50 protein-coding genes, 6 pseudogenes and 1 riboswitch (1 of these 57 running past the window's edge) are annotated in these 56,612 nt (G+C 76.9%); of the genes and pseudogenes, 33 read left to right on the top strand and 23 right to left on the bottom strand.

The genetic code is table 11. The features are described 5' to 3' along the window. The first annotated feature begins 131 nt into the window (after positions 1–131). The 6 genes and pseudogenes from GC089_RS17645 to GC089_RS17620 all read left to right on the top strand — a co-directional run bounded on the left by GC089_RS17645 (position 132) and on the right by GC089_RS17620 (position 6,964). Positions 132–2,144 carry a penicillin-binding transpeptidase domain-containing protein gene (locus GC089_RS17645; RefSeq protein WP_230684934.1) on the top strand — a complete coding sequence of 671 codons (2,013 nt, stop codon included), beginning with the start codon at positions 132–134 and terminating at the stop codon, positions 2,142–2,144. Between the two features lie 75 nt (positions 2,145–2,219). After that, positions 2,220–3,200, top strand: a complete 981-nt coding sequence (locus GC089_RS17640; protein ID WP_155378724.1) for an aldo/keto reductase — start codon at positions 2,220–2,222, stop codon at positions 3,198–3,200. Positions 3,201–3,294: 94 nt separating this feature from the next. Beyond that, the gene (locus GC089_RS17635; protein WP_155378723.1) at positions 3,295–5,628 is read left to right on the top strand and encodes a SpoIIE family protein phosphatase; all 2,334 of its coding nucleotides are present in this window, start codon (positions 3,295–3,297) and stop codon (positions 5,626–5,628) included. Beyond that, a complete protein-coding gene (locus GC089_RS17630) occupies positions 5,625–6,236 on the top strand; it encodes a 1-acyl-sn-glycerol-3-phosphate acyltransferase (RefSeq protein ID WP_230684933.1) in 612 nt (203 codons plus the stop codon). Before GC089_RS17635 ends, GC089_RS17630 begins: the two co-directional genes overlap by 4 nt. 132 nt (positions 6,237–6,368) lie before the next feature. Next, positions 6,369–6,541: pseudogene (locus GC089_RS17625) on the top strand (CsbD family protein). A gap of 180 nt (positions 6,542–6,721) precedes the next feature. Next, a riboswitch (cyclic di-GMP riboswitch) is annotated at positions 6,722–6,796 on the top strand. A 15-nt stretch (positions 6,797–6,811) separates the two neighbouring features. Next, positions 6,812–6,964 (top strand): hypothetical protein, encoded by a 153-nt coding sequence (locus GC089_RS17620; RefSeq protein WP_155378722.1) that lies wholly within the window; start codon positions 6,812–6,814, stop codon positions 6,962–6,964. 181 nt (positions 6,965–7,145) lie between these two features. Here the strand turns inward: GC089_RS17620 and GC089_RS17615 are convergent, their stop codons facing one another. Beyond that, complete coding sequence (locus GC089_RS17615; RefSeq protein WP_155378721.1) at positions 7,146–9,770, bottom strand: lysylphosphatidylglycerol synthase transmembrane domain-containing protein; 2,625 nt, start codon at positions 9,768–9,770, stop codon at positions 7,146–7,148. A 149-nt stretch (positions 9,771–9,919) separates the two neighbouring features. Between GC089_RS17615 and GC089_RS17610 the strand changes: the two genes are divergently transcribed. Next, complete coding sequence (locus GC089_RS17610) at positions 9,920–10,153, top strand: hypothetical protein (RefSeq protein WP_155378720.1); 234 nt, start codon at positions 9,920–9,922, stop codon at positions 10,151–10,153. A 204-nt stretch (positions 10,154–10,357) separates the two neighbouring features. Then, positions 10,358–10,939, top strand: a complete 582-nt coding sequence (locus GC089_RS17605; RefSeq protein WP_155378719.1) for an HdeD family acid-resistance protein — start codon at positions 10,358–10,360, stop codon at positions 10,937–10,939. 3 nt (positions 10,940–10,942) lie between these two features. On the opposite strand, the gene GC089_RS17600 is transcribed toward GC089_RS17605, so the two are convergent. After that, entirely contained in the window at positions 10,943–11,671 is a 729-nt protein-coding gene (locus tag GC089_RS17600; RefSeq protein WP_230685285.1) for a CPBP family intramembrane glutamic endopeptidase, read from the bottom strand. Between the two features lie 504 nt (positions 11,672–12,175). On the opposite strand from GC089_RS17600, the gene GC089_RS17595 reads away from it, so the two are divergent. From GC089_RS17595 to GC089_RS17580, 4 genes are read left to right on the top strand one after another with little or no spacing between them, the layout of a single operon-like run. Further along, a complete protein-coding gene (locus GC089_RS17595) occupies positions 12,176–12,805 on the top strand; it encodes a hypothetical protein (RefSeq protein ID WP_155378718.1) in 630 nt (209 codons plus the stop codon). Then, on the top strand, positions 12,802–13,107 hold the full coding sequence (locus GC089_RS17590) for a transcriptional regulator (protein ID WP_155378717.1): 306 nt from the start codon (positions 12,802–12,804) through the stop codon (positions 13,105–13,107). Before GC089_RS17595 ends, GC089_RS17590 begins: the two co-directional genes overlap by 4 nt. Next, positions 13,104–14,072 (top strand): ABC transporter ATP-binding protein, encoded by a 969-nt coding sequence (locus GC089_RS17585; protein WP_155378716.1) that lies wholly within the window; start codon positions 13,104–13,106, stop codon positions 14,070–14,072. Before GC089_RS17590 ends, GC089_RS17585 begins: the two co-directional genes overlap by 4 nt. Beyond that, positions 14,069–14,872, top strand: a complete 804-nt coding sequence (locus GC089_RS17580; RefSeq protein ID WP_155378715.1) for an ABC transporter permease — start codon at positions 14,069–14,071, stop codon at positions 14,870–14,872. The genes GC089_RS17585 and GC089_RS17580 overlap by 4 nt, the downstream gene beginning before the upstream one ends. A gap of 87 nt (positions 14,873–14,959) precedes the next feature. Here GC089_RS17580 and GC089_RS17575 read toward each other — a convergent pair whose 3' ends face one another. From GC089_RS17575 to GC089_RS17555, 5 genes are all read right to left on the bottom strand, one after another. Next, entirely contained in the window at positions 14,960–15,190 is a 231-nt protein-coding gene (locus GC089_RS17575) for a hypothetical protein (RefSeq protein WP_155378714.1), read from the bottom strand. A 30-nt stretch (positions 15,191–15,220) separates the two neighbouring features. After that, positions 15,221–16,150: an SPFH domain-containing protein gene (locus GC089_RS17570; RefSeq protein WP_230684932.1), complete on the bottom strand. Its 930-nt coding sequence runs from the start codon at positions 16,148–16,150 to the stop codon at positions 15,221–15,223. 341 nt (positions 16,151–16,491) lie between these two features. Beyond that, positions 16,492–19,023: a cation-translocating P-type ATPase gene (locus GC089_RS17565; protein ID WP_155379319.1), complete on the bottom strand. Its 2,532-nt coding sequence runs from the start codon at positions 19,021–19,023 to the stop codon at positions 16,492–16,494. An 89-nt stretch (positions 19,024–19,112) separates the two neighbouring features. Next, on the bottom strand, positions 19,113–19,346 hold the full coding sequence (locus tag GC089_RS17560) for a heavy-metal-associated domain-containing protein (protein WP_155378713.1): 234 nt from the start codon (positions 19,344–19,346) through the stop codon (positions 19,113–19,115). 53 nt (positions 19,347–19,399) lie between these two features. Beyond that, positions 19,400–19,744: a metal-sensitive transcriptional regulator gene (locus tag GC089_RS17555; protein ID WP_230685284.1), complete on the bottom strand. Its 345-nt coding sequence runs from the start codon at positions 19,742–19,744 to the stop codon at positions 19,400–19,402. Positions 19,745–19,851: 107 nt separating this feature from the next. Between GC089_RS17555 and GC089_RS17550 the strand changes: the two genes are divergently transcribed. Together GC089_RS17550 and GC089_RS17545 are read left to right on the top strand one after the other, a co-directional pair. Beyond that, a complete protein-coding gene (locus GC089_RS17550; RefSeq protein ID WP_155378712.1) occupies positions 19,852–20,310 on the top strand; it encodes an Rrf2 family transcriptional regulator in 459 nt (152 codons plus the stop codon). Positions 20,311–20,538: 228 nt separating this feature from the next. After that, positions 20,539–21,405, top strand: a complete 867-nt coding sequence (locus GC089_RS17545) for a sulfite exporter TauE/SafE family protein (protein ID WP_230685283.1) — start codon at positions 20,539–20,541, stop codon at positions 21,403–21,405. Positions 21,406–21,495: 90 nt separating this feature from the next. Here GC089_RS17545 and hemL read toward each other — a convergent pair whose 3' ends face one another. The 7 genes and pseudogenes from hemL to hemE form a co-directional block, all read right to left on the bottom strand. Then, positions 21,496–22,914, bottom strand: coding sequence for a glutamate-1-semialdehyde 2,1-aminomutase (gene hemL / locus GC089_RS17540; RefSeq protein ID WP_155378711.1), 1,419 nt, complete (start codon positions 22,912–22,914; stop codon positions 21,496–21,498). Continuing rightward, complete coding sequence (gene hemB, locus GC089_RS17535; RefSeq protein ID WP_370514035.1) at positions 22,914–23,972, bottom strand: porphobilinogen synthase; 1,059 nt, start codon at positions 23,970–23,972, stop codon at positions 22,914–22,916. Before hemB ends, hemL begins: the two co-directional genes overlap by 1 nt. Before the next feature lie 61 nt (positions 23,973–24,033). After that, positions 24,034–24,741 (bottom strand): annotated as a pseudogene (locus GC089_RS20290) (uroporphyrinogen-III synthase); the annotation flags it as partial. A gap of 128 nt (positions 24,742–24,869) precedes the next feature. Beyond that, a complete protein-coding gene (gene hemC / locus GC089_RS17525; protein ID WP_155378710.1) occupies positions 24,870–25,889 on the bottom strand; it encodes a hydroxymethylbilane synthase in 1,020 nt (339 codons plus the stop codon). Positions 25,890–26,140: 251 nt separating this feature from the next. After that, entirely contained in the window at positions 26,141–26,992 is an 852-nt protein-coding gene (locus GC089_RS20285; protein WP_370514034.1) for an NAD(P)/FAD-dependent oxidoreductase, read from the bottom strand. Then, positions 26,935–27,669, bottom strand: coding sequence for an FAD-dependent oxidoreductase (locus tag GC089_RS20280; RefSeq protein ID WP_370514033.1), 735 nt, complete (start codon positions 27,667–27,669; stop codon positions 26,935–26,937). Before GC089_RS20280 ends, GC089_RS20285 begins: the two co-directional genes overlap by 58 nt. Beyond that, positions 27,666–28,730 carry a uroporphyrinogen decarboxylase gene (hemE, locus tag GC089_RS17515; RefSeq protein WP_155378709.1) on the bottom strand — a complete coding sequence of 355 codons (1,065 nt, stop codon included), beginning with the start codon at positions 28,728–28,730 and terminating at the stop codon, positions 27,666–27,668. Before hemE ends, GC089_RS20280 begins: the two co-directional genes overlap by 4 nt. Positions 28,731–28,776: 46 nt before the next feature. Between hemE and GC089_RS17510 the strand changes: the two genes are divergently transcribed. After that, the gene (locus tag GC089_RS17510) at positions 28,777–30,060 is read left to right on the top strand and encodes a glutamyl-tRNA reductase (protein WP_155378708.1); all 1,284 of its coding nucleotides are present in this window, start codon (positions 28,777–28,779) and stop codon (positions 30,058–30,060) included. 335 nt (positions 30,061–30,395) lie between these two features. Here GC089_RS17510 and GC089_RS17505 read toward each other — a convergent pair whose 3' ends face one another. Both GC089_RS17505 and purB read right to left on the bottom strand, forming a co-directional pair. Continuing rightward, positions 30,396–31,250 (bottom strand): hypothetical protein, encoded by an 855-nt coding sequence (locus tag GC089_RS17505; RefSeq protein ID WP_230685282.1) that lies wholly within the window; start codon positions 31,248–31,250, stop codon positions 30,396–30,398. A gap of 200 nt (positions 31,251–31,450) precedes the next feature. After that, positions 31,451–32,902, bottom strand: a complete 1,452-nt coding sequence (gene purB, locus GC089_RS17500) for an adenylosuccinate lyase (RefSeq protein ID WP_155378707.1) — start codon at positions 32,900–32,902, stop codon at positions 31,451–31,453. Between the two features lie 122 nt (positions 32,903–33,024). On the opposite strand from purB, the gene GC089_RS17495 reads away from it, so the two are divergent. Beyond that, entirely contained in the window at positions 33,025–33,546 is a 522-nt protein-coding gene (locus GC089_RS17495) for a hypothetical protein (RefSeq protein ID WP_155378706.1), read from the top strand. A 72-nt stretch (positions 33,547–33,618) separates the two neighbouring features. Here GC089_RS17495 and GC089_RS17490 read toward each other — a convergent pair whose 3' ends face one another. The 3 genes and pseudogenes from GC089_RS17490 to GC089_RS17480 all read right to left on the bottom strand — a co-directional run. Beyond that, on the bottom strand, positions 33,619–34,290 hold the full coding sequence (locus GC089_RS17490; RefSeq protein ID WP_230684931.1) for a M15 family metallopeptidase: 672 nt from the start codon (positions 34,288–34,290) through the stop codon (positions 33,619–33,621). A 153-nt stretch (positions 34,291–34,443) separates the two neighbouring features. Continuing rightward, positions 34,444–35,307, bottom strand: coding sequence for a cytochrome c oxidase assembly protein (locus tag GC089_RS17485; protein WP_155378705.1), 864 nt, complete (start codon positions 35,305–35,307; stop codon positions 34,444–34,446). A gap of 625 nt (positions 35,308–35,932) precedes the next feature. Then, positions 35,933–36,232, bottom strand: a pseudogene (locus GC089_RS17480) (DUF2243 domain-containing protein); the annotation flags it as partial. Between the two features lie 321 nt (positions 36,233–36,553). On the opposite strand from GC089_RS17480, the gene GC089_RS17475 reads away from it, so the two are divergent. From GC089_RS17475 to GC089_RS17445, 8 genes are all read left to right on the top strand, one after another. Further along, entirely contained in the window at positions 36,554–37,228 is a 675-nt protein-coding gene (locus GC089_RS17475; RefSeq protein WP_155378704.1) for a DUF4129 domain-containing protein, read from the top strand. 72 nt (positions 37,229–37,300) lie between these two features. Beyond that, complete coding sequence (locus GC089_RS17470) at positions 37,301–37,906, top strand: hypothetical protein (RefSeq protein WP_155378703.1); 606 nt, start codon at positions 37,301–37,303, stop codon at positions 37,904–37,906. After that, entirely contained in the window at positions 37,903–38,895 is a 993-nt protein-coding gene (locus GC089_RS17465; protein ID WP_155378702.1) for a MoxR family ATPase, read from the top strand. The genes GC089_RS17470 and GC089_RS17465 overlap by 4 nt, the downstream gene beginning before the upstream one ends. Beyond that, the gene (locus GC089_RS17460; protein WP_230684930.1) at positions 38,892–39,857 is read left to right on the top strand and encodes a DUF58 domain-containing protein; all 966 of its coding nucleotides are present in this window, start codon (positions 38,892–38,894) and stop codon (positions 39,855–39,857) included. Before GC089_RS17465 ends, GC089_RS17460 begins: the two co-directional genes overlap by 4 nt. Before the next feature lie 44 nt (positions 39,858–39,901). Continuing rightward, positions 39,902–40,213 carry a hypothetical protein gene (locus GC089_RS19505; RefSeq protein ID WP_230684929.1) on the top strand — a complete coding sequence of 104 codons (312 nt, stop codon included), beginning with the start codon at positions 39,902–39,904 and terminating at the stop codon, positions 40,211–40,213. After that, positions 40,210–40,851: a hypothetical protein gene (locus tag GC089_RS17455; protein WP_155378701.1), complete on the top strand. Its 642-nt coding sequence runs from the start codon at positions 40,210–40,212 to the stop codon at positions 40,849–40,851. The genes GC089_RS19505 and GC089_RS17455 overlap by 4 nt, the downstream gene beginning before the upstream one ends. Positions 40,852–41,009: 158 nt before the next feature. Then, the gene (locus GC089_RS17450; RefSeq protein WP_155378700.1) at positions 41,010–41,252 is read left to right on the top strand and encodes a hypothetical protein; all 243 of its coding nucleotides are present in this window, start codon (positions 41,010–41,012) and stop codon (positions 41,250–41,252) included. Next, a complete protein-coding gene (locus tag GC089_RS17445; protein ID WP_155378699.1) occupies positions 41,249–42,742 on the top strand; it encodes a hypothetical protein in 1,494 nt (497 codons plus the stop codon). Before GC089_RS17450 ends, GC089_RS17445 begins: the two co-directional genes overlap by 4 nt. On the opposite strand, the gene GC089_RS17440 is transcribed toward GC089_RS17445, so the two are convergent. Then, complete coding sequence (locus tag GC089_RS17440; RefSeq protein ID WP_155378698.1) at positions 42,726–43,100, bottom strand: phage holin family protein; 375 nt, start codon at positions 43,098–43,100, stop codon at positions 42,726–42,728. The two genes, GC089_RS17445 and GC089_RS17440, sit on opposite strands and share 17 nt — an antisense overlap. A gap of 41 nt (positions 43,101–43,141) precedes the next feature. Here GC089_RS17440 and hisC point away from each other — a divergent pair, with 41 nt between their 5' ends. The 4 genes and pseudogenes from hisC (at position 43,142) to GC089_RS17420 (ending at position 48,178) form a co-directional block, all read left to right on the top strand. Next, the gene (gene hisC, locus GC089_RS17435) at positions 43,142–44,209 is read left to right on the top strand and encodes a histidinol-phosphate transaminase (protein WP_155378697.1); all 1,068 of its coding nucleotides are present in this window, start codon (positions 43,142–43,144) and stop codon (positions 44,207–44,209) included. Between the two features lie 142 nt (positions 44,210–44,351). Then, complete coding sequence (gene pdhA / locus GC089_RS17430) at positions 44,352–45,497, top strand: pyruvate dehydrogenase (acetyl-transferring) E1 component subunit alpha (protein ID WP_155378696.1); 1,146 nt, start codon at positions 44,352–44,354, stop codon at positions 45,495–45,497. Continuing rightward, a pseudogene (locus GC089_RS17425) lies at positions 45,494–46,566 on the top strand (alpha-ketoacid dehydrogenase subunit beta). Before pdhA ends, GC089_RS17425 begins: the two are co-directional and overlap by 4 nt. A gap of 56 nt (positions 46,567–46,622) precedes the next feature. Further along, a pseudogene (locus tag GC089_RS17420) lies at positions 46,623–48,178 on the top strand (dihydrolipoamide acetyltransferase family protein). Between the two features lie 171 nt (positions 48,179–48,349). On the opposite strand, the gene GC089_RS17415 reads toward GC089_RS17420, so the two are convergent. Both GC089_RS17415 and GC089_RS17410 read right to left on the bottom strand, forming a co-directional pair. After that, a complete protein-coding gene (locus tag GC089_RS17415; RefSeq protein ID WP_155378695.1) occupies positions 48,350–48,760 on the bottom strand; it encodes a hypothetical protein in 411 nt (136 codons plus the stop codon). Between the two features lies 1 nt (position 48,761). After that, positions 48,762–49,283, bottom strand: coding sequence for a ubiquinol-cytochrome c reductase iron-sulfur subunit (locus GC089_RS17410; RefSeq protein WP_155378694.1), 522 nt, complete (start codon positions 49,281–49,283; stop codon positions 48,762–48,764). A gap of 152 nt (positions 49,284–49,435) precedes the next feature. On the opposite strand from GC089_RS17410, the gene GC089_RS17405 reads away from it, so the two are divergent. The 4 genes from GC089_RS17405 to GC089_RS17390 all read left to right on the top strand — a co-directional run bounded on the left by GC089_RS17405 (position 49,436) and on the right by GC089_RS17390 (position 55,473). After that, positions 49,436–50,242 (top strand): hypothetical protein, encoded by an 807-nt coding sequence (locus GC089_RS17405; protein WP_155378693.1) that lies wholly within the window; start codon positions 49,436–49,438, stop codon positions 50,240–50,242. Between the two features lie 42 nt (positions 50,243–50,284). Next, positions 50,285–51,061, top strand: a complete 777-nt coding sequence (locus GC089_RS17400; protein ID WP_155378692.1) for a copper resistance CopC family protein — start codon at positions 50,285–50,287, stop codon at positions 51,059–51,061. 26 nt (positions 51,062–51,087) lie between these two features. Beyond that, positions 51,088–53,163: a cytochrome c oxidase assembly protein gene (locus tag GC089_RS17395; RefSeq protein ID WP_155378691.1), complete on the top strand. Its 2,076-nt coding sequence runs from the start codon at positions 51,088–51,090 to the stop codon at positions 53,161–53,163. Between the two features lie 216 nt (positions 53,164–53,379). Further along, complete coding sequence (locus GC089_RS17390; protein ID WP_155378690.1) at positions 53,380–55,473, top strand: PhoX family phosphatase; 2,094 nt, start codon at positions 53,380–53,382, stop codon at positions 55,471–55,473. 328 nt (positions 55,474–55,801) lie between these two features. On the opposite strand, the pseudogene GC089_RS19500 reads toward GC089_RS17390, so the two are convergent. Further along, positions 55,802–55,981 (bottom strand): annotated as a pseudogene (locus GC089_RS19500) (MarR family transcriptional regulator); the annotation flags it as partial. A gap of 164 nt (positions 55,982–56,145) precedes the next feature. Between GC089_RS19500 and GC089_RS17380 the strand changes: the two are divergent. Further along, positions 56,146–56,612, top strand: the 5' portion of a protein-coding gene (locus GC089_RS17380) for an SDR family NAD(P)-dependent oxidoreductase (RefSeq protein ID WP_230684928.1). 238 nt of this gene lie beyond the right edge of the window; 467 of the gene's 705 nt are visible here — the first part of the coding sequence; its start codon is at positions 56,146–56,148; the stop codon falls past the right edge of the window.

The raw sequence follows: 56,612 nt of genomic DNA, 5'->3' as shown, positions 1-56,612 counted from the left end.
GCCAGGCTCTGTCGGGCCCGTGCGCACCGGCCGACGACGGCGGTGGGACCGCGAGCCCCTCGGTGGCCCCGCCCCGCCCGCCCACCCGCGGGCGCGAGCGGGCGTGCGCCGGCAGGACGAGGAGGTAGGACGTGACGGCTGCCAGGACGACCCGGGCGGGTCTGCGACGCACGGCGGGTCTGCGACGCACGGCGTGGGCCCTCGCGTGCGCGGTGGTCGCGACGTCCGCCGCGACGGCGTGCACGCCGGACCGGCCCGACCCGCGGCCCGCCGCGGCGGCGCTGGCCGTCGGGCTCGAGACCGGCGACTTCGGCGACGTGCCCTTCGACGCGTCGGCGCCCTCCGCCGAGCAGGTCGCCGCCCGGCGCACCGAGGTCGTCGCAGGGCTGGGCGAGGCCGCCGCGGCGACCGTCGAGGTCGGGGAGGTCGTGCTCGCCGACGACGAGGAGAGCGCCACCGCACCGCTCGAGGTCACGTGGGACCTGCCCACGACCGACGAGGACTGGACGTGGACGGCGCAGGCGCGGCTGTCCCGCGACGACGAGGACGCCTGGCGCGTGGCGTGGTCGTCCGCGCTGCTGGCGCCGGACCTCACCGACACCGAGGTGCTGCAGGTCGAGCGCACGGCCGCCCCGCGTGGTGACGTGATCGGCGCGGGCGACGCGGTGCTGGTCCAGCCGCGCGACGTCGAGCGGTTCGGCATCGACAAGACCCGGCTGCCCGTCGAGCAGCTCGACGCCGCGGCGCGCGCCCTGGCCGCGGCCCTGCAGATCGACCCGGAGGGGTACGCCCAGCGCGTCGCGGCCGCCGGCGAGAAGGCGTTCGTGGAGGCCATCACCCTGCGCGTCGAGGAAACGTCGGTCGACAAGGAGGCGCTGCGGGCGCTGCCCGGCGTCGTCGCCGTGCCGGACCGCCTGCCGCTCGCACCGACGCGCTCGTTCGCCCGCCCGATCCTCGGCACCGTGGGCCAGGCCACCGCGGAGATCGTCGAGGCGTCCGAGGGTGCCGTCGTCGCGGGCGACCTGACCGGGCTCTCGGGGCTGCAGCGTCAGTACGACGCCCACCTGCGGGGGACGCCGGGCGTCGTCGTGCGTGCCGTGCCCGCCGCGGAGGCGGAGGGCGCCGCCGTGCGCGAGCTGTTCCGCACCGAGCCGGTGCCGGGCACGCCGCTGCGCCTCACGCTCGACCTCACGCTGCAGGAGCGCGCCGAGTCCGTGCTCGCCTCCGTGGCGCCCGCCTCGGCGATCGTGGCGATCCGGCCCTCCACCGGGGACGTGCTGGCGGCCGCGAGCGGCGCCGGCGGCGAGGGCGTGTCCACCGCGACGCTGGGGCAGTACGCGCCCGGGTCGACGTTCAAGGTGGTCAGCGCGCTCGCGTACCTGCGCGGCGGCCTCACGCCCACGTCCGGCGTCTCGTGCCCGCCGACGATCGACGTCGATGGGCGCACGTTCCGCAACTTCCCGGGCTACCCGGCCTCCGCGCAGGGCGACGTGCCGTTCCGCACCGCGTTCGCGCACTCGTGCAACACCGCGTTCATCGGCGCGCGCGACCTGGCCGACCAGGGCGCGCTGGGCGACGCCGCGCGCGCGCTCGGCCTCGACCCCGCGGCGGACCTCGGGTTCCCGGCCTTCCTGGGCGCGGTGCCGGACGAGGCGTCGGGCACGGGGCACGCGGCCTCCGTCATCGGCCAGGGGCAGGTGCTCGCCTCCCCGCTCGGCATGGCCACGGTCGCGGCGTCGGTGGCCGCGGGTCACGGTGTGGTCCCGCGGCTCGTCGTCGACCCCGTGCCGGGCGACGACGCGGCCGCCGGCGACGACGAGGGCGCGGACGCGGGCGACGACGCGTCCGCCACGAGCGCCCCCGCCGGCCCGGCGACGCCGCTCACGGCGGACGAGGCGGCCGCGCTGCGCGACATGATGCGGGCGGTCGTCACCGAGGGCGGTGCCACGCTCCTCGCGGACGTGCCGGGCGAGCCGGTCCTCGCCAAGACGGGCACCGCGCAGTTCGGCACCGACGCCGACCTGCGCAACCACGCGTGGATGATCGCCGTGCAGGGCGACCTCGCCGTCGCGGTGTTCGTGGCCGAGGGGGACTACGGTTCGACGACGGCGGGTCCGCTGCTGCGGTCCTTCCTGGCCGGCTGAGCACCGGCCCGCGACCCGACCCGCGGCGCGGCGTCGACGCGGACCCCGCCACGTCCGCACAGCGAGGGAGGACCCATGACGGCAGCGCACGTGCCCGGCGGGGCGGGGTGGATGCGACCCCTGCCCGGCACCGGGCTCACCGTGAGCGCGGTGGCGCTCGGCGGTGGTCCGCTGGGGAGCATGCCGGAGCTGTTCGGCGTGGACGTCTCGCCCGAGCGCGGCATCGACACCGTGCGCGCGGCGCTGCACAGCGACATCCGGTTCATCGACACCTCGAACGGGTACTCGGGCGGGGAGAGCGAGCGGCGCATCGGCGCGGCGCTGACCGCCGCGGGCGGCGTGCCCGCGGACGTCGTGGTCGCGACGAAGGTGGACCCCGAGGGCTCCGACTACTCGGGCGAGCGCGTGCGCCGCTCGGTCGAGGAGTCGCGGGCGCGCCTGGGCATGGACCACCTGCCCCTCGTGCACCTGCACGACCCGGAGTTCCACGAGTTCGACGACCTCACGGCGCCCGGCGGCGCGGTCGAGGCGCTCGTCGAGCTGCGCGAGTCCGGCGCGGTCGGGACGATCGGGCTCGCGGGCGGCCGCGTGCAGGAGATCGCCCGGTACCTCGCGCTCGGCGTGTTCGACGTGCTGCTCGTGCACAACCGCTGGACGCTGCTCGACCGCAGCGCGGGCCCGCTGCTCGAGGAGGCGCAGGCGCGGGGCATGGGGATCCTCAACGCCGCCGTGTACGGCGGCGGCATCCTCGCGCACCAGGGACCGGACGGCCCCACGACCTACGGGTACCGGCCGGCGCCCGAGCCCGTGCTCGCCGCGGCCGACGCGATGCGGCGCGTGTGCGCGGAGCACGGCACGGACATCGGCACGGCGGCGCTGCAGTTCTCCCTGCGGGACGAGCGCTTCGCGTCGACGATCGTCGGGATGTCACGCCCGGAGCGCGTGGCGCAGACGCTGGCCGCGGCCGCCGCGCCGCTCCCGGACGCGCTGTTCGAGGAGCTGGAGACCCTCCTCCCGCCGTCCGCGACGTGGCTCGACGCCCCGTTCGAGAGCTGAGCCGGGCGGAGGCGCCTCGGGTGCCCCGGGCATCGATTAGCGTGTGTGGTGCCCGGGTCCGACCCGCACGGGCACCGAGCCAGGACGGAGCCGCATGACGGACGAGGCCAGTGCGACGCCGCACGCCCCCGGCTCCCCGGCCTCCGTGCCCCTCGACGTCTCCGTGCCCCTCGACCTCGACGCGTGCGCAGCGGAGCCGATCCGCATCCCCGGGTCGGTGCAGCCGCACGGCGTGCTGCTGGCCGTCACGGAGCCGGGGCTCGAGGTGCGGCACGTGTCGCGCAACGTCGAGCAGCTCGTGGGACGCGCTCCCGAGGACGTGGTCGGTGCCGACCTGGGGTCGGTCCTGGGCGCCGACGCGGTGGACGCGGTGCGTCAGCACGTGCGCACGTTCGGCGACCTGCGTGCGCGCAACCCCGTGGGTGTGGACGTGCTCGGCGTCGAGGGGCCCGTGCGGATGGACGCGGTGCTGCACCGCGTGGCGGTCGGCGACGGGACGCTGCTCGTCGTGGAGCTCGAGCCCGCGTACGGGCCGCGCCCGTTCTCGTTCCCGAACACGTACCAGGCGGTGCGCGGCGCGATCGAGGAGCTCAACCGCGCGCGCACGCTCGAGGAGCTGTACGACGTCGCGGCCCGCGAGGTCCGGGCCCTGACGGGGTTCGACCGCGTGATGGTCTACCGGTTCGACCCCGAGTACAACGGCGAGGTCGTCGCCGAGGCCAAGCGGGACGACCTCAACTCGTTCCTCGGGCTGCACTACCCCGCCTCGGACATCCCCCCGCAGGCCCGCCAGCTGTACGAGACCAACTGGGTGCGGCTGATCGCGGACGTCGGGTACACGCCGTCGCCGGTCGAGCCGCCGTTCGACCCCGCGACCGGCGAGCCGCTGGACATGACGCACGCCGTGCTGCGCAGCGTCTCCCCGGTGCACGTCGAGTACCTGGGGAACATGGGCGTGCAGGCGTCGATGTCGATCTCGCTGCTGCGGGACGGCAGGCTCTGGGGCCTCGTCGCGTGCCACCACTACAGCGGCCCGCTCATGCCGTCCTACGGCGCCCGGGCCGCCGCCGAGTTCCTGGGGTCGACGCTGTCCCTGCGGCTGGTCGCGCGGGCCGAGGAGCGCGAGCTGGAGACCGAGCTCGCGGCGCAGTCGGTGGTCGCGCGCATCCTGCACACCGCGCGCGACGCCGACCGTGCGCTCGCGGACGCCCTCGTCGCCGACCCGGGCGTGCTCGCGCTCGTGCCGGCACGGGGGGCCGTGGTGCGTGCCGACGGCCTCGTGACGACGGCCGGGGAGGTGCCGGCGGACGTGGGGCCGCTGCTCGACTGGGCGGCACGCCGTCCGGACCCGGTCACCGCCGTGACGGCGCTGGCGGACGAGGAGCCTGCGCTCGCGGCGACCCTGCCCGGGGTCGCCGGCGTGCTGGCCGTGCACCTGCCCGACGACCAGTGCGTCGTCTGGCTCCGGCACGAGGTCGTCCGCGACGTGTACTGGGGCGGCGACCCGCACAACGCGAAGATCGCCCGTGAGGAGGACGGCAGGGTCCGGCTCAGCCCGCGGCTGTCCTTCGAGCGGTGGCGCGAGGTGGTGCGCGGGCGCAGCGAGCCGTGGGCGGACGCGCACGTGCGTGCCGTGGCGGACCTGCGGACCCGCCTGCTGGAGGTGCTGCTGCTGCGCAACCGGTGGCAGATGGCGGCGGCGCGCACGCTGCAGCAGTCCCTCCTGCCGCAGCGCCTGCCGCGGCCGCCGGGCTGGACGCTGCACGCGCGGTACGAGCCGTCCGCGGGCGGCCGCGTGGGCGGCGACTGGTACGACGCGCTCGAGCTGCCCGACGGTCGCATCGCCGTGGTCGTCGGCGACGTGGCCGGCCACGGCGTGGGCGCGGCGGCGGCGATGGGCCAGCTGCGCAACGCCCTGCGCGCGTACGTGCTGCGCGGGCAGGAGGTGCCCGAGGCGCTCGCGGACCTGGACGCGCTGGCCCGCCGCACGATGCCGGACGACCTCGCGACCCTGGTCGTCGCGGTCGTGGACCCGGCGACGGGGGAGGCGGTCGTGGCGGGTGCCGGGCACCCGCAGCCGCTGCTCGTGGACGGCTTGGGCCGTGCCGCGCTCGCGGAGGTCGCGGTCGACCGGCCGGTGGGCGTGGGCTCCGGGGCGCCGCGCGCGACGCGCGTGCAGGTGGACGCCGGCGGCGCCCTCGTGCTCTACAGCGACGGGCTGGTGGACTCGCGCTCGACCTCGCTGTCGGCCGGCATCGAGCGGCTCGTCGGCGCGTTCGACGCCGGTCGCAGCGGCGGACCGGTCGACATCGACGACGTGGTGGCGGCGTGCCGCGACGACGACTCGACGGACGACCTCACCCTGCTCGTGCTGGCGCGCGAGCCGGAGCCGGCGCACGCCCCGGCGGTCGTGGCGGGCGCCGCGTGAGCCGGGACGCGCCCGGCGTGCGGGCGGCGCTCGCGCGGGCCTTCTGGCGGCTGAGCCGCTGGCGCCTGCGGACGGAGCGCGTCCCGCGGGACGGGGCCGGTGTGCTGATCGGCGCCCCGCACACGTCCAACTGGGACTTCGTGCTGATGCTCGCGATCGCGTGGGAGGCCGGCCTGACGATCCGCTGGCTGGGCAAGCACACGCTGTTCGCCGGTCCCGCCGGTCCGCTCATGCGTGCCCTCGGCGGCATCCCCGTGGACCGGCGCGACCCCGCGGGCCTGGTGGACGAGGTGGTGGGCCGCATCCGTGCGGGTGAGCGGTTCTACCTCGTGGTGACGCCCGAGGGCACGCGGTCGGGTGCGGGCTGGAAGTCCGGCTTCTACCGCATCGCCCGCGCGACGGACCTGCCGGTGACGCTCGGCTACGTCGACCGCACGACGATGACGACGGGCCTCGGCCCCACGCTGCGGCTCACCGGTGACGTCCGTGCCGACATGGACGTCATCCGCGCGTTCTACGCGGACAAGGCGGGGGTGGTGCCGTCGCGTCGCACCGAGCCGCGGCTGCGGGACGAGGGCACCGACGACACGGGGCCCGTGGCCCGCTGACCGGCGCGGCGGCGGACCGACCCGGCCACTGCGGGCCGGGCCGGCTCCCGGGTCCGCTACCCGGTCGGCTCCGGATGCGGGTGCCCGCGTCCCGTCCTACGGTCGAGGGGACCGATCGAGGAGGAGGCTGCGATGGGCCTGGACGACAAGATCGAGAACGCCGCCGAGAAGCTCGGGGGAAGGCCAAGGAGGGCGCCGGCAGGGCGACCGACGACGAGCGCCTCGAGCGCGAGGGCCACGCCGACCAGTCGAAGGCGAACCTCAAGCAGGCGGGCGAGAACGTCAAGGACGCCTTCCGCGGCTGACGCGCGCGGACCGACGCGACGCACGCCCCCGCACCGTCCGACGGTGCGGGGGCGTCGTGCTGCCCGGCCGGCGAGGGGTCGCGCGGCGGGCCCGGCCGTTCGGGTGAATTGGGCCTGCGTCCTGGTCAAGTGACCTGAATCACTTCCCCGTTCCATGAGAACGGGCTAATGTCGGACTTGTCAGCGAAACGGCAAACCCTCCGCAAGGAGGGGACGCAAAGCCACGGGACCCACGCGGTCAGCCGGGCTACCGAACGATGAGAGGTCATCATGGACCAGCGTGGATCTGCCGCGGAGCCCTTCGAGGCGCGCAACCTGAACCCGGTCACCCCCGACGCCCGCGTCGCCTCCTGGGCCGCGACCGCCCGCCGCCTCCAGGTCGTGGCGACGCTGCCGGCCCAGCGGGACCGGATGGCAGCCTGAAAGTTGCGACCCTGACGCCGGCCTCGGCCGGCGTCCACGCGGCCCAGGCCGCACACGCGCCGCGCAGGCGCGGACCGGAGGACCGCCGGCCCGCGACCTGCGCGGTGGCGTGTCCGGGGGTGTGCGCCCGGGGCGCGTCGGCGCCGTGTGGTCCCGCCACGCGGTCCCGCCGGGGACGCCGTCAGAGCTCACCCTGCCGTGACAGGTAGCGCATCGCCGCCCACCCCAGCGGGATGCGCAGCCAGAACGTGAGCAGGCGGAACAGCAGGGCGACGGTGGTGGCGACACCGGCGTTGACGCCGGCGATCGTCGTCAGGCCCACGCTCAGCGCGAGGTCGACCGTGCCGAGGCCGCCGGGGGTCGGCACCACCGATCCCGCGGTGTTGCCCGTGAGGTACACGAGCGCGGTCTGCACGAGCCCGACCTCCTGGCCGAGCGCCGCCAGCGCCGCTTCGAACGCGAGCACGTAGCCCATCGTCATGAGCACGTTGCCGCCGACCGCGAGGGCCAGCCGCCACGGCTGCCCCACCACCTCGATGAGCCGCGGCAGCGTCTGGCGCACCGTCGGCCCGACCGTGCGCTGCGCCCACGCGCGCACGCCCGGGAACAGCAGGGCGACGCCCACGGCCGCCGCGACGACCGCGAGGGCGACGAGCATCGCGGGCGAGACCGACAGCGTCGACGGCGAGCTGACGCCCGAGGTGACGGTGAGCACCAGCAGCACGAGCAGCGTGGTGATGAACTGGCTGACCTGCACGAGCGCGACCGTCGCCGCAGCGAGCGAGCCCGAGACGCCGCGCCGGGTCAGCATCCGCAGGTTGAGCGCGGCGGGCCCGATGCCGGCGGGTGCGGCGAGCGCGACGAACGTGGCCGCCGTCTGCACCAGCGTCGCCCGCCACACCGAGAGGCGGACCGGCGAGAACGCGACGAACGTGAGCGCGGCGCCGAGCAGCGTCAGCAGCCCGAGCGCGAAGGCGAGGATGCTGAAGCGCCAGTCGCTCCGGCCCAGCACCTCGCCGATCTCGGCGACGTTGACGGCCCCGAGGACGACGAAGACGGCGACGACCGTGATGAGGATCGTGAAGATCGTGCGCGCGCCGAACCGGACGAGCTGCTCGGGCTGCACGTCGGCCTCGGGCAGCCGGGCGACGAGCGCCGAGCGCAGGTCGGCGAGCACCTCGCGGTGCGCCCGCATCTCCTCGCGCGTGCGGCGCGGGAGCGTCACGGTCTGCAGCAGCGGCCCGATGGCCTCGATGTCCGCCTCGGGCAGGACCGCGGCGGCGGACTCCACGGCGCGGCGGGCGCCGACGCGCAGCGCCAGGAGCGCGACGAGCTGCGTGGTGTCGAGCCGGCGCGCGAGCTCGGACGAGGCGACGTCGCCCTGGCCCCAGGCGTCGAGCCAGACGCGCGGGCCGTCGGGGGTGCGCTCGAGGAGGATCACGTCGGACGTGAGCGCCCGGTGCGCGAGGCCGCCGCGGTGCGCGAGCGCGAGCTGCGCCCAGATCGCGTGCAGCACGTCGTCGTCGACGTCCTCGGGCTCGAGGTCCGACAGCGGCACCGCGTCGCCCGGGCGCTCCTGGACGAGGAACATCGAGTCCTCGGCCTCGGCGATGCGCAGCAGCCGCGGCACCCGCACGCCCGCCGCCTCCGCCGCGTAGGCGAGCAGCGCCGCCCGCTCCGTCGCCTGGCGCAGGGAGATGGCCGACCGGCCCTCGATGCCGCGCAGGCGCAGGCTGCGCCACAGCCGCGTCAGCATGCCGACGACCTGCCGGTCGCCGTCGAAGGCGAGCAGGTCCAGACGCCGGCCGTCGTCCGTGACGAGCGTGTACAGGCGGTCGCCGGAGGAGCGGGCGAGCGCGCACTGGGCCGGGGTCGCCGGGGGCAGGGCGGCCACGGCCTCGACGACCGCGGGGTCGCGCTCGGCCTGCAGCACCGCGTCGGGCACGCGCAGGACGGCCGTGGGGGAGAAGCCGGCGCGGCGGACCGCGCCGACGAGCGCGGGACCGTACGCGCGCTCGGGCGTGACGCCGAACGCGTACCGCATGGTCAGTCCCGCGACCCGCCCGACCAGCAGCGCGAGCGCGACGCCGGGCAGCGAGACGCCCGCCGTGATGAGGACGACGCCGATCGTGACCCAGAGCAGGTTCCACGACCACGCCACGCTGCGCCGGCGGCTGCGCGGGCCGCTCACCGTGAGCAGCGCGGCGAGCATCGCGACGTACCCGGGCAGCGTGAGCTGCCACTCCCCGGAGAGCCGCACCGACAGGCCCGCGACCACGTGGTCCGAGCCGAAGGTCACGAACGCCCAGTGCAGCGCGGCCGTGACGGCGATCGCGGACGCGGCGGCGGCGAGCCCCTCGATGAGCTGGCGTCCGAGCCGGCGCACCGCGAGCTCGGTGAGCACCGCGATCGGCACGAGGACGGTGGTGACCCCCTCGAGGAACGACACCGGCACGAACAGGATGCGCCGCAGGAGGGTGGCGAAGCCCTGGACGTCCTCGGCGACGCCCGTCGTGGTGTTCTGCGCGTACGTCGCCATGACCACGACGAGCACCGCGAGCACCGAGAAGAGCACGACGCCCAGCAGGTCGCTGGGGTGGTGCACCCGGGCCGCCGGCACGTCGACGACGTCGACCGGCGGACGGACGGCCCGGACCTCGCCCGTGGCCGGGGTCGTCCCGCCGTGACCCGGGCCGCCACCGGGCGCAGCCGTGCCCCCGGCGGGCGCGTCGTGCTGCGTGCCGGGCCCGGGGTCCTGCGGGGAGCCGACGGCGCCGTACGGCGCGGACGTCGGCGGTCGGGACATGCTGGCGAGTCTAGAGAGGGGCCGCCGCGGGCATCGTCCGCCTCGCGGTGCATCTGCGACCGGGGCGCCTCCACCCACGGAGTCAACAGATGTTGACTTCCGTCGTCCTGCACGTCAACATGTGTTGACGATCGACCGAGGAGCGGGACGTGACCGAGGAGGAGACCGACATGGCGGCTCTCGTGCGTGGCGCCGAGGACGACGACCCGCTGGGTGCGCTGCTGGCGCTCTCGCGCCTGCGCCGGGAGGTCGAGCGCCGGGAGGCGGTCGCCGTGCGCCGGGCGCGGACGGCCGGCGTGCCGTGGGTCGCCATCGCGGCGATGCTCGGCGTGAGCAAGCAGGCCGTGCACCGCAAGTACGGCGGGCGGTTCGGCCGCGCCTGACCGCCGGTCGCGGCGTCCGGCACGCGGGTGGCGGAGCTCGTGCCTGCCGGGTGGCTCGCGCCGGACGCGGGGCTCCCGCCGACGCGTCGCTCTCGCGGAGCGCGGGGCTCTCGCCGGGTGCGACGCGCGGGGCGGCGCTAGCGTGCCGGGCAGGGGAGCCGTCGCGGCGGACGCCGGTCCGCCCGGCCCTCGCGGGAGGCCGCCATGGTCGACGACGTCGGTGCGGTGACGCGCACGCTGCGCAGCCTGTGGTGGCTGCCCGTCCTGCGCGGGGTGGTGCTGCTCGTCCTCGGTCTGCTGCTCATGGCGCAGCCCGAGCCGACGCTCGCGGCGATCGTGTGGCTGTTCGGCGTGTTCGCCGTCGTCGACGGCGTGGTGGCGGTCGTCCAGGGGCTGGCCAACCGGGGCGTGCCGGGCTGGGCGTGGTGGCTCGCGCAAGGGCTGGCGGGCGTCGCACTCGGGGCCGTCGTCATCGTCTGGCCCGGGCCCACGGTGCGGGTGCTGTTCTTCCTGCTCGCCGCGTGGCTGCTGCTGCTCGGGGTCATCTGGATCATCGGCGCCGCGACCCTCTCGCGCACGCGCGACCCCGGCTGGTTCTGGATGCTCGCGTCCGGGCTGGTGAGCACGCTGTTCGCGCTGCTGCTCGTCGCGCGCCCGCAGGACACGATCGGCGTGTTCGCGGTGCTGCTCGGGCTGTTCGCGTTCGTCGCGGGGGCGCTCGCGGTGGTCGGCGGGTTCGCGGTCCGGGCGGCCGTCCGGGACCTCGGCCGTGCGTCGGCCCGCTGAGGCTCAGCGGACGCCGAGCGACTCCAGCCACGCGTCCGGCAGCAGGGCGTAGCCGACGAACGCGACGACGTCGAGCGCGGTGTGCGCCACCACGAGCGGCATGACGCGCCGTCGTCGGCGGTAGTACTCGGCGAAGACGAGGCCCATCACGACGTTCCCGACGAACGGCCCCCACCCCTGGTACAGGTGGTACGAGCCGCGCAGCAGCGCGCTCGCCACGACGACCGCCGGCGCGCCCCACCGCAGGTCGCGCAGCCGCTCCATGAGGTAGCCGACCGCGACGACCTCCTCCAGCAGCGCGTTCTGCAGCGCGGCCAGCACGAGCACGGGCACGGTCCACCAGGCCGCGTTGAGCGCCGCCGCCTGCACCTCGACCGTGATCCCGAGCGCGCGTCCCGCGACGTACAGGCCGAGCCCCGGGATCCCGATCACGGCGGCGAGGCCCAGGCCCACCCCGAGGTCCCGGCCGGGCCGGCTGCCGTCGAGGCCGATCCGGCGCACGGCGGAGCGGCCGTGCGCCGAGAGCAGGTACAGCGCGAGCGCGACGGGCAGCAGCGCGAACCCGATGGACAGCAGCTGGTAGGTGAGGTCGAGGTACGGGCGCGGCGAGCGGCTGGGGTTGAGCGTCGTCGTCTGCTCGGCCAGCGGGGTGCCCTCGGTCATCCGCGCCACGATGTCGACCACGGCGTAGACGGCCGACCGGCCGAGCGAGAGGCCGAGGACGATCCAGATCTCCGTCCCGAGCCGGCGCCGGACGGCGCGCTCGCCGGGCGCGGGTGCGCCTGCGGGACGTCCGGCGGGCCGGCGGGGTCGGGCGGGGTGCCGCGGCTGCGGCGTCGCGACGGGTGCCGCCTCGTCCTGCCCGCCCGGCTCCACCTGCCCGCCCGGCTCCACCTGCCCGCCCGGTCCCACCTGCCCGCCGGGCTCCACCTGCGCGCGCTCGTCCACGCCCGCAGGCTACGGCGCCCCGTGACCCGCGACCGCCCGTCCGGGCGGGCCGTGCGCGTGTCCCCGCCGACCGGGCGGCCCGCCCGGGGCTCCCGCCCACCGTCGCCGCTGCTCGAGCGGGAAGGCGACCCCGTGATCGGGCACCGATCCGTGGCCCGGACGCTGCACGATCACGGGTTCGGCGTGGTTCGGGCGGGTGAACGGGTCCGGGGAGGTTGACCGAGCGTGTCCGGGGCAGGCAAAGTGGTTTGCAACGCAAAGTGCTTGGCGACGACGAGGAGTGACTCGATGGGCCGCGACGACGAGGACGACGCACCCCTCGACCCCGCCGAGGGGCTCGCCATCGTGTCCGAGCAGCGCCGGCGGGTGCTGGACAGCGAGGTCGACGACCGCGTCATCTTCGGCACCTGGGGCGTCCTGTGGCTCGTCGGCTACGCCCTGCAGTGGTGGTCGGCCGAGCGGTCGCCCACCGGCACGTCCACCGGTCCCGCGGGCGCCGTCTTCGGGGCCCTCATGGTCCTCGGGCTCGTCGTCACGCTCACGCACATCGCGCGGCGCTCGAGCGGGATGCAGGGAACGAGCCGGGACGTGGGGACGCGGTTCGGGCTCACGTGGTTCGCCGGCTTCATGGCCCAGGCGCTCGTCGTCGCGGGCGTCGTGCGCGCGGGGGCGAGCCCCGAGGTGATCGCGATCGTCGCGAACAGCCTCGCGTGCGTCGTCGTCGGGCTGCTCTACATGGCCTGCGGCGCGATGTGGCAGGTGCGGTCGCTGTACGCGCTGGGCGTGTGGGTCATCGCCACCGCGGGCGTCGCGAGCCTCGTCGGCACCCCGACGGGCTACCTGGTCATGTCGCTCGGCGGCGGCGGGGGCATGCTCGTCGGCGCGGCCGTGACCCACCTGGCCCGGCGGCGCACGTGACCGACGCGGACCTCGACCCCGTCATCCACTCGGCGTCCCGCCTGCGCGTCGTCGCCACCCTCGCCGCGCTGGACCGCGGCGACCGCATCGCCTTCCCGCGGCTGCAGGGCCTGCTCGACATGACCGCGGGCAACCTCTCGACGCACCTGCGCCGGCTCGAGGACGCCGGCTACGTGCAGCAGACCAAGACGCACCAGGGCCGCACGCCGGCCACGTACGTCGAGCTCACCGGCGAGGGCCGGGCGGCCTTCGACCGGTACACCAGGACCCTGACCGAGCTGCTCAAGGGAGCACAGCCATGACCACCACCACCGCCGGCGCACCGCCGGTCGTCGTCGACCACGTGACGCGCCGCTTCGGCGACGTCACCGCGCTGGACGACGTGAGCCTGCGGGTCGAGGCCGGCGAGATCGTCGGCCTGCTCGGCCCCAACGGCGCCGGCAAGACGACCCTCCTGTCGCTGCTGTCGGGCCTGCGCCGCCCGGACGCGGGGACCGTCCGCCTGTTCGGCGGCGACCCCCGCGACCCCGCGGCGCGCACCTGGCTCGGCACGACGCCGCAGGAGACCGGCCTGCCGGAGACCCTCAAGGTCCGCGAGGTCGTCGACTTCGTCGCCGGGCACTACGCGGCGCCCATGCCGCGTGCCGAGGTGCTCGCGCGGTTCGGCCTCGAGGACCTCGCCGACCGGCAGACCGGCGGCCTGTCCGGCGGGCAGCGCCGCCGCCTCGCGGTCGCCCTGTCGCTCGTGGGCCGCCCGCGCCTCGTGCTGCTCGACGAGCCGACCACCGGTCTCGACGTCGAGGCCCGGCACGTGCTGTGGGACGCGCTGCGCGACTACCACCGTGACGGCGCGACGGTCATCGTCACGAGCCACTACCTCGAGGAGATCGAGGCGCTCGCGGAGCGCGTCGTGGTCGTGGGTGGCGGACGCGTGCTCGCGGACGACCGGCTCGAGCGGGTGCTCGACCTCGTCGCCCTCCGACGCGTGTCGCTGACGCTGCCCGACGCCGGTGCACGTGCCGCGCTCGCGGCCCTGCCCGGCGTGCAGGACGTCGTCGACGGCACGCCCGTCGCGACCGGTCACCGCTGGACGCTGCTCGCCGCGGACGCGGACGTCGCGGTCCGCGGCCTCGTCGCCTCCGGCCTGCCGTTCCACGCCCTCGAGGTGCGCGGCGCCTCGCTCGAGGAGGCCTTCCTCGCCCTCACGACGCGCGACCCCGCGCGCGTCGCGACCGCCGACGTCCGCACCCCGGAGGTGTCCCGATGACCGCCACGACCGCCCCGCTGCCGGGCGCGACGCCGCGCGCCGCCCTGCGCCCGGCCTCCGCGCTCGCGCTGCTGCACGCGCGCTACCAGTTCGTCGAGACGGTGCGCGTGCCCATCGCGGTGCTGGGCAACATGCTCTTCCCCGGCCTGGCGCTCCTGTTCTTCGTCATCCCGCAGCGCGCGCTCGCGGACGACCCGGTCGCGGCGACGGCCGCCGTCGGCCAGCTCGCCGTGTTCGCGATCATGTCGGCCTGCCTGTTCACGCACGGCGCGGGCGTCGCCGAGGACCGCGCGCTGCCGTTCGACGGCTTCGTGCGCACGCTGCCCGCACGGCCGGGGCCGCGGCTCGCCGGACGGGTGCTCAACGGCCTGGTGTGGGCGTACCTCGCGCTCGTGCCGCTGGTCGTGCTGGGCGTCGTCCTGACGAGCGCGGCGCTGAGCTGGGCGCAGGCGCTGGGTGCGGTCGTCATGGTCGTCGCGGTCGCGGTGCCGTTCACGCTGCTGGGCCTGGCGATCGGGTACTCGATGTCGACCAAGGCCGCGCTCGCGGTCACGCAGTGCACGCTGTTCCCGCTCGGCTTCGCCGGTGGGCTGTTCCTGCCGCCGCAGATGTTCCCGTCGTGGCTCGACTCGCTGTCGCTGGCGCTGCCGTCGCGGGCCGCGCGGGACCTGGTGGTGCAGGTGACGACGGGCGCCGACGCGCCGGCCCTGGCGGTCCCGGTGCTGCTCGCGTGGACGGTGGCGTTCGCCGCGCTCGCGGTGTGGGCGGTCCGCCGCGACGAGGGTCGTCGCTTCCACTGACCCCACCACCGCCGAGCGCACCACTCCCGGGGCGAGCGCACCAGCGACGTCGGGTGCGCTCGGCCGACGAGTGGCGCGCTCGGCGGGTCAGGGGGCAGCCGGGGGGCGGCCCCGGCGCGGTGGCGGGGCCGCGTCGCCGGGCAGCCGGCCGGCGTCCGCGAGGGCCCGGCGGACGATCAGGTCGACCTGCGCGTTGACGCTGCGCAGCTCGTCCGCCGCCCACCGGGCGAGCGCGTCGTGCACGGCCGGGTCGAGGCGCAGGAGCACCTGACGGCGCTCGCGCCCCCGGCCAGGCCGTGCCGGCTGCTCGTCGCTCATCCCGGGGCCCCGCGTGAGCGTGGACGCGGTTCACGCGTACAGCGTCCCCGTGTTCACGACGGGTGTCGCGCGGCTCTCGCCGCACAGGACGACGAGCAGGTTCGACACCATCGCGGCGCGGCGCTCGTCGTCGAGCGTGACGACGCCGTCGGCCTCGAGCCGCCCGAGCGCGCCCTCGACCATGGAGACGGCGCCCTCGACGATCCGCTCGCGGGCGGCGATGATCGCGCCCGCCTGCTGGCGCTGGAGCATCGCCTGCGCGATCTCCGGCGCGTACGCCAGGTTGGAGATGCGCGCCTCGATGACCTCGACACCGGCGATGACGACGCGCGCGGCGACCTCGGCGGCGATCTCGGCCGACACGACGTCCGTGGCGCCGCGCAGGGAGTTCTCGCCGTCGTCGGCGTGGTCGTAGGGGTGCGACATCGCGACGTGCCGCAGCGCCGACTCCGACTGCACGTGCACGAAGTCCTCGTAGTCCTCGACGGCGAAGGTGGCCTTCGCGGTGTCGGCGACCTGCCAGACGACGATCGCGGCGATGTTGACGGGGTTGCCGTCGGCGTCGTTGACCTTGAGCTCGTTGGTCTCGAAGTTGCGCACGCGCACCGACACCTTCTGCCGGGTCGTGAGCGGGACCGTCAGCACGAGCCCCGTGCGCCGCACGGTGCCGACGTAGCGGCCGAAGAGCTGCACGACGCGCGTCTGCCCGGGGCTGATGACGGCGATGCCGGTCGGCAGGAGCACACCGACGACGAGCACGACGACGCCCAGCACCCCGAGCGCCCCCGTGTCGGTGTCGTCCGCGACGCCGAAGAGGACGAAGGCGGTGACGACGCAGACGACGGCGAGGAGGATCGCGAGCAGCGCGCCGCCCGTGCCGAGGGACCACGCCGGCCGCTCGGCGACGTCGACGCGCGCCCCGGCGTGGCCGACGGGCCGGCCGCTGGGGTCACCGCCCACGGACTCCTGCGGGGGGCGGACGTGTCGGGCATGGGGCCTCCTCGGTGCTGTGCTGATGCGATAGCAAAGTGATATCACATTCGCGTCCCTGCCGTCGTCCGCGCCGTCGACCCCGGGATTCCGCAGCGATCCGGGGAGTGGGTGCTGCGCAACCACGGGTTCGTCGGCGAGGAGCCGGTGGACGGGGCGGCGGGCGAGGCAGGGGAGGGCGGCGGCGCCGGTGGGCGGACGGCTGGGGTCCGCAGCGGTCGGCGGCGGCCGGACGGCCCCGGACGGCAGCGGTCCCCGCCCGGCACGGAGCCGGACGGGGACCGGGGCCGCACGGGGCGGCGGGGGACGCGTCAGGCGAACCGGCGCAGGCGGAGGCTGTTGGCCACCACGAGCACCGACGAGAACGCCATCGCCGCGCCCGCGATCATCGGGTTGAGCAGCCCGAGCGCCGCGAGCGGGATCGCCGCGACGTTGTACGCGAACGCCCAGAACAGGTTCTGCCGAATCACCCGCAGCGTGCGCCGCGAGAGCCGGACCGCCTGCGGGGCGGCCGCGAGGTCGCCCCGGACGAGGGTCAGGTCGGCCGCCTCGATCGCGACGTCCGTGCCCGTGCCCATCGCGAGGCCCAGGTCGGCGGTCGCGAGCGCCGCGGCGTCGTTCACGCCGTCGCCCACCATCGCCACCCGGGCGCCGCCGGCCTGCAGCCGCTCGACGACCGCGACCTTCTGGTCGGGCAGCACCTGGGCGATCACGTCGTCCTCGGCGATGCCGACCTCGCGGGCGGCTGCGAGCGCCGCACCCCGGTTGTCGCCGGTGAGCAGCACGGGCCGCAGGCCGAGGGCGCGCAGCTCCCGCACGGCGTCCGCGGACGTCGGCCGGACGGGGTCGCGCAGCACGAGGACGCCCCGCGCGGCACCGTCCCAGGCCGCGACGACGGCGGTCGCACCGTCCGCCTCGGCAGCCGCGACCGCCTCGGCGGCGGCCGTCGTGTCCACGCCCTGCTCGCCGAGCCAGCCGAGCCGGCCGACGAGCACGCGCCGGGCCAGCCCGACGCCCGCGTGCGCGGCCCGCACGACGCCCACGACGCCACCACCGGCGGCCGCGTGGAACTCACGGACCTCGTCGGAGCCGATCGCGACGCCGTCCGCGCCGACCCCCGCGGGGACCGGGGCGAGCGCCTCGGCCGCCTCGGCGACGGCCCGCGCGATCGGGTGCTCGGCGCGTGCCTCGACCGCGCCGGCCAGCCGCAGGACCTCGTCCCGCTCGGTGCCGGTCAGGGGCACGACGTCGACGAGACCCATGCGCCCGGCGGTCACCGTGCCGGTCTTGTCGAGCACGACGGTGTCGACGGCGCGGGTCTCCTCGAGGATCTCCGGACCCTTGATGAGGATGCCGAGCTGCGCGCCGCGGCCCGTGCCGACCAGCAGCGCGGTCGGCGTCGCCAGCCCGAGGGCGCAGGGGCACGCGATGATGAGCACGGCCACGGCCGCGGTGAACGCCGCCTGCAGGCCACCGCCGGTCGCCAGCCACACCGCGAAGGTGCCCAGCGCGATGACGATCACCACGGGCACGAACACCGCCGACACGCGGTCCGCGAGCCGCTGCACGGGTGCCTTGCCGGTCTGGGCGCGGGCGACGAGCCGGCCGATCTGCGCCAGCCGCGTCTGCTCGCCGACGCGCGCGGCGCGCACCACGAGGTGACCCGACGTGTTGACGGTCGCGCCGGTGACCTCGTCGCCCGGGCCGACGTCCACCGGCACGGGCTCGCCGGTCAGGAGCGAGGTGTCGACGGCGCTCGTGCCCTCGACCACGACGCCGTCCGTCGCGACCTTCTCGCCGGGGCGCACCGCGAACAGGTCGCCGACCGCCAGGCGCGCGACGGGGACGCGCTCCTCGCGCCGGCGCCCGTCGGGCCCGGTGACGAGCAGGGCCACGTCCTTCGCGCCCAGGTCGAGCAGCGAGCGCAGCGCGTCACCCGCACGGCGGCGCGAGCGGTGCTCGGCGTAGCGGCCCGCCAGCAGGAACGTCGTGACGACGGCCGCGACCTCGAAGTACAGCTCGGGCATCGCCGGGCCGTGGCCCGCCGACGCGGCCGGGAGCAGCGTCGGCTGCATGCGCATGCCGAGCTCGCCGGCGCCACCGAGCAGCAGCGCCCACAGCGACCAGGCGCTGGCGGCGACCACGCCGATCGACACGAGCGTGTCCATCGTCGACGCGCGGTGGCGGGCCGCGCGGGCGGCGGCCTTGTGGAACGGCCAGGCCGCCCACGTGACCACGGGCAGCGCGAGCGCCGCCACCACCCACTGCCAGCCGGTGAACTGCGTGGCCGGCACCATGCTCAGGACGAGCACGGGGACGGTCAGCACCGCGGCGACGCGCAGGCGCCGGCGCAGGTCCGTGCCGCGGGCGTCGACGGGCGCCGACGTGTCGTCCTCGGAGAACCCGTCGATGCCGCCGTGGTCGTGCGGGCCGCGGCGGTGCTCGCCCGGGTCGGGGTGCCTGCCGTGGTGCACGGGCGCGGCACCGGGACCGGCCGGGGCGCCCTGGGCGACGGCCGGTGCCTGGGCCGTGCCGGCGGGCGCGGCGTGACCCGCGTCGGCGTGCGTCCCGGCGTGGGTGCCGGCGTGCGTCCCCGCGTCGTCGTGGCCGTCGGCCGCGGGTGCCTCACCCGGGACCGTGCCCGTGCCGCCCGTCCGCCGTGCGTCGTACCCCGCGGAGCGGACCGCGGCGACGAGCGCGTCGACCGTCGGGGCCGGTGCGTCCGGGCCGGGGTCGGACAGCTCGACGTGCGCGGTCTCGAGGGCGAGGTTCACGGTGGCGCGGGCGCCGGGGACGCGGTTGAGCTTCTTCTCGACGCGTGCGACGCAGGACGCGCAGGTCATGCCCTCGACGGCCAGGTCGACGGTCGCGACGGGGGCCCCGAGGGCCTGCCCGACCGCGGCGTCGTGCGGGCCGCCGGTCCGTGCGGCGCTCACAGCAGCGACCGGGTCGGCGTCACCGCGTACCCGGCCTCCTCGACGGCGGCGGACACCGCGGCGGCGTCCAGCGGCGCGTCGGACGTGACGGTGACGGGGGACGAGCCGCCGGTTACGAGCTCCACCTGCACGTCGGTGACGCCGGGCAGCGCGGTGAGCTCGGAGGTGACGGACTGCACGCAGTGCCCGCAGGTCATGCCGTCGACGCGGAACGTGGTGGTCTGGCTCATGGGTCTCTCCTTCGACGGGGCGCGGCGGGTGCCGCCGCGCGGGGACTGTGGGGTCAGCTGCGGACGAGCCGCGCGATGGCGTCGGCAGCCTCGCGGACCTTGGCGGCGCCGGCGTCGGGGGACTGCCGGGCGGCGTCGACGACGCAGTGCGCGAGGTGGTCCTCGACGAGGCCGATGCTCACGGCCTGCAGGGCCTTGGTGACGGCGGAGATCTGCGTGAGGACGTCGATGCAGTACGTGTCCTCGTCGACCATCCGCGCGATGCCGCGCACCTGGCCCTCGATGCGGCGCAGCCGCTTGAGGTAGTCGTCCTTGGCGGGCGTGTAGCCGTGCGGCGCCTGCGGGTGCTCGTGCACGCCGGGCGCCGACGCGGTCGCCGGGGTCGTCGTCTCGCTCATGTCCACGCCAACAAGGTACCCCCGGGGGTATTCCCTCCGGCCGCGACTCCGTCCCGCCGGAGCGCCGCCGTCCCGGATCGTGGGACGGATCCGGGATGATGGACGCCATGCGGGTCTCGGCGAAGGCGGACTATGCGGTGCGGGCGTGCGCGGAGCTCGCGACCCGCCCGGCCGGGGACTCCGTCCCCGCGGACGCACTGGCCGCGGGGCAGGACATCCCGACGAGCTTCCTCGAGCGCATCCTCGGTGACCTGCGGCGCGGCGGCGTCGTGACGAGCGTGCGCGGCCGCTCGGGCGGCTACCAGCTGGCGCGGCCGGCCGCGGAGATCACGCTCGCCGACGTCATCCGCGCCGTCGACGGCCCGCTCGTCACGGTGCGCGACGTCCGCCCGCCGGCGCTCACGTACGAGGGGTCGGCCCGCTCGCTGCTCGAGGTCTGGGTGGCGCTGCGGGCGTCGGTGCGCGACGTCCTCGACGTCGTGACGCTCGCCGACCTCGTCGCCGGCGACCTGCCGGACGCGGTGCACGCGCTCGCGGCGCGCGAGGACGCCTGGCACAACCCCTGATCCGCGGTCCGCGTCCTGGGACGCGTGTCCACCATGTGACCGCCTCTTGAAAGACGAGCAAGCGGGTCGGAATTATCGGGAGTGCTCCGGGGGCGCCCGCGTCCCGCCGACTCCTCGACCGACGCCACGGCGCCGGCCGCCTGCCCGAGGTGGTTGTCCGTGCCCTCCTCCTTCATCCTCCTGGCCCTCGTCGGCCTCGCCGCGCAGCTCGTCGACGGTGCGCTCGGCATGGCGTACGGCGTCACGTCCACGACGCTGCTGCTCGCGGTCGGCACGAACCCGGCGGCCGCGTCGGCCACGGTGCACCTCGCGGAGATCGGCACGACGCTCGCCTCCGGCGTCTCGCACTGGAAGTTCGGCAACGTCGACTGGAAGGTCGTCCTGCGGGTCGGCGTGCCCGGTGCCGTCGGCGCGTTCGCCGGGGCGACGTTCCTGTCGAACCTCTCGACGGAGTCGGCCGGGCCGGTCATGTCGACGGTCCTGCTGGCCCTCGGGGTCTACCTGCTGGTGCGCTTCACGCTCAAGGGCCTGCGCACCGACCGACGGCACCTGCCGCTGCGCAAGCGGTTCCTCGCGCCGCTCGGCCTGTTCGCGGGGTTCGTCGACGCGACCGGGGGTGGCGGCTGGGGCCCGGTCGGCACCCCCGCGCTGCTCGCGTCCGGGCGGCTCGAGCCCCGCAAGGTCGTGGGCTCCATCGACACGTCGGAGTTCCTCGTCGCGCTCGCCGCCAGCCTCGGCTTCCTCATCGCCCTCGGCTCGCAGGGCATCGACTTCTGGATGGTCGCGGCGCTGCTCGTGGGCGGGCTCGTCGCGGCACCCCTCGCGGCGTGGCTGGTCCGGCACGTCCCCGGACGCGTGCTCGGGTCGGCCGTCGGCGGCGTCATCGTCCTGACGAACACCCGCACGATCATCCGGTCCGACTGGGTCGGCTGGAAGGGCACCCCGGCCGAGGGCCTCACGCTCGCCGCGATCGCGCTGGTGTGGGTCGCCGCGGTCGTGTGGTCGGTGCGGGCCTACCGCAACGACCTCGCCGCCCAGCGCGCCGACGCCGTGGACGTCCCCGTGCCGACCCCGGTCGCCGGTCCCGCCGCCTGACCCGCTCGCAGCGACGCCCAGCCGCCCGACCCGATCGCAGCGACGCCCCCGCCGGTCACCGGCGGGGGCGTCGTCGTGCACAGGGGGACGTCAGGCCGGGGGAGTCGCCTCCGCCGCCGCACGAGCCGCACCGGGGAGCGCCTCGACGACGCGGTCGAGCGCCGCCTCGTCGTGGGCGGACGAGACGAACCACGCCTCGAAGGCGGACGGCGGTGCGTAGACGCCGGCGTCGAGCAGCGCGTGGAAGAACGGCGCGTACCGCCAGTGCTCGCTCGCCTGCACGGCGGCGTAGTCGCGCGCGCCCTCGGTGGCGGCGCGCTCGCCGAACACGACGCTGAACAGGTTGCCCGCCCACTGCAGCGCGTGCGGCACGCCGGCCTCCGCGAGCGCGGCCGTCACCGCGCGTCGCAGGTAGGCGGAGGCGGCGTCGACGCGCGCGTACGCCTCGGCGTCCGCGAGCCGCAGCGTGGCCAGGCCCGCCGCGGTCGCCACCGGGTTACCCGAGAGCGTGCCCGCCTGGTAGACGGGGCCGAGCGGCGCGAGCAGGTCCATGACCTCGGCCCGGCCGGCGACGGCGGCGACCGGCAGGCCCCCGCCCACGACCTTGCCGAACATGAGCAGGTCGGGCTCCCAGCCCTCGGCGCGGCCCTCGAGGCCCCACCACCCGCCGGGGCCGACGCGGAACCCGGTCAGCACCTCGTCCTGGACGAGCAGCGCCCCGTGCTCGCGCGTGATCCGGCGCAGCCCGGCGTTGAACCCCGGCAGCGGCGGGACGACGCCCATGTTCGCCGGCGCCGCCTCGGTGAGCACCGCGGCGATGGAGTCGCCGTGCTCGGCGAACGCCGCCTCGACCGCGTCGAGGTCGTTGTACGGCAGGACGATCGTCTCCGCGGCCGTCGCGGCGGTGACGCCCGCGGACCCCGGCAGCGCCAGCGTGGCGACGCCGGAGCCGGCCGACGCCAGCAGCCCGTCGACGTGCCCGTGGTAGCAGCCGGCGAACTTGACGACCTTGTCGCGGCCCGTGACGCCGCGCGCGAGCCGCACGGCCGTCATCGCGGCCTCGGTGCCGGTCGAGACGAGCCGCACGCGCTCGGCGGCGGGCACGCGGCGGCGGATCTCGTCGACGAGCTCGACCTCGGTCGCCGTCGGGGCCCCGAACCCGAGACCCCGCCCGGCGGCCTCCTGGACGGCGGCGACGACCTCGGGGTGCGCGTGGCCCAGCAGCGCCGGACCCCACGACATCACGAGGTCGACGTACTCGCGCCCGTCGACGTCCCTCAGGTAGGGGCCCGACGCGGAGGCGACGAACCGCGGCGTGCCGCCGACCGACCCGAACGCGCGGACCGGGGAGTTCACGCCGCCGGGGATGACCGCCTGCGCGTGCGCGAACGCGTCGTCGCTGCGGGTCTCCCAGCCGTCGGCGGGGGCGTCCGTGGGCGCCGCCGCGTCGTGCGGGGCGGGGTAGTCGTTCGGCTCGTCCGTGCCGGGCTCGTGCTCGAGCTGGGTCATCACCGCTCCTCCGCCAGCCAGCCGGCCAGCTCCGTCGCCCAGTACGTCAGGACCGCATCGGCACCGGCCCGCTTGATGCTGAGCACGGACTCCGTGATCGCACCCCGACGGGTGATCCACCCGTGCGCCGCGGCGGCCTCGATCATGGCGTACTCACCGGACACCTGGTACGCCCACACGGGCACCGACGACGTCGCCGCGACGTCGGCCAGCACGTCGAGGTACGACATCGCGGGCTTCACCATGACGACGTCCGCGCCCTCGTCGACGTCGATCGCGACCTCGCGCAGCGCCTCCCGGCGGTTCGCGGCGTCCATCTGGTACGTGCGCCGGTCGCCCGAGAGCTGCGACTCGACCGCCTCCCGGAACGGCCCGTAGAACGCCGACGCGTACTTCGCGGCGTAGGCGAGCACCGAGACGTCGGTGTGGCCGGCGGCGTCGAGCGCGTCCCGGACGACGGCCGTCTGGCCGTCCATCATCCCCGAGAGCCCGACGAGGTGGGCGCCGGCGTCGGCCTGCGCGAGGGCCATCGCCGCGTACCGGGACAGGGTCGCGTCGTTGTCGACCGCTCCCGCGGGCGTCAGCACGCCGCAGTGGCCGTGGTCGGTGAACTCGTCGAGGCACAGGTCGGCCTGCACGACGAGCGCGTCCCCCACCTCCGCGACGACGTCCGCGATCGCGACGTTGAGGACACCGTCCGGGTCGGTCGCCTGCGAGCCGGTGGCGTCCCGGTGCTGCGGGATGCCGAACAGCATGACCCCGCCCACGCCGGCCTCGGCGGCGCGGACGACCTCGCGGCGCAGCGAGTCGCGCGTGTGCTGCTGCACACCGGGCATCGACGTGATCTCCCGCGGCGTGTCCAGGCCCTCGCGCACGAACACGGGGAGCACGAGGTCGGCCGGGTGCAGGCGCGTCTGCGCGACGAGCCGGCGCATCGCGGTCGTGCGGCGCAGGCGGCGGGGACGGTGCCGGCCGGCGGTGTAGCCGCCGGCGGCCGTGGGGTCGGCGGTGGCGGGCCCCGCCGGTGCCGGGGTGCCGTCGGTGGTCGGGGTGGTCACGGGGTGTCCTCCCGGGGGTGGGGGTGGTGACGACGCGCGCGAGGGCGTCGACGAGGCCGAAGAGGGTCTGCTGCTCGGCCACCGCGTCGACGTGCACGCCGAGGCGCTCGGCCTCGGCGGCGGTGCTGGGGCCGATCACGGCGACGCGGGTGCCGGGCCGCGGCGGACCGAGGTGGTCGACGAGCGCGCGGACGGTGCTCGCGGACGTGAGCAGCACCGCGTCCACCTCGCCCGACGCCCAGGCCCGCGCGACCTCCGGCTCGGGCGGGCCGGCCGGCACCGTGCGGTAGACGACGGGGTCGTCGACGGACCAGCCGGCGGTCGTCAGGCCGTCGGCGAGCGTGGACGCGGCGAGGTCGCCGCGCGGGAAGAGCACGCGGGCGCCCGCGCCGGCCGGGGAGCCGTCGGGGCCCGCCTCGACCCGGGGCACGGCCGGCCACGCGGCGACCAGGTCGGCCGCGGTCGAGCGGACCGGCGGGACGACGTCGACCGGCACGCCCACCGCCTCCAGGGCACGGCGCGTGCCGGGGCCGACGGCCGCGACGCGGGCGCCGCCACGGGCGACGAGCGCGGCCAGGCCCTCGTCGGTCGCCGCCGCCCGGTCCGCGAGCACCGCCACGGCGGCCTGGCTCGTGACGGCCAGCCAGCCGTACCAGCCGGCGCCGAGGGCGAGCAGCGCGTCGTCGAGCACCGTGAGGTCGTCGACCGGGACCGTGCGCACCAGGGGGACGACGACCGGCTCGGCTCCCGCGGCGCGCAGCGCGATCACGGCGGGGCTCGGCGCGCCGTCGCCCGGGCCGTCGAGGGGCGGGCGCGGGACGAGGACGCGCAGGCCCGCGAGCGGGTGCGCTGCCGAGGTGCCGCCGTCCGCTGCACCCGCGTCGGCGGGCGGGTGCGTCACGACGACGTCCCGAGCGGGGCGAGGTCGGCCGCGCCGGCGTCGAGGAGCTCGTCCGCGAGCGCCCGGCCGAGCGCGCGTGCGTCGTCGTCGCCGGCCACCGGGCCGCTCGTCCGGCGGCGCAGGGAGCGCGCGCCGTCCACGGCGACGACGGTGGCGTCGAGCGTGAGCGTGCCGTCCGCGTCGAGGACGCCCCACGCCCCGATCGGGGCCGCGCAGCCCGCCTCCAGCCGCGCGAGCACGGCGCGCTCCGCGACGACCGCCCGCCGGGTGGGCACGTCGTCGAGGGCCCGCAGGGCCTGCGCGAGCGGCGCGTCCCCGGCGGCGTCGGTGGTGCGGACCTCGACGGCCAGCGCACCCTGGCCGGGCGCCGGCAGCAGGACGTCGGGACCGAACAGCTCGGTCGCGGCGTCGAGCCGGCCCAGCCGCGCCAGGCCCGCCGCGGCGAGCACGACGGCGTCGAGGTCGCCGACGGGCGAGCCGCTCGCCGTCGGCACGACGGGGGTGGCGGTCGGCGCCGGCGCCGCGCCCTCGACGGGCACCGCGCCCCGCACCCGACGCAGGCGCGTGTCGACGTTGCCGCGGATGTCGACCACCTCGAGGTCGGGCCGGGCGGCCCGCAGCTGCGCGGCGCGCCGGGGCGAGCCCGTGCCCACCTTCGCACCCGGCGGGAGGGTGGCGAGCGTCAGGCCGTCGCGTGCGCACAGGGCGTCGCGCGGGTCCTGCCGGACGGGGACGGCGGCCACCGCGAGGCCGTCGGCGTCGGCCGTCGGCAGGTCCTTGAGGGAGTGCACGGCCACGTCGCAGCGGCCGTCGAGGAGCGCGTCGCGCAGCGCGGTGACGAAGACGCCGGTGCCGCCCAGGGACGCGAGGGGTGCGGAGACCCGGTCGCCCTCCGTGCGCACGCGCACGGTCTCGACCGTGAGGTCGGCGAGGTCGGCGAGCGCGTCGGCGACGTGCCCGGTCTGGGTGAGCGCGAGCACGCTCGCACGGGTACCGACACGGACGTGCTGGGGCATGCCTCCAGTCTCGTCCCGGCCGGGGGCGATGTCGAAGCCGGAGGGCCCCGCGGTGCCCCTTCTCACAATTCCCGGCCCGTCGTCCTGACAATGCGTCAGGACCGCGTCACAGCCGACGAGGAATTGTGCTGACAATGCGTCAGGACGGCGTCACACGACGCCGCGCCCGACGAGAAAAAGGGTAAGGCTCCCCTTTCCTCGCATCAATTCCCCCGCCGGTGCGACCCGGTCGCAGCGGCGACGGGGCGACGTCAGCCCGGCGCCTCGTCGGGCGCCGGGGCCTGCGCGAGCAGCGCCGCGGCGGCCGCACGGGCGTCCGGCACCACCGACGCCAGGCCCGTCCCGGACGCCCACGCCCCGCACACCGCGACCCCGGGGACGTCGGCCACCGCGGTGCGCACCGCGTCCACCGCCGCGCGGTGCGCCGCGCTGGGACGCGGCAGCGACTGCGTCCAGCGGACGACCGCGTGGCCCACGAGCGCGCTCGCGGGCAGCGGGACGCCGAGCAGCGTCGACGCGTCGGCCAGCGCGACGTCGAGGAGGACGTCCGCGGGCGGGGTCCCGTCGGCCGCGTGCGCCGCCGACGCCCGCCCGAACGACAGCCGCACCACGTGCCGGCCCGGCCGCGCGGTCCGGGCGAGCCAGCCCCACTTGGCCGTCGCGTGCGTGAGCGCCTTCGCCGTCACGTCGGTGACCCCGGGGCCGACCAGGACCCCCGTGCCGCGCGGGGCCGCGTCGAGGACGGGTGCGTCGAGCACGAGCGTCACGAGCGTGACCGGGACGCCGGCGTCGGTCGCGACGTCGCCGAGCTCCACCCCGTCGAGGCCACGCAGCAGGTCCGGCGCCTGCGGCGTCGCGAGGAGCACGCGGGCGGCGCGCAGCGTGCGTCCGCCCGCGGCGGGTGCGTCCGTGGCCGGCCCGGCCTGCCCCGCGGCACCCGACCCGCGGGCGGTCGCCGGCTCGGTGCCGACCGCCAGCCGGCCGTCGTCCTCGCGGACCAGGCCCGTCGCCCGCGTGCGGGTCAGCACGACCCCGCCGTGCGCCGTCACGTCGGCGACCAGCGCGTCCACGAGCCGGTGGATGCCGCCGGCGAGCCCCTGCACGGCGCTGCCCGCGGGAGCGGCCGCGCGCAGCGCCCGGACGCCTCGGGCCAGGGACCCCGCGCGGCCGCCCGGGCCGCGGTCAGCCCCGGGGCGACGGTGTCGGTCGCGAGGTCGTCGGGGTCGGCCGCGTGGACGCCGCCGACCACGGGGTGCACGAGCCGGTCCGCGACGGCGTCGCCCATCCGGGCCCGCACGAGCGCGCCGAAGGTGGTGGCGCGCGCGCCGACGCCCGCCGGCAGCACCAGGTCGAGCGCGGCACGCGCCGCGCCGGCCGCACCGAGCGTGCGGCGCACGTCCGCGGCCAGGGGGTGCGCCGGGACGCCGAGCAGCCCGGTGTGGGGCAGCGGGCCGTCGCCGCTGGTCAGGTGCACCCACGCACCGCGCGGCTCCGGCGTCACGACGTCGTCGCCCAGCCCCAGCTCGCCCAGCAGCGCCGCGACCGCGCCGCCGCGCGTGGCGAACGACTCCGCTCCCGCGTCGAGCCGCAGGCCCGCGACGTCGTGGCCGCGCACGGCCCCGCCCGGCGCGTCCCGCCCGTCGACGAGGACGACACGCAGGCCGGCCCGGACGAGGTCGCGCGCCGCGACCAGACCCGCGACGCCGGCGCCGACCACGACGACGTCCCAGGCGGGCGCCAGGTCGGAGGCGTCCGGGGCCGGCACGGGCGCGTCGGTCACAGCGAGTGGACGAGCTCGACGACGCGGGTCAGCACGGCCGGGTCCGTCTCCGGCGGCACGCCGTGGCCGAGGTTGACGACGTGCCCCGGGGCCGAGCGCCCCCGCCGGACGACGTCGCGCACGTGCGCCTCCAGCACGTCCCACGGCGCGCCGAGCAGCGCCGGGTCGACGTTGCCCTGCAGCGGCGTCGTGCCGCCGAGCCGCCGGGACGCCTCGTCCAGCGGGACGCGGTAGTCGACGCCCACGACGTCCGCACCGGCGTCCCGCATGGCCACGAGCAGCTCACCGGTCGCGACGCCGAAGTGCACGGCCGGCACGCCGAGCGCACGGGCCCGCGCGAGGACCGTCCCGGACGCCGGTGCGCAGTGCGCCGTGTAGTCCGCCAGGGACAGGGCGCCCGCCCACGAGTCGAAGAGCTGGGCCGCGCTCGCGCCCGCCAGCACCTGCGCCTCGAGGAACGCGCCCGTCACCTCGGCGGTCCAGTCCATGAGCGCCGCCCACGTGGCGGGGTCGGCGTGCATGAGCCGGCGCGCGGCGAGGTGGTCGCGGGACGGCCCGCCCTCGACGAGGTACGCGGCCAGCGTGAACGGCGCGCCGGCGAAGCCGACCAGCGGCGTCGTGCCGAGGCCGGCGACGGTGCGCTCCACGCCGGCGGTGACCGGCGCGAGGCGCTCGGGCGTCAGCGGGCCGAGGTCGCGCAGGCGGGCGACGTCGTCCGCCGTCCGCACCGGCGCGCCCATGACGGGGCCCACGCCGGAGCGGATCTCGACGTCGACGCCGACGAGCTTGAGCGGCACCACGATGTCGGAGAAGAAGACGGCCGCGTCGACGCCGTGCCGGCGCACCGGCTGCAGCGTGATCTCGGCCGCGAGGTCCGGGTCCAGGCACGAGTCGAGCATCGGGATGCCCGCGCGCACCTCGCGGTACTCGGGCAGCGAACGGCCGGCCTGACGCATGAACCACACCGGCAGCCGCTCGGGGCGTCGGCCGGAATACGCCGTCAGGAGCGGCGAATCGGTGGTGCGCCCGTCGACGAGCGGATGGTGTGCTGAAAGACTCACACGATCGATTGTGCCGGACAATTCCCGGGATGATTGAATCGAGCACGTGGTGCTGCTGTCCCTCGTCGCGAGCCACCACGACCTCGACCTGACCGTCCTGGAGCGTCTGCAGTCCGACGTGCACGCCGTCGGCAAGGAGCTCGTGGCCGCGACCCCCGCCGTCACCGGTGCCGTCGTCCTCGCGACGTGCAACCGGTTCGAGCTGTACCTGGACGTCGACGACGTCGCGCACACCCCCGACGCCCGCCGCGTCGTCGCGGAGGCCGTCGCCGTGCGCTCGGGGTACCAGGCCGAGCAGGTCGCGGAGCACCTGCGCCCGCTCACCGGCACCGACGCGAGCGAGCACCTGTTCGCGGTCGCCTCCGGGCTGGAGTCGATGGTCGTGGGGGAGCGGGAGATCGCGGGCCAGGTGCGCCGTGCGCTCACCAGCGCCCGGCAGGACGGCACCACGACGTCGACCCTCGAGGCGCTGTTCCAGGCCGCGTCCCGCGCGTCGCGCGCCGTCGAGTCGGCGACGGGCCTGGGCGCCACCGGCCGCTCGGTCGTGGGTGTCGCGCTCGACCTCGCCGAGCGCACCCTGCCGCAGCGCGACGGCACCGCCGACTGGGCGGGGCTGCGCTGCGTCCTCGTGGGCACCGGGTCCTACGCCGGCGCCAGCCTCGCCGCCCTCAAGGCGCGCGGCGTGCGGGACGTGCGCGTGTACTCGGCCAGCGGCCGGGCGGGGTCGTTCGCGGCCGCCCGCGGCGTGCGCGCGCTGCCGGCCGGCGCGGACCTGCTCGCGGAGGTGCGCGACGTCGACCTCGTGGTCGCGTGCAGCGGTGCCGCCGGAGCGGTGCTCGGGGCCGACGCCCTCGCGTCCGCCCGCCGCGGGGAGGCGCGTCCGCTGACCCTCGTGGACCTCGCGCTGCGGCACGACGTCGACCCGGACGTGCGCACGCTGCCCGGCGTCGAGCTGGTGTCGCTGCAGTCGGTCGCGGAGCACGCCCCCGCCGAGCACGCGGCGCTCGGGCGGGCCCGGGCGCTCGTCGAGCAGGCGGCCGCCGAGTTCGAGGCGGACCGTCGCGTGCGCGACTGGGAGCCCGCGGTCGTCGCCGAGCGCACGCGCGTGCTCGGGGCGCTCGAGGCCGCGCTCGACCTGGTGCCGGAGGACGTCCGCGACGAGCGGCGGGCCCGGTCGCTGCGGCGCAAGGTCCGTGCGCAGCTGCACGGCCCGACCGTCGCCGCCCGGGCCGCGGCCCGCGCCGGTGACACCGCCGCGTACGCCGCCGCGCTGGCGGAGCTCGCCGCCGTCGAGGCCCCGGACGTCGGCACGGTGACGTCACCCCGCTGACCGCCCTCGGGGCCGACGGCCTCCCGCTCGCCCGTCGAGCCCGTGGTCGTGCAGCGGTCGTGCGGCGGATCGGTGCAGGAGGACGGGTTCGTCGGCGGGGGCCGGTGCGTCGTCGTCGCCCGTCCTCGTCGTCGCCCGTCGTCGCGGCGGTGCGGGCGCGAAAAAGCGCACCGGGCCTGGTCGGGGGGGAGGACCAGGCCCGGTGCGGTTCCGGGGTCAGCCGCTCAGGGGGCTGACGTCGGCGCGGAGGCTGGTGAAGCGCTGTCCGTGCCGGTGCACCTCGATCGTAGAGGATCCAGGCGCGAGATGGGAGAGTTTCCGTCCATTCGTCCAGATCAGGAGTGCGCCCAGTGCCGCTGCTGCGCGGCGGGGCCGGGTGCCCACGTGTGCGGGACCACCTGGTTGGTCTGGATGTCGGTGAGCTCGGCCGCGTAGACGATCGCCTCGTACACGCCGGCCTCCACGCGCTCGAGGTGCAGCCGCTCGGCGCGCTCGATGTCGTCGCCCAGGTGGGAGATTCGGGCGACGACGTACCGCTGCGCGTCCTGCCACTGGTCGACGACGCGCACGGAGAGCCCGTTCCAGCGGGCCGTCAGGTCGAGCTCGAACAGCTCGGTGACGTCCTCGCGCGCGACGCGGCGGTACCAGCGGCCGGACGGCGACTGGTGGAAGCCGGTCTCGGCGAGCGGCGGGTTCGCCAGGGCTAGCACGACCGTGTGCCCGCCGTCGACGACGTCCGCCTCGAGGTAGGCGCCGTGCCACTTGGCGACCGGGCCGACGCAGCGCGACAGCGACGCGAGGGCCGGGCGGGGGGCGCCGAGCTGCGTGACCGTCCAGCCCGTGCCGACGTCGCCGTAGCGCGCGAGCAGCGTCGACGAGCCGTCGTCGTGCACGCGGATGAGCTCGGCGCCCGGGGGGATGCGGGAATGGCGCAGCCACCACAGCGGGACGATGTAGCCGGGCACGTCGCGGTACTGCAGCTGCGGCGACGACTCGAACCGCAGGATGTCGATGTACCGGTCGTACGGGCTGAAGGGGGACCCGGGGTACCCCAGGCCGTGGACCTCGAACAGCTGCGCGGGGGTCGTCGCGAACGCGACGTCCTCGGCGCGGACCACGTACCCGGCGATGCGGTCATGGCCCTGCGTGAGGTGCGCCTGGGTGAGCGCGGGCGTGATCGCCTTCTGCATCAGAGTCACGGGCGGGCTTCCTTGCCGGATCGGAGGAGGGGAGGGTTCCGACGGACGCGTCCGATTCTGACCGGCAACAGGGCACATGTCCAGGTTTGGGCGGTCCCCGGTGCTCGCGCTCCCACCCCCGTGCGCCCCGCTGGGCCGTCCGGGTGGCGCGAACGGGGGACCAAAGGGACGAGCGTGACGAACCGGGCGGGTCAGTGCTCCAGGTGGGCGACGAGCTGGGTCGCCAGTCCGGTGTACGTCGCCGGGGTCAGCGCGCCGAGCCGCTCGGCGACGTCGGCGGGCAGCCCGAGGCCCGCGACGAACGTCCGCATGTCCTCGGCCGTGAGGCGACGGCCGCGGGTCAGCTCCTTGAGCCGCTCGTACGGGTTCTCCATGCCCTCCACGCCGGCGACGGACGCCGCGCGCATGGCCGACTGCACCGCCTCGCCGAGGACCTCCCAGTTCTCGTCGAGCTCGCGGGCCAGCAGCGCCTCGTCGACGGCGAGCGCGCGCAGGCCACGGCGCACGTTGTCGATCGCGAGCAGCGAGTGCCCGAAGGCCGGGCCGATGTTGCGCTGCGTGGTGGAGTCGGTGAGGTCGCGCTGCAGGCGGCTCGTGACGAGCGTCGAGGCGAGCGTGTCGAGCAGCGCGGACGAGATCTCGAGGTTCGCCTCGGCGTTCTCGAAGCGGATCGGGTTGACCTTGTGCGGCATCGTCGAGCTGCCCGTGGCGCCCGCGACCGGGATCTGCGTGAACACGCCCCTGCTGATGTACGTCCACACGTCGGTGGCGAGGTTGTGCAGCACGCGGTTGAAGCGCGCGACGTCGGCGTAGAGCTCGGCCTGCCAGTCGTGCGACTCGATCTGCGTGGTGAGCGGGTTCCACGTCAGGCCGAGGTGCTCGACGAACGTGCGGGAGACGAGCTGCCAGTCGGCGTCCGGGACGGCGGCCAGGTGCGCCCCGTACGTGCCGGTCGCGCCGTTGAGCTTGCCGAGGAACTCGTCGCCCTCGATGCGGCGCAGCTGGCGGCGCAGGCGGTGGGCCAGGACCGCGAGCTCCTTGCCGAGCGTCGTCGGCGTGGCCGGCTGGCCGTGCGTGAGCGCGAGCATCGGGCGGGCGGCGTGCTCGGCGGCCATCGCCGCGACCTCGTCGACGAGCGCGACCGCGGCCGGGAACCACACCTCGCGGACGGCGCCGCGCACCATGAGCGCGTACGAGAGGTTGTTGACGTCCTCGCTGGTGAGCGCGAAGTGAACGAGCTCGTTGACCTGCGGCAGCACCGTGTCGGCGCGCAGCGCGTCGGGCGCGGCGGCGATGCGGCGCTTGAGGAAGTACTCGACGGCCTTCACGTCGTGCACCGTCGTGCGCTCGATCTCCGCGAGCTCGGCGATCTCGTCCGCGCCGAACGTCGCCACGACGTCGCGGAGGTACTCCTGCTCGTCCGGCGCCAGCTCCGGGGCGCCGGGCACGACGCCGTGGTCCGTCAGGTGGATGACCCACTCGACCTCGACCTCGATGCGTGCCCGGTTCAGCGCCGCCTCCGACAGGTGGTCCACCAGCGGCGCGACGGCCGGGCGGTAGCGCCCGTCGAGCGGCCCGAGGGCGACGGACGGCGTGACGTCGGCGAGGCGGACGCGCGCGGAGGCGTCGACGGGCGAGGTCATGGAGGAAGTGTCCCAGAGGTGGGACGTGCGGTGGCACGGCCGTCCACGGGCCACGGCCGGCCGCACGTGCCAGCATGCGACGCAGGGCACGCGATGCAGGGCACGCGATGCAGGGGGGACGCATGGACGCACCGCGGCGGCACCGCGTGCGGGTGGTCGGGCTGCTCGCCGTCGGGCTCGTCGTGGCCGTCGGGGTCCCGGTGCTCCTCGGGACGCGTGACCTCGGCGACGCCCTCGTGCGGGCGGCCGTGCTGGTGGTGGTGATGGTCCTCCTCGGCGTCGGCCTGAGCCGGTACGCGCGCCGGCGCGCGGCCGACGGCGTGCTGGAGGGCGGCGCGCGCGCCGACCCGGGCGTGCACCCCGAGGTCGACGACCGCTGGCACCGCGTGGAGATCCGGCCCACCGCCGGCGCCGTCGACCTGCGGCCCCTGGCGGGCGGCAGGCGCTCCTGGCGGGTGGGACGGCTCGTCCTGGACGTGCGCGGGGAGCCGGAGGTCGGCCGCACGATCGGCCTGCGGGAGGGGTGGCGGATCGCCCCCGGCCTCGTCGTGGTCGCGCTCGCCACGCCCGGAGGCACCGTGGAGCTCGCGGTGCGGCGCGACGCCGTGGACCTCCTGCGGGAGCGGCTGCGACCGGCGGGATGACGTCGTGGAGGGTCGACCCGCGGACGAGCAGGCCTGCCGCGGCCTCGCCGCACCTCGCGGAGGTGCCGGCCCTCACCGGCCCGTCGTCGAGAAGTGCTGGTAGTCCTTCGGGCTCGTCCAGTGGCCGCCCCACTGCCACCCGTGCGCGGCGAACGCCTGCACGACGACGTCCCCGTCGAGGACGACGCCGGGCGCGACGGGCCGGCCGACGAACGCCGCCCCGGCGGGCGGCAGGACCGTCGTCCCCCGCACGTACGGGTTCTCCACGGGGTTGACGTCGATCGCGCGCCCGTAGGAGTGCTCGGACCAGCCGGTGCCGCCCGTGACGGCGCGGCAGTTGAAGGCGCTCGTGTTGTCGGCCGCCATGGACGCGTCGTCGTCGGCGCCGAAGTCGTCGACCAGCCGCATCGACGCGATCGGGAAGCCGGCGTCGAAGAGCGTGCGGAAGACCTCGACGAGCCCGGCCGCGACGTCGGCGTGCACGACGAGCTCGCCGGTCACGACGCCGCCCGCCATGTCGTGGTGGGTGACGGTCACGTACCGCAGGTCCTCGAGGGGCACCGGGCAGCCGGGGCGCCAGGACGCGTGCATGCGGGCCGCGAGCTCGGGCGTGATCGGGGTGACCGTGGCCGCGTAGGCGGGTGCGGGTGCGGGGGTCGCGCCCTCGTCGACGACGGCCGCACCCGTCCCGGGGTCGACGACGCGGTAGCGCTCCGTGCCCGGGGACGCGGCGGCGGGACCCACCCCTCGGTGCCGTCGGCCCGCTCGACGGCCGCGACGACCGTCGGCTCGTCCTCGACCGCGCCGGAGGTGCACGCGGCGCACGCCGCGAGCGCCGCCGTCGCCAGCACCGCCACCGCCGCGTGCGGACGCCTGCCCCCGCCCCTGCTCATCCCGTCAGTGTGCGCGCGGACGCCCGCCCGGGCACCACCGGCGACCTCCGGCCGCGGTCCGGACGCCGGCGTGCACCGCGGCGCCACCAGCCGGCGAACAGCGCGACCGCGAGCAGCACCTCCGCGACGTCGCCCCCGTAGTACATCCACTGCGCGGCGGCCTCGCTCTGCGCGACCGGGTGGGCGCCGCCCGGGGGAGGCGGTCCGCGTGCGCGTAGAGGTACTTCGCGAGAGCGCCGTGGACCCCTGCCGCGACGACCAGCACGACCGCGCGCGTCCCGAGGCCCGGGCGGTGCGGTGCGGGATCGGTCCCGGCGACCGCCCACGCGAACAGGGTCCCGGCGAGCAGGAAGTGCACCAGCACCAGCGCGTGCACGGCCGGCTCGCGCCCGGCGAGGCCGTACAGCGGCGTGAGGTACAGGACGACCAGCGCGCCGACGTGCAGCAGCGCCGCGGTCACCGGGTGGGTGAGCACGCGCACGACGCGCGCGGCGAGCACCGCCGCCAGCGCGCGCCGCCCCCGGGTGGACGCCGCCCCCAGCAGCAGCGTCACCGGTGCCGCGAGCACGAGACCGACGGGCGCGAGCATCCCGAGCAGCACGTGCTGGAGCATGTGCCGCACCGCCGGCTCCGGCACGACCGCGAGCGCCGGGGACACCGCGACCCCCACCAGCAGCGCGCCCGCGCACCACGCCGCCGTGCGCGCGGGGCGCCACGGGCGCGGCATGCGGGACCGGTACGCCGCGACGCCCGCCGCGTACGGGAGGGCGAGGGCGGCGGCGACCAGCACGGCGACGAGCCACGCGCCCGGGGCGGGGGCGCCGGGGACGCCGTGGTGGCCGGCCGCGGCGGCGAGCGCGGTGCTCACAGGGCCGGTGCCCACGGGCCCGGTGCCCACAGGGCCGGTGCTCACCGGCCCGCGGCGCGCCGGCCCGACGGCGGGTCGTCGTCCCGGCGGCGCCGACGGCTCCGGTCGGGCACGTCGTCGGGCGCCGGTCCTGCCGCGTCGGGGTCGACCGCGGGCGTCGCCCCGGTGACGGGTCGGGTCGCACGGCGACGGCCCGAGGCGTGGTGGGGAGCGCTGGCGTCGCCGGTCGGGGCGTCGGGTCCGGGGTCGTCCCCGGAGGCCGCGCCCGTGGGCGGCCACGTCTCCGGCGCGGTCCTGCGGGGGGCGGGCAGGACCGGTGCGACGTCACGCGCGGGCCACGCCGGGACGCCGCCCCCGGCGTCGAGCCCACCTTCCGCGTCGCGCCCACCCTCCGCGTCGCGCCCACCTTCCGCGTCGCGCCCACCCTCCGGGTCCGGGCCGCCCCGCGCGTCGGGCCCGCCCCGACGTCCGCCACGGGCTCCGCGTCCTCCCGCCCCGCCCGCCGCCGCCCCCGCTCCGGCGACGCCGCACGTCGTCCGGCCGCCGTGCGGACCAGCCCCGCCCGCCACGCGAGCACCGCGCCCGCGACCAGCAGCAGCACCGCGAACCCGTTCCACGCCAGGTCGTACGGCAGCAGGTCGACGTCGTAGCGCACCTGGTGCAGGCGCAGCACCTTGTGCACCACCAGCCCGTCGAGCAGCTGGAACGCGCCGGCACCGAGCAGCCCGCCCGCCCACGCCGCCGCGGGCTCGAGCGCACGCCGGCGCACGAGGTCCGCGAGCAGGAACGCGCCCGCGACGAGCGCGACCAGCTCCGCGGCGTGCAGCAGCCCGTCGGAGAGCAGCGCGGCGTCCGGGGTCCCGCGGTCGTAGAAGTGGTGCCAGGCGAGCAGCTGGTGGAAGACGATCTCGTCCACCGCGGCCATGAGCCCGGCGCCCACCAGCGCCGCCGCCCCCGCCGAGCGTCCGCGCTCGCCCGTCGTCCTCGTCCCCTCGGTCACGTCGGTCCCCTCCCCTCCCGACCTGGGTACCGCGCCGTGCGGCGGATCGCCCGCCGGGCCGTCGATCCCGCGGGCGCGTCCCACTAGCCTGGCCGCGGCCGCACCGACGACGAGGGGGAGGGCCGTGCCGACGACGCAGCGCACGCCACGACCCCCGCGCCGCGCCTCGCCCCGCCGGCCGCGCCACCCGCCGCGGGACGCGCCGCCGCGCTCACCGCGCTCGCCGCCGCGCTTGTCGTCGTCGCCGTGCTCGCCGCCGCGCTCGCGGGTCCGGTCCGGCTCACCGCCGACCCCGTCGCCCCGCTCGAGCTGCCGACGTTCAGCGCGCCGCCGCAGCTGCCGCCGCCCACCGCCGGGCCCGACCGGACGGTCGAGGACGCGCCCCCGCCGCCCGCGTGGCTCGGGGACGTCGTCGGCGCCCTGCTCACCCTCGTCGCCGTCGCCGCGCTCGCCCTGCTCGCCCGGTGGCTGCTGCGCCGCCGGTGGTGGGTGCGCGACGGCGGCCCCCGCGACGACGACCTCGACGGGGCCGAGGGCGACGTCGACGACACGCACGTGGTCGCGGCGATGCGCGCCGGCGTCGCGTCCGCCGCGCGGGCGCTCGACGACGACGTGCCCCCGGGCGACGCGGTCGTCGCGGCGTGGGTCGCGGTCGAGGACGCCGCCGCCTCGACCGGCGTGGTGCGGGACCGCGCCCAGACGGCGACGGAGTTCACGGTCGACGTCCTCGACGGCACGCGCGCCGACCCGGTCGCGACGCGCGCGCTGCTCGACCTGTACCTGGCGGCGCGCTTCTCGGCGCACGCGGTGACGGCGGCCGACGTCGTGCGAGCGCGCGAGCTGCTCGCCGCCGTGGGTGACGGTCTCGCCCGGCGCGCCGACGACGACGACCGGCGGGACGACGCGCAGGGGGCCGGGTGAGCGGCGGCGCGGTGCACGGTCGGGGGCGGTGCACGGTCGGGGGCGGTGCAGGGTCGGGGCGCGGTGCAGGGCGTGGGCACGACCGCGGTGCAGCTGCTGCGTCGGGTCGCCGCGCGGCTGGTGCGTCCCGCCGTCGCCGCCGCGCTGACCACGGCCGTGCTGCTCGTGCTCGGCCTCGACCTGGTGCCGACCCTCGTGGTCGCGGTCGGGGCGGGCGGGCTGGCGGCGGTGCTGGAGCGCGTCGACCTGCGTCCCGAGCCCGTTCCCGACCCGCCGCCGCTGCACCGGCGCGACGGCGTGCGCGGCGAGGTGCTCGAGCTCGCGTGGACGATGGTCGCGCGGGACGGCCGCGCCGGCGAGCGCGTCCTGCGGCGCCTGCGGGACGTCGCGGCGGGACGGCTGGCCCGGCACGGGGTGGACCTGCGGGACCCCGGCAGCGGCGCGGACGTCGAGCGGCTCCTCGGCGCGCGCGCCCGCACCACGCTCACCCGCACGTCGCACCCGCTGCCCACCCCCGCCGACGTCGCGCACACGATCACGGCGCTCGAACGGCTCGGACCCGACCCGGCACCGCCGGAGGCCGTCCCCGCCCCCTCGTCCCACCCCGCCCCCGCCGCACCCCACGCCCCCGCCGCACCCCACGCCCCCGACCCCCGTCCCGGGAGGACCGACGCATGACCGACGCCCCCACCGCCACCGCGCCGGCCCTCACCGTCGCCGAGGTCCGCGACCGCGGGCTCGCGGTCCTCGACGAGGTCGCCACCGTCGTGGTCGGCATGCGGGAGCCGCTGCGGCTCGCGCTCGCCGCGGTGCTCGCCGGCGGGCACGTGCTGTTCGAGGACGTGCCCGGTCTGGGCAAGACGCTCGCGGCCCGCAGCCTCGCCACCGCGCTCGGCCTGGACTTCCGCCGCGTGCAGTGCACGCCCGACCTGCTGCCGTCCGACGTGACCGGCTCGAGCGTGTTCGACCCCGCGACGGCCGCGTTCGAGTTCCGGCCGGGTCCGGTCTTCGCGGGTCTGCTGCTCGCGGACGAGATCAACCGCACCCCGCCCAAGACGCAGTCCGCGCTGCTGGAGGCGATGGCGGAGCGGCAGGTCAGCGTCGACGGGCGCACGCACCGCCTGCCGGACCCGTTCCACGTGGTCGCGACGTCCAACCCCGTGGAGTACGAGGGCACGTACCCGCTGCCCGAGGCGCAGCTCGACCGCTTCATGGTGCGGCTCGCGGTCGGGTACCCGGCCCGGGACGCGGAGGTGGACGTGCTCGCGCGGCGGCTGGAGCGCCGGCAGGAGCAGGCGTCGGTGCGGCGCGTGGTGGACGCCGCGACGCTCGTCGCGATGCAGGCCGGCGTGGAGGCGGTCACGGTCGACCCCGACGTGCTCGCGTACTGCGTCGACCTCGCCGCGGCGACGCGCGCGCACCGGGCCGTGGAGGTGGGGGCGTCGCCGCGCGGCTCGCAGGCGCTCGTGCTGGTCGCACGGTCGCTCGCGGTGCTCGACGGCCGCGACTTCGTCACCCCGGAGGACGTCAAGGCCGTCGCCGTGCCGGCGCTCGCGCACCGCCTGTCGCTGACCCCGCAGGCGTGGGCGTCCGGGCTCGCCCCCCGGTCCGTCGTCGACGAGGTGCTCGCCCAGGTGCCGGGGCCGACGACCGCGCGCCGGGCATGACGTCCGGCGACGGGGCGAGCGCGCCGCAGGCGCCCGAGCGGTGGGTGGACGTCGCGTCGACCGCCGTCGGGGCGGCCGCCTGCGCGGTGCTGCTGCTCGTCGGCGCGTTCGCGGGGCGTCCCGACGTCGCCGTGCTGGGCGCGGCGCCGCTGGTCGTCACGGCGTGGCACCTGCTGCGCCGCCCGTCCGGGCTGGTGCGGGCGGCCGTCGTCGCCGGCGAGGAGGGCCCGGGCGGCACGCTCTCGGCCGCCGTCGTCCTCGACGCGCCCGCGGGCACCGCGGCGGTGACCGTCGACGTGCTGCGGCACGACCGCCCGGTCGTCCACGCGCTCGTGCGCACGCCCGGCAGCCGCCGGCTGCCCCTGCTCGCGCGCACCGTGCGCACGGGCCCGCAGGAGGTCGCGACGGTGCAGGTGCAGGGGGTCGGCCCGGGCCTCGTGAGCGTCTCGGACCCGGCGCCGCGGGCCACCCGCCGCACCGTGGTCCTGCCGGCCGCCGGCAGCCTGCCCGACGTGCCCCTGCCCCCGCGCCTGCGCGGCCTGACCGGGGCGCACGGCTCGCGCCGGCCGGGGGAGGGCGGCGACCTGCGCGACGTCCACCCGTTCGGCCCGGGGGACCGGCTGCGGCGGATCGACTGGCGCGTCACGGCCCGGCGCGCGCCGGACCTGCGCGAGCTGTGGGTGCGCCGCGAGCACGCGCTCGCCGAGGCCGTCGTCGTGCTCGTCGTCGACAGCCGTGACGAGGTCGGGCCGGACCCGCTGACATGGCGCGGGTCGCAGCCGCCGCGGCCGCAGGACGCCACCTCGCTCGACCGCGCCCGGCAGGCCGCCGCGGCGGTGGCACGCGCGTTCCTGGACCGCGGCGACCGGGTGGGGCTGGACGACCTCGGGGTGCGCCGCCGCCCCCTGCCGCCGGGGGCGGGCGACGCCAGCTCGACCGGGTCCGGCACGCCCTGGCGCTGACGCACCCGGAGGGCGAGCCGGCGACCCGCCTGCGTCCGCCGCGCGTGCCGTCCGGGGCGCTCGTCGTGCTCTTCTCGACGTTCCTCGACGACGAGGCGGTGGTCGTGGCCGAGCAGTGGCGCCGGGCGGGGCACCGCGTCGTCGCGGTCGACGTGCTGCCCCGCGTGCGCACCGCGCACCTGGGGCAGCGTGAGCGGCTGGCGCTGCGCATCGTGCAGATCGCGCGCACGGACCGCCTCGCCGCGCTCGCCGACCACGACGTCGAGCTCGTCACCTGGCGGGACGCGCCCGCGGTGGCGCTGCGGACCCTCGCGCGGCGCTCCCAGCGCCGGCCCGGTGCGGGGGTGCCGGCGTGAGGGCCGCCGCGCGGGCGCGCACGTGGGCGGACGGGGCGCGGCGGACGTGGGCGCGCGTGCGCGGCGCCGACGGCGGGGGCACGGCGACGGTGCCGCACGTCGAGCTCCGCACGGGTCCGGTGGTCGGCGCCCTCCTGCTGCGCGTCGTGCTCGCGCTGGTCGGGGCGGGTGCCGTGGCGGTCGCGCTCGGGTCGCCCGGTCCGCGGCCGACGACCGTGCTGGCCGCCGCGCTGACGGTCGCCGCCGCGGCCCCCGCGTTCTGGCCCCGGTCGGTCGCGGCGGGGTTCGTCGTGCTCGCCGTCGGGGTGCGGCTGCTCGTCGCGGGGCCGCCCGAGGCGTGGCGGCTGGCGCTGCTCGTGCTGCTGGTGCACGTGCTGCTGTGGCTCACCGCGGTCGCCGCGCGCACCCGGTGGGACACGCGCGTCGAGGTCGCGGTGCTGCGCGACGCGGCTCCGCCCGCGCTCGTCGCGCAGGCCGGTGCGCAGGTGCTGGCCCTGGGCGCGACCGCGCTCGCGGGCGGGGTCGCGGCGGGCGACGTGTGGCGCGTGGGCGGTGTGGTGGCGGCCGTGCTCGTCGCGGCCGTGGTGCTCGTGCGCCCCGACGTGCCGTGGTGGCGGCAGGCCCTGCCGGAGGACTGAGGAGCCGGCCGCCGGGCGGACGGGGGCACACGACGTCGATCCGCCCCCAGCCCCGCGGGAGGACGAGGCCCCCCGCAGGCAGGACCTGGGCGGCGACGGCGCGCCGCGGACCGCGCCTAGCGTCCCCGCCCATGCCGACCCCGCGCTTCCATGCCCTCGTGGACGCCGCACGCGCCGACGTCGTCGCCGCGCGCGCGTCCCTCACCGTGCTCGACGACGTCCTGTGGACCGGTGGCGCCGCCGAGGGCGCCGCGCTTCGCGTGCAGGACCTCGAGGTCGCGGTGCGCCTGCAGCTGGCCGCACTCGACGAGGTGGACGGTCGCGCGAGGGCGGCACAGGCCGCCGCCGTGTGCGTGCCGCCCGTCGGCGCGCTGCCGCACGAGGGCGGTGCCCGGTGGTGAGCGGGGACGGCGTCGTCGTGACGGTCGGGTCCGGGGGCACCTCGACCGTGGACCCCGACGGGCTGCAGCAGGCGGCCGCACGCCTGCGCGCGGTCGCGCACCGGCTCGACGGCGCCGGCACGGACCTCGCCGTCGCGTCGCACGAGGTCGCCTCGCTCGCTCCCACGCCGGACGCCGCCGCGCTCGAGGTCGCGCTGCGGGACGCCCGCACGGCGTGGCACGCGCCGCACCGCGTCGCGGACCAGCTGCGCGAGCTCGCCGACCACCTGACGCGCGCCGCGACGGGGTACGCCGGGGCGGAGACGGCCGTCACGCGGCTCTTCCGGTCCGGCCTCGGTGCGGCCGGCGCGTCCACCGCGTGGAGCGGACCGCTGGCGCCCGCGCTGCTGCTCTCGGCGGCCGGCGGCTGGGTGCTGCACCAGGTGCTCGAGGACTGGACGCGGCACGTGCTCGTGTGGACGCGTGGCGGGCCCCACCCGCTGGGCGCGACGCTGCACGGGCTCGGCACGGTGCCGGCGCGCATGCTCGACGCGACGGGCACGGCGCACGCGACCGCCTACCTCGCCGGTGCGGCCGGCGCGTGGCTGCCGCTGTGGATGCGCAGCGGCCACTCCGTCCGCGACGTGGCGCGCGTGGCGGCGGGTGCGCTGCCCGACCGGCCCGCGGTCGTGACCCCGTACCTCGCCGCGCCGCCGCTCGCGCCGATCAGCGACGTCCGCGGCGGGCTGCGCGCCGTCGAGCAGACGTACGGGAAGGGCGAGCCCCACCTCCCGCCCGCGACGATCACCGTCCAGCGGCTCGAGCACCCGGACGGCGTGGTGACCTGGGTCGTCGCGGTCCCCGGCACCCAGACCGGGTCGCTGGGCGGGGACGTGCCGACGAACGCCGCGACCAACCTCGCGCTGATGGGCGGCGTGCCCGACCCCATGACGCAGGCCGTGCTCGACGCGATGGCCGGCGCGGGCGTCGGGCGGGACGACCCGGTGATGCTCGTCGGGCACTCGCAGGGCGGGATGGTCGCGGCGAGCGTCGCGGCGACCGGCGCGTACGCGGTCCGCAGCGTGGTCACCGCCGGCTCGCCGGACATCGGGCGCGTGCTGCCGTCGCACGTGCAGCACGTCGCGCTCGTGAAGGCGGCGGATCCCGTCCACGCCGTCGACGGGAACCCGGACGCCCGTGCCGGCCGGGCGGACATCGTCGTGGTGGACGGGACGACGGCACCGCTCACACCGTTCGGCGCGCACGCCGTGAGCGGCTACGTGGACACGGCCGCCGCGCTCGACGCGGAGATGGCGCGCTGGCCCGCGGACCGGGAGGAGGGACGGGGCGTGCGGGAGGTGCTGCGACCGGGAGCCGAGGGGGCCGTCGCGACGACGACGCGCTGGGTGGCGTCGACGCCGCTCGAGGTGCCCACGCCGGGCCCGGGTCCGGTCCCGGTGCCGTCGCCCGGCGCGGTGCCGGTGCCGACCGGGGTCAGTCGCGGTTCGTGAGGGCGGAGAGCACGAAGCTGACGACGGAGACGATGAGCGCCCCGAGCACGGCCGTGCCGAAGTTGTCGATCCGCAGGCCCCAGTCGGTGCGCTCCGTGATCCACGCCGTGAGCATGAGCATGAGCGCGTTCACCACCAGCGTGAACAGCCCGAGCGTGAGGACGTACAGCGGCAACGAGACCAGCTTGACGATCGGCTTGACGACGGCGTTGACGATCCCGAACACCAGCGCGACCAGCAGGATCACGCCGATCCGCCCGGCGGTGGAGTCCCCGCCGAGCACCTCGAGGCCGGGCAGCACGAGCGTCGCCAGCCAGATCGCCACACCGTTGATGAGGACGCGCACGACGAATCCCATGCCCGGATCCTGCCACCGTCGGGCGGTGGCATGCTGGCGGCGTGAGCCGCGTCCCCCTCCGCAAGGCCCTCGCCGACCTGCCCGCGTACGTCCCGGGGGCCCGTGCGCCCGTCGGCGCGGCCGCGTACAAGCTGTCGTCGAACGAGAACCCGTACCCGCCGCTGCCGTCGGTCGTCGCGGCGATCGTCGACGCCGCCGCCGACGTCAACCGGTACCCGGACATGTTCGCCACGGAGCTGACGGCGGCGATCGGCGAGCGGCTGGGGGTCGCGCAGGAGTCGGTCGTCGCCGGCTGCGGGTCGGTGGCCGTGCTCGGGCACGTGCTGACGGCGGTGTGCGAGGCGGGCGACGAGGTCGTGCTGCCGTGGCGCTCGTTCGAGGCGTACCCGATCGCGGTCGACCTGGCGCACGCGCGCGGCGTCCGCGTGCCCGTGACGGCCGAGGGTCGCCTCGACCTGCCGGCCATGGCGGACGCCGTCACCAAGCGCACGAAGGTCGTCCTCGTGTGCACGCCCAACAACCCGACCGGGCCGGCGGTGCGGGACGGCGAGCTGCGCGACCTCCTCGCGCGGGTGCCGAAGGACGTGCTCGTGGTGCTCGACGAGGCGTACGTGGAGTTCGTGCGGGACCCGCAGGCGCCCGACGCGCTCGCGCTGCTCGCCGAGCACCCCAACGTCGTCGTCCTGCGCACGTTCTCCAAGGCGTACGGCCTGGCCGGGCTGCGGGTGGGCTACGCGGTGGCGCGTCCGCGCCTCGCCGCGGGCATCCGGGCGGCGTCCACGCCGTTCGGGGTCTCGCACGTCGCCCAGCTCGCGGCGCTCGCGTCGCTGCGCGCCGAGGGTGAGCTGCTCACCCGCGTCGACGCCCTCGTCGCCGAGCGCACCCGGGTGCTCGACGCCCTGCGGGGCCAGGGCTGGGCCGTGCCGGACTCGCAGGCCAACTTCGTGTGGCTGCCGCTCGGCGACCGGACGACGGCGTTCGCGGAGCGCTGCACCCGGGCGGGTGTGGTCGTCCGTCCCTTCGCCGGCGACGGCGTGCGCGTGAGCGTGGGCGAGAAGGAGGCGAACGACCTCGTCCTGGAGGTCGCGGCCGAGCACGCGCCGCGCTGAGCCGCCCGCGGCGGCGGGGCGAGCAGGTGTGGGGTTCCGACAAACGGTGCCGACGAGGCTTGTCGGGCCCTCCGCCTCTCAACCTACGGATCCGTAGCCTACGCTGACGTAGGTTCGCAGATCCCGAGGCTGAGGAGGGCGTGTGAGCCCGACCGGACCCCTGACCGACGACGGTCTCGTCCAGCTGCTCACGCCGGCCGGCGAGCGCGTCACCCATCCCGACCTCGAGGTGTGGGCGGCCGACCTGACCCCGGAGCGGCTGCGCGCGATGTACCGCGACATGGTGCTGACGCGCCGCTTCGACACGGAGGCGACGTCCCTGCAGCGGCAGGGCGAGCTCGCGCTGTACGCGCAGTGCCTCGGCCAGGAGGCCGCACAGGTCGGCTCCGGCCACGCGCTGGCCCCGCAGGACCACGTCTTCCCGAGCTACCGCGAGCACGGCGTCGCGCAGGCCCGTGGCCTGGAGATGACCGACCTGCTGCGCCTCTTCCGCGGCGTCGACCACGGCGGCTGGGACCCGGCCGACCACAACTTCCACCTGTTCACCCTGGTCATCGGCTCGCACACGCTGCACGCGACCGGCTACGCCATGGGCGTGCAGCGCGACGGCCTCGTCGGCACCGGCGACCCGGCGCGCGACACCGCGGTCGTCACGTACTTCGGCGACGGGGCCACCGCGCAGGGCGACGTCAGCGAGTCGCTCGTGTTCGCCGCGGTGAACCAGGCGCCCGTCGTCCTGTTCTGCCAGAACAACCAGTGGGCGATCTCGGAGCCGACGACGAAGCAGGCGCGCGTCCCGCTCGCCGACCGCGCCCCCGGCTTCGGCATCCCGTCCGTGCGCGTCGACGGCAACGACGTGATCGCCACGTACGCGGTGACGCGCCAGGCGCTCGAGCGCGCCCGCAGCGGCGGCGGCCCCACGTTCGTCGAGGCGTTCACCTACCGCATGGGCGCGCACACGACGTCGGACGACCCCACGCGCTACCGCTCGCGCGAGCAGGAGGAGCACTGGCGCCGCCGCGACCCCATCGACCGCCTGCGCCGGTACCTGGCGTCCACGGGTGAGCTGCCGGAGGTCTTCCAGGCCGAGCTCGCGGGCGAGGCCGACGCGCTCGGCGAGCACGTGCGCACGACCGTGCGCAGCATGGGTCGTCCGAGCACCGCGAGCATGTTCGAGCACGTGTACGCGACGTCGCACTCCGTGGTCGACGCGGAGCGTGCGTGGTTCGCCGAGTACGAGCAGTCCTACGTCCAGCACGACAGCGGCGAGGCGGGGGGTCACCGATGACGGTCACCAGCGAGCGCAGCACGACGACGAGCAGCCCGGGCGCCCCCGCGGTGGCCCCGTTCCCGACCGGGACGCAGCGGCTGCCGATGGCGAAGGCGATCAACCTCGGCCTGCGCCGTGCGCTGACGAACGACCCGAAGGTCCTGCTCATGGGCGAGGACATCGGCCCGCTCGGCGGCGTCTTCCGGGTCACCGACGGCCTGCACGCCGAGTTCGGCGGCGACCGCGTGGTCGACACCCCGCTCGCGGAGTCCGGCATCGTCGGCACCGCGATCGGCCTGGCGCTGCGCGGCTACCGGCCGGTGTGCGAGATCCAGTTCGACGGGTTCGTCTTCCCCGCGTTCGACCAGATCACGACGCAGCTGGCCAAGATGCACTACCGCTCGCAGGGGCGGCTGCGCCTGCCGGTCGTCATCCGGATCCCGTTCGGCGGCGGCATCGGCGCGGTGGAGCACCACAGCGAGTCGCCCGAGGTGCTCTTCGCGCACACGGCCGGCCTGCGCGTGGTCTCGCCGTCGACGTCCGCCGAGGCCTTCACGATGATCCAGCAGGCCGTCGCCTCGCCGGACCCCGTGATCTTCCTCGAGCCGAAGGGCCGGTACTGGGAGAAGGGCGACGTCGACCTCGACGCGCCGCTGCCGGCACCGCACGGCGCCACCGCGGCCGGCCTCGACCGCGCCCGCGTGGTGCGCCCCGGCACCGACCTCACGGTCGTCGCCTACGGCCCACCGTCGCGACCGCGCTCAAGGCCGCCGAGGCCGCCGCCGCGGAGGGACGCAGCCTCGAGGTGGTCGACCTGCGCACGCTCTCGCCGCTCGACACCGACACCGTCGCGGCGTCGGTGCGGCGCACCGGCCGCTGCGTCGTCGTCCACGAGGCGCCGACGCTGTACGGCACGGGGGCCGAGGTCGCGGCGCGCGTCACCGAGGCGTGCTTCTTCCACCTCGAGGCGCCCGTGCTGCGCGTCGGCGGGTTCCACGCGCCGTACCCGGTGGCCAAGCTCGAGCACGACTACCTGCCGGGCCTCGACCGGCTGCTCGACGCGGTCGACCGCGCGCTCGCGTTCTGAGCCCCCCGCACGCACGGGCCACCACGCCCCAGGCCACCACACGCACAGGAGCACCGGTGCCGACGTACCAGCAGTTCCCCCTGCCCGACGCGGGCGAGGGCCTCACCGAGGCCGAGATCGTCACGTGGCACGTCGCCGTGGGCGACGCCGTCGAGGTCAACCAGACGATCGTCGAGATCGAGACGGCGAAGTCGCTCGTGGACCTGCCGTCGCCGTGGACGGGCGTCGTGACGCGGATCCTCGTGGAGCCCGGGACGACGGTGGAGGTCGGCACGCCGATCATCGAGGTGGACGTCGACCCCTCGGGTGCGGCCCCGCCGCGCCGACCGCGGCCGGTGCCGCCGAGCCGCCGGCCGCCGAGCCCGCGCCGCCCGGTGACCGGAGCGCGCACGGGGCGCAGGCGCACCGCCCGCACCCCAGCCGTGCGTCCGAGGAGCCCGGCGGTGCGGACGAGGTCGAGGCGGCGCGGGACGAGCGCGCCGGCGGCGACGAGGGCTCGGGCGCCGTGCTCGTCGGGTACGGCGTCGCGGAGACCGGCACGCGCCGCCGCACGCGGGCCGCCGCGTCGGCCGCCACGGCCGCCGGCACCGCACCCGCCCGTACCGCACCCGCCGGCACCGCACCGGGCCGCACCGCGCCCGCCCGTACCGCGCCGGTCGCGGCCCCGGCGGGCCGTCCCGCGTCGGCCCCGGAGGGGGACGGCCGCCGGCACGCGCTCGCGAAGCCGCCGGTGCGCAAGCTCGCGCGCGACCTCGGCGTCGACCTGGACTCGGTGCACGGCACCGGGCCCGGTGGCATCGTCACGCGCGAGGACGTGCTCGAGCGCGCCGCGCGCGCGGAGGCCCGGACCCTCGCCACCTACCCGGGCGACGACCAGCCGTGGCTCGCGAGCGGCGCCGTGACGCCCGACGGCCGCCAGACGCGCGTCCCGGTCCGGTCGGTGCGCAAGCGCACGGCCGAGGTCATGGTCGCGAGCGCGTTCACCGCGCCGCACGTCACCGTCTTCCACACGGTCGACGTCACGCGGACCATGAAGCTCGTCGAGCGGCTGCGGGCCGACCGCGAGTTCGCGGACGTGCGCGTCACGCCGCTGCTCGTCGCGGCGAAGGCGCTGCTGCTCGCCGTGAACCGGCACCCCGAGATCAACGCGTCCTGGGACGACGAGGCGCAGGAGATCGTCTACAAGCACTACGTCAACCTCGGCATCGCCGCCGCGACCCCGCGCGGGCTCGTCGTGCCGAACGTCAAGGACGCGCACCGGCTCGACCTGCTGGGCCTGGCACGTGCGCTCGGCGAGCTGACGTCGACGGCACGCGCGGGCCGCACCTCGCCGGCGGACATGGCCGACGGCACCATCACGATCACGAACGTCGGGGTCTTCGGCATCGACACCGGCACGCCGATCCTCAACCCCGGCGAGGCGGCGATCCTCGCCTTCGGCGCGATCCGGCAGCAGCCGTGGGTGCACAAGGGCAAGGTCAAGCCGCGGCACGTCACGCAGCTCGCGCTGAGCTTCGACCACCGGCTCGTCGACGGCGAGCTGGGCGCGCGCGTCCTCGCCGACGTCGCGGCCGTCCTCGCGGACCCGGCCCAGGCCCTGGTCTGGGGCTGACGCGGGACGGTCTGCCGGCCGCGCCCCGGCTGCTCGCACCCCCGCGAGCTCGGTGGTCCTGTGCCGAGATCGATGGTCCCGGGTCGCGAGCTCGCGACGAAGGTGCCGAACTCGGCGGCGGAGGGGCGTCGGCGGGGGCGTCGGCGGGGCGTCGCTCGGGGAGAGGGGGGGTCAGGGGCGTTCGCGGCGCAGGGCCCAGAGGGCGGCGACGACCGCGACGAGCTCGGTGACCGCCGAGACCCACTCCGCCCAGCCCTCCCAGCGGGCGCGCACGCCGAACAGGCCCAGGGGGCTCGTCGCGACGACGAAGCCGCCGAGGGTCGCCGCGCCGTAGGCGACCGCGCCGAGCAGCGGCAGGGGGCTGCGCCAGACCAGCAGCAGGACGCCCAGCACGACGCCGCCGACGCCCTGCGCCAGGAACAGCGGGCGCAGCCACATGCCGGTGAAGTACCCCTGCTGCCACAGCACCAGGTGGACGACGCCGGACGCGACCACCGCGAGGGCCGCCAGCACGCGCGGCGCCCACGCCACGGGCCGCCGGCGCGATGCCGGCGTCGCCGCCCCGACGTCGCGCGCCGTCACGTCACGCCTCCGCGGCGACGATGCCGCCGTCCTCGCGGACCGTCACGGCGAACGTCGGCAGCGGCTCCGTGGCCGGCCCGGAGACGGCCTCGCCGTCGAGGGTGAACACCGAGCCGTGGCAGGGGCAGGACAGCTCGTCGTCGGCGGGGACCACCGTGCAGCCCTGATGGGTGCAGACCGCCGAGAGCCCGAGGATCGTGCCCTCCGTCGGCTGGGTCAGCAGGACGCGGTCCCCGTCGGGCCCGGTCACCGCGAGCGCACCGCCGACCGGCACGTCGTCGACCGACGCCAGCACCCCGCCCGGTCCGGGCGTCGCCCCACCGCCGCCACCCCCGCCCGCACCGCCGTCCGGACCGCCGTCCGACCCGCTGCAGGCGGCGAGGACGCCGACCGCAGCCGTGCCGAGGGCCGCCACCCCCACGCGGCCGAGGACCTCGCGACGCGAGGGGCAGTTGGTGCAGCCGGGGCCGTGCGCCACCGGGTGCGGGGCGAGCGTCGGCGTGGGGGAGGTGGGCGTGGGCATCGGTCCTCCAGGCGGGGTGGGTGCGGGGGCGGGGGCGTCCGCGTGCTCATCGTGACCCGTGCGGCCCGCGACCGGAAGCAGCTCGCCCCCGTGCGTTCCCTAATCGATTCGGGCCGTGGACCGGCGGGACGGGTCCGGGCGACCGTCGTGCCGTGCCCGACGACGCGCACACGCGCCCCCCTGCCCTCCCGCCCGCGCGCGAGCTGCTGCTGCGCGGGGGCGCGGGCGCGCTCGTCGTCCTCGTCGCCGCGGTGGCCGCGCACCTGAGCGCCGGCGGGACGCTGCCCAGCCCTCACGTGCTCGTCGCGGTCGCGTCACTCGTGCTCGCCGTCGCCGTCGCCGGCACGCGGGTCCGCGCGGGGACGGCCGGCGGGGGCCACGGCGTGCGCCGGGCTCTCGTCCCGGCGGCCGCGTGCGCTGCCGCCGTGCTCCTGCTGCAGCCGGTCGTCGCCGTGCTCGCCGGGCCCGCGGCCGCGTCCGCCCCGGTGACCGCCGGGACGGGCGGCGTCGACGTCGAGGACGCGCACGCGCAGCACGCCACGGCTGCCGACGCGCACGCGCAGCACGCGCCGGGTGCGGACGGGCACGCGCAGCACGCGCCGGGTGCGGACGCGCACGCGCACCACGCGCCGGGTGCGGACGCGCACGCGCACCATGCCCCGGGGGCCGACCCGCACGCGCACCACGGCGCCTCCGCCCCCGGGGACGCCCTCGACGCACCCGCGCTCCCCCAACCGGCCCCCGCGCCCGTCGCCGTACCCGTCGCACCCGTCGAGCCGGACCCGCTCGCGTCGGCGGTGCCCGCGTCGGCGCTCCCGGCGACGGGCACGGCGGCGGCCGCCGCGGCCGCCGTGGTCCTGGCCACCGCCGTGCTGCGTCCCCGTCGCGGCACCGCGCCGGGCGGCGGTGACCTGACGCACGTTCCGGCCCCCGGCGCGGCCGGTCCCGCGGGGACGTGATGGGATCGGAGCGTCGGACCACCTCGCACCCCCGGGAGAGCCATGCGCCGGTCGCCCCACCCCTCGTCCGCCCCTGAGCTGCACGCGCGCGCGGCGACGCACCCCGCCCGGGGGACGACGGCGGTCGCGCTGCTGGCCGCGCTCGCCGCGGCGTTCGCGGCGCTGCTGCTGACGGCGGCGCCGGCCGCGGCGCACAACGCGCTGCGCTCCACCGACCCGGCCGACGGTGCGACCGTCGAGACCGCACCCGCGCAGATCACGCTGACGTTCGACCAGTCCGCTCTCGAGCTCGGCACCGAGATCGTCGTGACGGCGGCCGACGGCACGGTCGTGAGCGCGGGGGCCGCGCAGCTGTCCGGCACGTCCGTCGTGCAGCCGCTCGCGGAGCAGCGCCCGGCCGGGGCGTACCGCGTGGACTGGAGGGTGACCAGCGCGGACGGCCACCCGATCACCGGGACGTTCGGCTTCACGGCCGGTGCGGCGGCGGGCACGGCGACGACGACGGAGCCGACGGCGGACCCGACGGCGGCGGCGACCGCGGCGCCGGCGGACGCGACCACGCCCACGCCGGAGGCGTCGGCGAGCGCGTCGCCCAGCGAGTCGGTCGACACGAGCCCCGACATGGGCGGCTCCGGCGAGGCGGCGCGCGACAACTACCCGGGGACGGTCCCGTGGTGGGTGTGGGTGCTGCTGATCGTCGTCGTGATCGGGGCCGTGTTCACGGTCGTCGCGCGCAAGCAGCGCGGCGGCGGGGACGCGCCGGACCGCGGCGGCGTGTCCGACGGCACCACCGGCGGCGGCGGTCCCCGGGCCGGGTGACCGCCCGCGACGCCTAGGCTGATCGGGTGGAGCAGACGTCCGTCGTCGCGGTGCGCCGCGCCGGTGCGCCCGCGGTCCTCGCGGTCACCGGCGCCCTGGCGGCCCTGGTCGGCGTCGCGTTCAGCGGCACCGCCGCGGCGGTCGCGCTCGGCGACCCCGGCGTCGTCGTGCGCTGGGGGCTGCCGGTCGTCGAGACGCTGACCGAGCTCGCGGGCGCGCTGGCGCTCGGTGCGCTGGTGCTCGCCGTGTGCGTGCTGCCGCGGCGCGCGTCCGCCGCCGCCGAGACCCCCGCGGCGACTGTCCCGGCCACGCCCCCCGCCGGGACGGCCCGTGCACGGGCCGACGGCACCGCCTACCCCCGCAGCCTCGTCCTGGCCGGCGTGGCGTCGGGCACCTGGACGGTGCTCTCGGTGGTGCACCTCGTGCTGGCGTACGCGTCGGTCGCCGGGTCCTCGCCCACCGCGCCGGGGTTCGGCGACGAGCTCGCGCTGTTCGTCACGCAGATCGACCTCGGGCGTGCACTGCTCACGCTGACGACGCTCGCCGCCGTCGCGACCGTGCTCGCGCTCGTCGTCGCCACCCCCACCGGCGCGGCGTGGGCGGCCGTGCTCGTCGTCGCGGCGCTGTGGCAGCTCGGGCAGACGGGCCACGCGGCCGGTGCGGCGAGCCACGAGCTGGCGACGTCGTCGCTGTTCCTGCACCTGGTCGGGGCGGCCGTCTGGATCGGCGCGCTGGCGGCCCTCGCGCTGCTGGTCGGGCGCCTGGGCAGCGACGCCGGCCCGGCCGTGGCGCGGTACTCGACCATCGCGGCGTGGTGCTTCGTCGCCGTCGCCGTCTCGGGTCTCGTCAACAGCGTCGTGCGGCTCGGCGGCTGGGAGGGCCTCGGCACCCGGTACGGCGTGCTGCTCGTCGTGAAGGTCGTGCTGTTCGGGGTGCTCGGCCTGCTCGGCCTCGCCCACCGGCGGCGCACCATCCCGCGGCTCGTGGGGGACCGGGTCGCGGGGCCGTTCTGGCGGCTCGTCCTCGTCGAGCTCGCCGTGATGGGCGCCGTCTCGGGCGTCGCGGTCGCGCTCGCGGGCTCGCCGCCGCCCGTGCCGGACGAGCCGGTCGCGGACGCGTCGCCCGCCTACCTGCTCACGGGGCACGCGCTGCCGCCCGAGCCGACCGCCGTGCAGTGGGTCGCGCAGTGGCGCTGGGACCTGCTCATGGCGTCCGCGGCCGTCGCGGGGATCGTCGTCTACGTGCGCTGGGTCGTGCGGCTGCGCCGCCGCGGCGACGCGTGGCCGTGGCTGCGGACGGCGTCCTGGGTGGTGGGCATGCTGACGTTCCTGTGGACGACGTCGGGTGGTCCGGCGATGTACGGGCACGTGCTGTTCAGCGCCCACATGGTGCAGCACATGGTGCTCGCGATGGTCGTGCCGATCTTCGTCGCGCTGTCCGCGCCGGTCACGCTCGCCCTGCGGGCCCTGCCCGCCCGGTCGACCCGCCTGCGGGACGACGTGTCGCGCGGGCCCCGGGAGTGGGTCCTCACGCTCGTGCACTCCCGGGTGGGCACGTTCCTCGCGCACCCGATCGTCGCCGCGGTCAACTTCGCCGGGTCGATGGTCGTCTTCTACTACTCGCCGGTGTTCGAGTGGTCGATGCGCAGCCCGGTCGGGCACCTCGTGATGGTCGTGCACTTCTCCGTCGCCGGGTACCTGTTCGTCAACGCGCTGGTCGGCGTGGACCCCGGCCCGACGCGGCCGCCGTACCCCATGCGGCTGCTGCTGCTGTTCGCGACCATGGCGTTCCACGCGTTCTTCGGGGTCGCGCTCGTGGGCGGGCAGTCGCTGCTCGCGGCGGACTGGTTCGGGCTCATGGGCCGGCCCTGGGGTCCGTCGGCCATCCGCGACCAGCAGCTCGGCGGGTCGGTCGCCTGGGGGATCGGCGAGATCCCGACCGTGCTGGTCGCGATCGTCGTGGCCCTGCAGTGGACCCGGGACGACGAGCGGACGGCCCGCCGCCGCGACCGCCGCGCCGACCGGGACGGCGACAGCGAGCTCGACGAGTACAACGCGATGCTCGCGGGCCTCGCGGACCGGGACTCCGCGCGCCCGTCCTGACCCGCAGCACCGACCCCCGCGCCGGCCCGGCCGCCTCGACCCTCCCGCCCCGACCGTCCCGCCCCGACCCTCCCGCCCCGACCCACCCCCGAACCGGCGGGGGTCGGCGAGAGTTCGTCCTCCCTTCACCCGCCGCTCACCGCACGTGCCGGTGACCGGTTCGTCCGGTTGCCACGCTGTGCCCGCCCCAGCACCGAGCACGACCGGAGAGCCCTGATGACCACGACCGACGACCGTGACGTCGCGGCCGGCGTCCCGCGCCGCACCCTCCTGCCCCTGCTCCCGATGACCGGCCGCACGCACGGCCGCCGCTCCGCCGTCACGTGCCACCTGCGCTGCGGCGACGCGTGCGCGCAGCCCGTGCCGAACGAGAGCGGCAACGACTACTTCCGCGACGTCGCGTCGGCCGCGCTGTCCCGCCGTGCCGTCCTCGCGGGCGGGCTGGTCGCGGGCGCCGCCGTCGTCGTCGGCTCCGTCGTCGCCGACGCCCCGCCGGCCGCCGCCCACGACCGCGGGTGGGGCTGGGGCCGCGGCAACCTGCCGTTCCGCGCGATCCCGCCGGTGCCGGCCGCCACGGACGCGTTCACCGTGCCGCAGGGCTACCGGTGGGCGCCGCTCGTGCGCTGGGGCGACCCGATCCTGTCGCCGCACGACGTCTTCGACCCCGCGACGATGACGCCGGAGCTCGCGGAGCGGCTCTTCGGCTACAACTGCGACTACGTCGACATCCTCGAGGAGCCGCACGGGCGCAGCGCCGTGCTCGTGGCCAACCACGAGTACACGAACGAGAACATCATGTTCCCGCCGGCCGCGACGCCGGAGGACCTGGACCGTCAGCGCCGGGTCGCGATGGCCGCGCACGGCATGTCCGTCGTCGCGCTGCACCGTCGCCGCAAGGGGCAGCCGTGGCAGTACCAGGTGGGTGCCCGGGTCAACCGGCGCATCACCGCCACGACGCCGTTCGTCCTGGACGGGCCGGCGGCCGGCTCGGACCTGCTGAAGACCGTCGCGGACCCCTCGGGCACGACGGTGCTCGGCACGCTGAACAACTGCGCGGGCGGCACCACGCCGTGGGGCACGGTGCTGTCGGGTGAGGAGAACGTCAACCAGTACTTCCGCGCGCGCGGCACGGCGGAGGAGAAGCGCTACGGCTTCGCCGACAAGGAGACGACGCGCGGCTGGGAGCACGTCGACCCGCGCTTCGACGCCCGCACGCCCGGGTACGAGAACGAGCCCAACCGCTTCGGGTGGGTCGTCGAGGTCGACCCGCAGGACCCGACGGCGCCGCCCGTGAAGCACACCGCGCTCGGCCGGTTCAAGCACGAGGGTGCGAACGTCATCGTCGGCAGGTCGGGCCACGTCGCCGCGTACATGGGTGACGACGAGCGGTTCGACTACCTCTACAAGTTCGTCTCGAAGGACCGGTACCGCCCGGGCGCCCGGCACCGCACGCGCAACAAGCAGCTGCTCTCCGCCGGCAACCTGTACGTCGCGCGCTTCCACGGCGACTCGCCGGTCGAGGAGATCACCGGCACCGGTGCGCTGCCGTCCGACGGCGCGTTCGACGGCACGGGGGAGTGGGTGCCGCTGGTGCTCGACGGCGTCAGCCAGGTGCCCGGCTTCACGACGGAGCAGGTGCTCGTGCACACGCGGCTGGCCGCCGACGCGGTGGGCGCGACGAAGATGGACCGCCCCGAGGACGTCGAGCCCAACCCCGTGACGGGCCGCGTGTACGTCGCGTGCACGAACAACACCGACCGCGGCAAGGCCGGCAAGGAGGGCGCCACCGAGCCGAACCCGCGCGTGGAGAACCGGCACGGGCACGTCGTCGAGATCACGGAGGCCGGCAACGACCCGCGGTCGACGACGTTCGGCTGGAGCATCCTGCTGCTCGCGGGCGACCCCGCCACGACGTCCGGCACCTACTTCGCGGGCTTCCCGCCGGAGAAGGTCTCGCCGATCTCCTGCCCGGACAACGTCGCGTTCGACTCCGAGGGCAACCTCTGGATCTCCACGGACGGGCAGCCCGGCACGATCGGCTACGGCGACGGGCTGTTCAAGGTGCCGCTCACCGGGCGCGAGCGGGGCCGCGTGCAGCAGTTCCTCTCCGTGCCCGCGGGCGCGGAGACCTGCGGGCCGGTGATCCGGGACAAGGACGAGATGGTCTACGTCGCGGTGCAGCACCCGGGCGAGGACGGCTCGTGGGAGGCGCAGCAGTCGTTCTTCCCCGACTACGTCGCGCCCGGCACGCTCGACCGCGGCCGCTGGGGCGGTCCGCGCCCGAGCGTCGTGCAGGTCTGGCGCGACTGACGCGGTGACCCGCCGGCCCGTCGCACCGCGCGTGCGGCGGGCCGGCGTCGCCGTACCCGGCCGGGTCAGGGGGCCGGCGACGCGCTGCCCCCGGGGCCGGTGCGCGGCTCTCGACGTGCCGCCGCCACCGGTCGAGCACGTCCTCCAGCTGGACCAGGGTCTCGTCGTCGAGGCCGGCGACGAGCTCGTCGTCCGCCTCGAGGACGGACCGTGCCAGGGTCTCGACGTGCGCGTGACCGGCCGGTGCGAGGACGACCTCGACCGTGCGGCCGGCGCCCGCGTGCCGCTCGACCAGCCCGTCGCGCTCGGCCCGTGCCACGCGCTGCGAGATGGCCCCGGCGGTGACGAGGCACCGGTCCGCGAGCTCGCGCGTCGTGAGCCGGTAGGGCGGACCCGCGCGACGCAGGGTGCTGAGCAGGTCCAGCGTCGCCGCGTCGGTGCCCAGCTCGTGCAGGACCGCCTCGCGGCGCCGCCGCAGCGCGGTGGCGAGGAGCTTGGCGGCCGTCACCACGGGGACCGAGCGGGTGGGCACCCCGGGCAGCTCGCGTGCCCACGCGGCGGCGACCTCGTGCGCGTCGGGGCGGCCCGTCGTGCCCGGGGGAGGGTCTTGCGGGACGTCCGTCGTCACGTTTAGATCTAAACATGGACAGACGCGGACGGCGAGGTCGGGCGGTGCTGGTGACGGGCGGCAGCCGCGGCATCGGCCACGCCGTCGCACGCGCCTTCGTCGACGCCGGCGACCTCGTCACGGTGACGGGGCGCGGTCCGGGACTCGACGCGGCGGCGGCCGCGCTGGGCGCCCGCGCCCTGCGGCTGGACCTGGAGGACGTGTCGTCGGTCGCGGCGCTCGCGGCCGCGTTCGCGGAGGGGGTCGACGTCGTCGTCAACAACGCCGGGGCGTTCGTCGGCACCCCACCCCCTGCCGACGCCCCGCTCGAGGACGTGGCCCGGCACTGGCAGCGCAACCTCCAGGTCAACGTCGTGGGTGCCGCGCTCGTCGTGCGCGTCCTCGAGCCCGTCCTGAGGCCCGGCGGTGCCGTCGTGAGCATCGGGTCCATCGGCGCGGAGTACGCCGCGAACCCGTACTCCGTGGCGAAGGCGGCCCTCGCCGCCTGGAACGTCGGCCTCTCGGAGCGTCT

The sequence above is a fragment of the Cellulomonas sp. JZ18 genome, from assembly GCF_009720485.1.
Classification (GTDB): Bacteria; Actinomycetota; Actinomycetes; order Actinomycetales; family Cellulomonadaceae; genus Cellulomonas.
Note: the sequence above shows the minus strand (reverse complement) of the source record. Positions and strands in the feature narration are given on the sequence as shown.

Bases quoted from the DNA above. Each gene is read 5' to 3' on its own strand.
- GC089_RS17640 (WP_155378724.1), top strand. From the start codon at position 2,220: ATGACGGCAGCGCACGTGCCCGGCGGGGCGGGGTGGATGCGACCCCTG.
- GC089_RS17635 (WP_155378723.1), top strand. From the start codon at position 3,295: ATGACGGACGAGGCCAGTGCGACGCCGCACGCCCCCGGCTCCCCGGCC.
- GC089_RS17620 (WP_155378722.1), top strand. From the start codon at position 6,812: ATGGACCAGCGTGGATCTGCCGCGGAGCCCTTCGAGGCGCGCAACCTG.
- GC089_RS17615 (WP_155378721.1), bottom strand. From the start codon at position 9,770: ATGTCCCGACCGCCGACGTCCGCGCCGTACGGCGCCGTCGGCTCCCCG.
- GC089_RS17605 (WP_155378719.1), top strand. From the start codon at position 10,358: ATGGTCGACGACGTCGGTGCGGTGACGCGCACGCTGCGCAGCCTGTGG.
- GC089_RS17595 (WP_155378718.1), top strand. From the start codon at position 12,176: ATGGGCCGCGACGACGAGGACGACGCACCCCTCGACCCCGCCGAGGGG.
- GC089_RS17585 (WP_155378716.1), top strand. From the start codon at position 13,104: ATGACCACCACCACCGCCGGCGCACCGCCGGTCGTCGTCGACCACGTG.
- GC089_RS17580 (WP_155378715.1), top strand. From the start codon at position 14,069: ATGACCGCCACGACCGCCCCGCTGCCGGGCGCGACGCCGCGCGCCGCC.
- GC089_RS17575 (WP_155378714.1), bottom strand. From the start codon at position 15,190: ATGAGCGACGAGCAGCCGGCACGGCCTGGCCGGGGGCGCGAGCGCCGT.
- GC089_RS17565 (WP_155379319.1), bottom strand. From the start codon at position 19,023: ATGACCTGCGCGTCCTGCGTCGCACGCGTCGAGAAGAAGCTCAACCGC.
- GC089_RS17560 (WP_155378713.1), bottom strand. From the start codon at position 19,346: ATGAGCCAGACCACCACGTTCCGCGTCGACGGCATGACCTGCGGGCAC.
- GC089_RS17555 (WP_230685284.1), bottom strand. From the start codon at position 19,744: ATGAGCGAGACGACGACCCCGGCGACCGCGTCGGCGCCCGGCGTGCAC.
- GC089_RS17550 (WP_155378712.1), top strand. From the start codon at position 19,852: ATGCGGGTCTCGGCGAAGGCGGACTATGCGGTGCGGGCGTGCGCGGAG.
- GC089_RS17545 (WP_230685283.1), top strand. From the start codon at position 20,539: ATGGCGTACGGCGTCACGTCCACGACGCTGCTGCTCGCGGTCGGCACG.
- hemL (WP_155378711.1), bottom strand. From the start codon at position 22,914: ATGACCCAGCTCGAGCACGAGCCCGGCACGGACGAGCCGAACGACTAC.
- hemC (WP_155378710.1), bottom strand. From the start codon at position 25,889: ATGCCCCAGCACGTCCGTGTCGGTACCCGTGCGAGCGTGCTCGCGCTC.
- GC089_RS17505 (WP_230685282.1), bottom strand. From the start codon at position 31,250: ATGCAGAAGGCGATCACGCCCGCGCTCACCCAGGCGCACCTCACGCAG.
- purB (WP_155378707.1), bottom strand. From the start codon at position 32,902: ATGACCTCGCCCGTCGACGCCTCCGCGCGCGTCCGCCTCGCCGACGTC.
- GC089_RS17495 (WP_155378706.1), top strand. From the start codon at position 33,025: ATGGACGCACCGCGGCGGCACCGCGTGCGGGTGGTCGGGCTGCTCGCC.
- GC089_RS17465 (WP_155378702.1), top strand. From the start codon at position 37,903: ATGACCGACGCCCCCACCGCCACCGCGCCGGCCCTCACCGTCGCCGAG.
- GC089_RS17460 (WP_230684930.1), top strand. From the start codon at position 38,892: ATGACGTCCGGCGACGGGGCGAGCGCGCCGCAGGCGCCCGAGCGGTGG.
- GC089_RS17440 (WP_155378698.1), bottom strand. From the start codon at position 43,100: ATGGGATTCGTCGTGCGCGTCCTCATCAACGGTGTGGCGATCTGGCTG.
- GC089_RS17410 (WP_155378694.1), bottom strand. From the start codon at position 49,283: ATGCCCACGCCCACCTCCCCCACGCCGACGCTCGCCCCGCACCCGGTG.
- GC089_RS17400 (WP_155378692.1), top strand. From the start codon at position 50,285: ATGCGCCGGTCGCCCCACCCCTCGTCCGCCCCTGAGCTGCACGCGCGC.
- GC089_RS17390 (WP_155378690.1), top strand. From the start codon at position 53,380: ATGACCACGACCGACGACCGTGACGTCGCGGCCGGCGTCCCGCGCCGC.